Genomic DNA, 52644 nt, shown 5'->3' with positions numbered 1-52644 from the left:
ATATACAATGAGAATACGAGGTATTTAGGTCGGGTTTACTTGTTTGTGTGGGGTGTTTATTGGTCCTCACTCCGCTCGTCCCTCTGAAGACAACGGAAAGGAGACAAAGACGAGTTTCACTCGTTAGAGAAGAGACAACACGAGTTGCACTCGTGATGCGAAAGACAAGGCGAACAGAGTTCGTCCCGAAGAACGGCTTGGATTGGTCATGAAGAAAGAGAACTGGTGAAAAGAGTGCAGCGTGGCACCAGCGCAGCCAGTCCGAACCACCTGCCCTTGCCCGGAGAGTTGGCAAGGACGCTTTCGAACGATTTTCTCGGAAGTGCACTCATCACGGCTGTGGTTCGCACGATCCCCACCCGTGGACTCCTGAAGATCATCCTCGATGCGCTCTGAGTGCATCCATCCATTCAGGCTTGAAGGCACGTCGCATGATCTCGTCAGCACGGCGGTCGATATCGTCCTCCGGCCAACCGCGCTCCCGGAGCTTCGCTTTGATCCGGCGCTCCCACTCGTAGAGCGTCTTCACGTGGATCTCTGCCATGTCCGGTTCCGCCACTCAATCTTGTCCACCAGACCGTACTCGATCTGGAGGTTGAGTGGTCCCAGGTATAGCCCGTGATCCCACGGCGCGGCCATGATGTAGCCGACGCGCCAGATGTTGCTGTCCACGTCCAGGCGGATTTCGAGCTTGTCTCTAAAGACCCATCTAGCCAGGGTCGCGGATCGACACAATCGTTCGAAGCGCTTGTCAGGGAACCGCCAATGAATGTCGAGCGGACCCAAGTCCACGCCGATCAGGTCCCAATCCCAGTAGAACCCGAGCGCCCAGCAGCGCCAATCAAGCTCGATCCTCATCATGGTCGTTCGATCAATATCAGCACATCCCAACCGACGCAGACGACGCCAGTCTCCGGGAAATCGACCAGCGCATGGGTGGTCCAGGTTCGATCCCAAACTACCTGAACGACGGTACCCTCCCAACCGACGACGAGATCATACTCACGGCCTTCGGTGTCCCAGACGGTATCTCGGCTTTTGACAGCCACTCGATCTCCTGGCCTGAATGGAAAGGTATCAAACCCTTCAGGTTCATTGCCGTCCCACTCGCGCCTGATCTGCTCCTGGTAGTCTAGGCCATCATTGCCTTGCCATGCAGGCGGATGCTCAGGCGTCTCCGGTTTCATGGTCAGGCGGCCTAATCGCTGACGAGATCATACTCCATCTGCAAATAGGCCGGACCCAGGTACAGCCAATGATCCCGTGGCACTGCCACTCTTCAAACAGTTCGAAGCCCGCCCTGCCCTCGCGGCGGAAGCGGGGGAGCGTGCATGAACGGCTTTCTGCTGTAGCGGCTGACATGCTGGCAAACACCAAACGTTGTTTGGTGCTTCAAACGGCACCCGCTCGCCCATGCGTGAGAATGGATGAAGGTTGGCCGCCCTAAGGAGTTGCACGACCGAGCCTTCATCCATGCTACTTCGGATCAATCCCTATGCCGCATGCCTAGAGATCGAAGAAGGCATCTTGGGGCTGACGAAGATTGCCGGGACCACGGGGGGCAGCGGGAGATCTCCTGCCTGGGGGAGCAGAAACTGCTCCAAGTCCTCCCCCAAGGCACGATGGTCGTGCACACTGCCTGATCGTTGCACCCTCTTCTTCTCCAGGTGGTCGGCCATCATCACGTTGACGATCTTCATCAGTCTGCGTGGTGATACCTCGCTCTGCCGCCACATTGTGTCAGCAAACCACTGAATCGCTTCGTTCTGGACCTGAAGCGGAACGTCGATCCCAGTCTCAGTCTTGGTGAGCATTCGCCGTCGAAGAGCGAGATACGTGGCATATTCCCATCGAGCCGTGTGGTCTCCCTGGATGTAGAGCGGTTGTTCACGGCTTCGAAGCGCCTCGATGTGCGGCACACAGGCTGTGGGCCAGACACAATCGTTGGAAAGATCGCCATTACACGCGATGATTGTCGGTGCAGTCAGAGGGATCGTTTTGAACGAGCCCGATTCACTGCGCTTCTTCGGCGCGACATACACCTCAATTGAGCGCGGCCCAGCACTGTCGGTCGCGATCTTCAGGAGGTTGAGCGAGTTTGTCGAGTTGAAAAGGTGATCGCACTCCTCGAAGATCAGAGGAGTGGTTCCGTTTGAGCGCTCGAAGAAGTGCTCCAGTTCACGGACATTCTTCGGCATGGCACGGATTACTGTAGCACCCGTGCTCCTGATCGCCTGCAAGATCGCAAACGATTTGCCCAGGCCAGCACCGCCGCTGAGATAGCAGACGGGTGGGTATCCCCGGATCACCTGTTCGGCTCGTCGCTGTACGGTTCGCATCTGCTTAGCCAGCGGGTTTTCGTCTTCGACCGCATCCCAGTCTTCGGCGGTCCTTCGTGGTTTCAGTTCGTATTGTTTCGTCATCGAAATGGCATTCTTTGTAATAATGATACTTAATAGAAGTGCGTGAGCGCTCACGGCTTCCGAAGCAGCAGGTGCCAAAATACGCACCCGCAGCGTGTCGGGCGTGGAGACCCGACATGGAAAACTCTGTCCCAGTGAGACAGAGGCGTGATGAGGCGAAAGCCTCGGAGTGGAGCCGTAGCTCCGAACCTGAGAGCACCCAGTGAGTGCCCACAGGCTGGAAGAGGAAGATCCTCTTCCAAAGACCTCTGCTGCCCGTGACGGCAGAGATCGGTGTTGCTGGCCAGTGAGGGTGATTTACCCAGATCCTGGCTCCGTGTCAACCTACTTTGTACGCATTTTTCGCGGCATAGCCAATAGAATGCCTACTGAGTACGGATTTTCGTTGACAGGGCGATTGGAAGCCGGTAAGAAGCCGCTCATGACGAAAGAGCAATTCCGAGCATGGCGTAAGGCGATGAAGCTGACCCAGACAGGGGCAGCCCAAGCCCTTGGCCTGAACCGCAACACCATTGAGTTGTACGAACGCGGCACTCGGCGTGATAATCCCAATCACGTGGTATCTATCCCGCGAACCGTGGAACTCGCCTGTGCGGCCTTGATGCTTGGCATCCATCGCTACGGTGGCCCGGACGAGTCTACCCAAGATGACCTCAAGGTGAACATTACACACCTTATGACGCCGGACGGGCTTCGACCCGAAGTGGTTGAATGGGTCGCCGAGCATGTTGAGGGACACCTCTTCACTACGAACGACGTAGCAACTTTCTCGAATCCGTCAGAAGCCGTCTACTTCAAGCTCCGTTGGGGCACGGCGGCTTCCGATGGAGCCGACTGAGTGCAACCGCTACCACAACAAGGCCCAAGACCATGCGAAGGTCATCACTGATATAAGGGAGAGTAGATAGCATCACCGCGAGTTCGAAGAGGACTCAATATTGACTGGCAGAACACGGCCTCGTGTTCAAAGGTCCACAGGCGTTCGCCCATTGGGGAGAACGATCCGGGAGCACACGAATTGCAAGCAGCCGGGATCTTTCGGCTTCCTACCTTCCACGGTGGGGGACGCCTTTCAAACCATTTCACGCTGATGTGCACTCAAGGCCCGCGACGCCGCACATCATGAGTCGCCCACCGGGTATATCCTGTCTATGGAGCGTTGCCCCGGTACGCTCTGCACGAATTTTCACGTGATAACGACAAACTCCGGCAATTGCAGCCGGGCGAAACAGACCCAGATTTCTTCATCGCTGGGTATACAACGCAAGTCCGAGATTAGCTCGGTCAGCCACGAGCAGGCGGTGCTCGATGACCAACTTCCGGTGGATGAGATTCTCGACCGGTTTACACGCGCCATTGCTCGCCGAGTGGCGCGTGAGGATCACGCAGCAGCCATCCAAAAACAGGCAAAGGCTCAACCATGAAGCGGGCGGCTCTCTACGGACGCTACTCAACGGATCTTCAGTCAGAGCGATCCGTCTCTGACCAATTCACGATCTGCCGAAAGTTCGCGGATGACCATGGTGCCGAGATCGTTGCCACATATGAGGACAAGGGGATCTCAGGAGCAACAATTGCAGCCCGCCCTGGCATTCAGCGATTGATAGCTGCGGCGGAACGCAAGGAATTCGATTGGGTCATTGTAGAACACCCGGACCGTCTGTCGCGCGACATTGCCGATCTCAGCATGCTGCGCAAGCGCTTTGCTTTTTACGGCATTGAGCTTCGCGCTATCAATACAGGCGGTCACGCCCTCACAACAGTCGATGTTGCTGTCCATGGACTGGTGGCTCAGATGAGCCGCGAGGAGACGCAGAAGAAGGTTCGTCGCGGCATGGAGCCCCGCGCCAGAGAGGGAAAGAGCATGGGCGGGCGAGCCTATGGTTACCGCGTGCCGGAACTTGCAGATGGGGTTTTTCATACCGGCAAACTGGAGATCTATAAGCCGGAGGCAGACATCATCGTGCGGATCTTCGACGAGTTCATCGGTGGGCGGACGCCCCGGCAGATCGCATACGGGTTGAACGAGGACAACGTTCCGCCGCCCCGTAGCAAGCGCTGGAATGCCTCCACCATCAACGGCAACGGACGGCGGGGCTGCGGAATTCTCCGGAACGAGAAGTATGTTGGAACGCTCGTTTGGAACAAGAACCAGATGGTGCTTGACGACCGTACAGGCAAACGCATTTCACGGGTAAACGAGCAAGATAAGCGGGTAATCGCAGAAGAGAGCGTTCCAGCTATCGTGTCTGTTGAGGTGTTCAAGAAGGCTCAAGCGATTATAGAGGGCAAGGCCCGCACACAGGCTTCAAACGGTTTTACGCGGGCTCCTAAGCGGTTGCTTTCAGGGAAACTTCGTTGCGGAGCCTGCGGCAGCGGCATGTCCATTCTGGGGAAGGATCGGAGTGGACGACCACGAATCCGCTGCACGAGCCACGCCGAATCCGGAACCTGCCCCAACCCGAAGACGCATTATCTGGATACCATCGAGCAAAAGGTCCTGAACCTCCTCCAGGCAGCATTGCAGAAGCCGGAGCACGTCCAAAAGTTCGTCGAGGAATACCAAAAGGAGCGGCGGCGGCTTATGGGCGAGTCGTTAAACGAGCGTTCCAAGGTGGAGCGTCGTCTCGGTGAGCTTTACCGTACGATTGATCGCCTCACCGAGATGATGATCGACGGCCAAGGCGATATGCGTACCCTGGACAGCAAGGTTAAGGCGGCGGCGGGAGAGCGGGACCAGCTTGAGGCTAAGCTTCAGTCGCTGGACGAAGAAGCCCCAGATCTGAAGATCGAGCCTCATCCGGCTCTGATTAAGCGGCATCTCGATATTCTGGGAAAGCTCCAACCGCTTTTAGAGCAAGGCACTCAAGCCAATGATCCCGACCTGATGATTATCCGTGAACTAGTCGAGAGCGTCATCGTCAACCCGGACAAGACTCTCAAGATCGTCGGGCGTCTTGAGGCTTTGACAGGCGCTCTTCAGGAATTAGGCAATCCCACAAAAACTGTGTGGGGAGCGATGGTAGCGGAGGAGGGATTTGAACCCCCGACACAAGGATTATGATTCCTCTGCTCTGACCAACTGAGCTACTCCGCCCCAGGCAGCGGGGCGCACCCCGCGTCAGGCAAGCGCGATATAGGGAAGGTTAGCCCCGGGTGTCAAGAAAGACCCGCGGGGAAAGTACGGATTTGTCGCCGCCCCACCGGTCATGTGCCCGGAGGGCAGGATGTCGGCGCGATGCGGTCGAAATCCTGCTCCCGTTCAGGGTTGACCCTAAGGTCGCCCCGGTCAGCCCTTGGGCTTCATCCGCCAGAGCTGGAAGCCCTCGGTCGAGACCGCCTGTTCGATGGCCTTGCGGGAGAACTTGTGCGGCGGGGTCTCGCGGGAGTTCAGCGTGCCGGTCAGCCCCCAGGGAGCGTATTTGGCCGGGAGCTTCGTGCCGGATTCATCCCCTGCAAAAGCGTGAAGATCGTCCTTGGCCTGGGACGTGAACATGAAGAGGCGCATCGGAATTGCTTTCGTGATCTGGAGTTGGCCTGCCCTTAAGAGATAGGGCCGCGACCCCGGAAGTCACGGCTCACTTGCCTGTTCCGGACCCTCAGGCTGTCTTCTTGATCCGCATGAGCTTGAAGAAGCCGCTCGGGAACAGGGATCTCAGCTCCACGACCTCCATGCGCCCCGTCTGCCGAGCCCAGTTCTCGACCCGCGAGGCCTTGAAGGCCGAGCTCCAGCCGATGGCCTTGGCGATGGGGGAGACCATCTCCTCGACCCTGGCAACGGGGCCGGAGGGCTGCCCCCAGTGGTTGGCGAGCACGATCTCGCCGCCGGGCCTGAGCACGCGCATGAACTCGTCCAGGGCCGTCTCGGGCTCGGGCACCAGGGTGATGATGAACTGCGCCGTCACCGCATCAAAAGTCCCGTCCGGGAAGCCAAGGCGGGTGACATCCATCACCTGCAGGCTCTTCACATGGGTGAGGCCCCGCTTGTCGACCTTCTCCTGGGCACGGCGGAGCATGTCCTCGGAGAGATCGACCCCATAGACCTCGGCGTTGGCAGGGTAATAGCCCAGGGACAGGCCCGTGCCGACGCCGGCCTCCAGCACCTTCGGGCCGCAGGCGACGGCGGCGTTCACGGCGGCGCGGGCTGCCGACTCGGTCAGCTTGTCGTAGACGAGGTCGTAGATCGGCGCCCAACGCGCATAAGCCTTGCGCATCAGGACGGTGGTCGCTCCATCCGTCATAAAGGTCCCTTCGGTCGAGGCCTTAGGCCGCGGCGGGTGCGGCTTCGGCCATTGTGCGAGCAATCGTACCCCCGCCAAGCACACGTGCCCGCGGAGCATCGCTCTCATAGATGACACAAGCTTGACCGGGAGACACCCCGTCTTCCGCCGATAACAGCTCGACCGTAGTGCTGGTTCCTGTGGATCGTAGGATCGCCGGGCGCGGCTCACGGGTGGAGCGCACACGCACGGCCACCTCCATTCCCTTCTCACCAAGAGCTTCGAGGGGTACGTCGCCGAGCCAGTTCACATCCGTCACCCGGATCAGCCGGGTGGCTAGCGCCTCCCGGGGGCCCACCACCACGCGGGCCTCCTTGGCGTCGAGGCGCACCACGTAGAGCGGCTCGCCGACGGAGAGCCCCAGGCCCTTCCGCTGCCCCACCGTGTAGTGGATGATACCCTCGTGGCGGCCGAGCACCCGGCCGTCGATATGGACAATCTCGCCGCCCTGGACGGCGCCGGGCTTCAGGCGCTCGATCACATCGCTGTAGCGGCCTTGCGTGACGAAGCAGATGTCCTGGCTGTCGGCCTTCTCGGCCACGGTCAGCCCGAAATCGCGCGCCAGATCTCTGACCTGATCTTTCGGCAGCTCACCCAGGGGAAAACGCAGGAAATCCAGCTGCTCCGGCGTCGTCGCATAGAGGAAGTAGCTCTGGTCCCGGTCCGGGTCGGCCGCCCGATGCAGCGCCCGGCGCCAATCCGGCAGAGCACGGCTTGCCACGTAATGGCCTGTGGCGAGCACATCGCCGCCGAGTTCCTTCGCCGTCTCCAGAAGGTCGCGGAACTTGATCGAACGGTTGCACTCGACGCAGGGGATCGGCGTCTCGCCTGCCAGATAGCTCTGGGTGAAGCGGTCGATCACGGCTTCGCGGAAGCGGGCCTCGTAATCGAGCACGTAATGGGGGATGCCGATAGCCTCCGCCACCCGCCGGGCATCGTAGATGTCCTGGCCGGCGCAGCAGGCGCCCTTGCGGTGCGCTGCGGCCCCGTGATCGTAGAGCTGAAGCGTGATCCCGATGACGTCGTAGCCCTCGCGCTTGAGCAGGGCCGCGACAACGGACGAGTCCACGCCGCCCGACATCGCAACAACGACGCGGGTCTTCGAGGGTTCTGTAGGCAGGTCGAGTGAGTTGAGCATCATTCCATCCATGGGCGACGTTCAAGGCGGCGCACGGGAGGGGTTAAAGGTCTTCTATAGCGCATCGTGCGGAAAAGTGGACCCGTTTTCACTGCGTTGCCCTTTGGGTCGCTGACGCGGCCCTCCGGGTCCGCCTCAAACGATGCGCCAGCTCAGAGGGTGAGCATCGGGATGGATCCCAAAAATGCATTCCGCTTTTGGCCCGATGCTCGTGCGCCACAATTCCTAAAGAGAAAGTGCGGCGGAATAAGGCAACGTTAACGTTTATGGCTAAGCTTAGGCACTCTCGATAACCGCCTGATTGGGCTTAGGAAAACATTAAGTCCCGTCGCGTAAGTTCGAGCCACTGAGGTCGTTGAATTTTTGTGTGAGCGTATCATGACCGAACCCCACCGCCCAAGGGTCAAGTATGTCATTGGGCCTGATGGCAGTCCCCTGACGATTGCCGACCTTCCCCCGACCAGCACCCGCCGCTGGGTTATCCGCCGCAAGGCCGAGGTTGTGGCTGCCGTTCGCGGCGGCCTGCTGAGCCTCGAAGAGGCCTGCCAGCGCTACACGCTGACCACCGAGGAGTTCCTGAGCTGGCAGCTGTCCATCGACCAGCATGGTCTGGCGGGCCTGCGCACCACGCGCATCCAGCAATACCGGCAGTAAGCACGCCGGCCGATCCGACTACGAGGCGCTGCTCACCCGAGCCAGCGCCTTTTCCATTTCAGAGCCGAAAAGGTGGGTCTCGAAGCTGGGCCGTTAAGACCTTCCTAACCTTAAGATGAGCATAAACTCCTGAATCACCTCTCCTTAAGGCAGGCGCTCAACGTGCTCGGCACCCAGGATCTGTTGGACCAACAAGGCCCCCTCGCAATGACAATCGGCTCGCCCTCCCCTGCGGGCTCCGAACAGAGCATCGGGGCTCTCAGGCAAGTCCTGGTCGGCCGGACCATCGCGGACGTGGAGCGGCACCTGATTCTCGACACGCTCGCCTCCTGCCTCGGAAATCGCACCCATGCGGCCCGGATCCTCGGGATCTCGATCCGCACCCTGCGCAATAAGCTCAACGAATACATGCAGGCCGGCATCGCCGTGCCGGAACCGGGCCAGCGCCCGGCAGTCTAAGTGCTCGCGCTTCTTTGATTCCTACTGATCTGACGATGAGAGCGGCGGCGGCGGCACGGAGCCGTCGGCGGTAACCATCCGGCCGCGCCAGGCCTGCGCCAGCCGCGCCCGCTCGAACAAGAGCACGACCACCAGCGACAGACCGAAGGGGATCAGGAGATAGAACAGGCGGAAGATGATGAGCGCCGCCAGCACGTCCGCCTTGGGGATGTCCGGCATGGCCGTGAGGAACACGAGCTCGAACACCCCGAGGCCGCCGGGGGCGTGGCTCACCAGGGCCGCCGAGAAGGAGGCCAGGAACACGGCCAGCACGACGATGAAGCTCGGCTCCAGATGCGACGGGAGCACGAAGTAGATGATGCCGGCAGCGCCCAGAAGCTCCAGCGGCGCCGCGATCAGCTGGCGCACCATGATGGCCGGGCGCGGATATTCCAGCTTGGCCTTGCGGATGACGAGCGGCGGAAGGTGCAGGACCGATCCGACCACATAAAGCGCCACGAAACCGAGCAGCAGCAGCCCGACGATGCGGGCCGTGGCCGGGTTTGTCAGCATCGAGGGCAGAAGCTCCTCCAGCCGGTGAAGCAGTGTCGGGTCGGCCACCAGCACCACACCACCGAGCAGGATGGTGCCAAGCCCGAAGGTGAAGGAGCAGAGTGCCACCAGCACGGCGATCTGGGGGGCGCTCAGGCCTTTCGACGTATAGGCCCGGTAGCGCACGACGGCGCCGGAGAAGACCGAAGCGCCGATATTGTGGGACAGCGCATAGGTTGTGAACGACGTGACCGATACGAACAGCCAGGAGATGTGGCGGACGCCCAGATGCAGCAGCGCGATCCGGTCGTACCAGGCGAGAGCCGCATAGGCGAAAAGGGTCGAGAAAGCGGCCAGAGCGTAGCGGTGGGATGGAACGGCGGTCAGGCTGTCCCAGACGTCGTCCAGGGACATGCCGCGAAGTTCACGGTAGAGAAGCCAGCCTGAGACGATGACCGCCAGCAGCCCGATCAGGGGCCAAATGAACTCACGCACATTCTTCATCGAGCCGGCACATCTCCCTCATTGGCTCTTCTGTGCCCACAATCCACTTGGTCTGCAAGGGGATATTGGCGTGGAGGTCCATGACATAAAGTCCAAGCAGGTCGGGTGACGTGGGGAAGCAATCGCTTTATCAAGCTGTCTCGTTCCCTGATGCCCCAAGAAGGCGATCCGCTATGACGAGCGCTTCGGCAGCAGCTCTCAATCTCAACGGCTATACCGATCTGCCTCCCGGCAAGATCGCCACCATCGTCACCTATCTGGAAATGCGGGAGCCGCCGAACCTGCCCCCGGTCCAGCGGCCGGAAGGCTGGACACTCCAGCGCATCGACCACGACCGGCCACGCTATCGGTCATTGTTCCGCACGGTGGGAGAGCCCTGGCTCTGGTTCAGCCGGGCCTTGATGCCGAATGATGCGCTCGCGGCGATCCTCAACGACCCGAAGGTCGAGGCCTATGCCCTTCATGACGGCACAGGCGATGTGGGCCTGCTCGAACTGGATTTTCGCGCCGATGACGAGGTCGAACTCGCCTTCCTTGGGCTGGTGCCCGGCTTCATCGGCCAGGGGGCAGGACGCTTCCTGATGAATGAGGCCATTCGCCGTGCCTTTGCCCGGCCGACGCGGCGCTTCTTCGTCCATACCTGCACGCTCGACTCGCCCAGCGCCCTTGCCTTCTATATCCGCTCGGGCTTCACGCCTTACCGGCGCGCCATCGAGGTGGCGGACGACCCGCGTCTTCACGGGTTCCTCCCCCGGGAATCGGCTCCCCACATTCCGCTGCTGATGCCGGGGACATGAAAAAGGGCGCGCCGGCTTGGCGCGCCCTCTTGGATTTCGGTGCGGTGGGGCTTTAGGCCGTGACGCGAACCACGCGGCCTTGGCCGGCTTGGCTGATGGCTGCGTCGAGGGAGCGCTCGCGGTCCTCAAGGCTCTCGGCCCGCTTCAAATCCTCGAACGCCTCGCCCAGCTCCGCCTTCGCGTCGTCGAGCTGGATGTGCAGGTTCTGAGCCGAGAGGCGCAGGTTGTCGCGCCGTTGGGCCGCAGCGCGCGCGTAGGTCGGGTAGGCAAAGTGGTTGAGGTCGGTGATACCGGCCTTCTGCTCTTCCGCTGCGATTTCCCGATCAAGGTCAGCCGCCATGCGGTCGAACTCGGCGATCATCATCTCGATCTGCGCCACCCGGCGACGTTTCTCGTCGACTTGAAAGCGCTTGAGGCGGATGAGCGTGTCCCGCGACTTCATCTTGATTCAACTCCACACGTCGCTGTTTCATTTCGCCTCACGGATCGCTCAGTTATCCGCCAGACATGCGACACCATCACCGATGGAGGTTGAGCTTTCCTTACCGGCGCGGACAAAAAATTCCTGTGATCTCAACCCCATCGGCGAAATCTTGCCTCAAGCTTGCGTCTTGAGAGCCTCGTAAACCATTCGTTTACCGGTTTCGTTAACACTGGCCTTGTCACGGTCGCGGTTCCTTGAGGAGTCGTCTCCAGACAAGGCTGAAACGCTTGGATGATAAGCTTTTGGGATGTTGTAAGGCGGTTCCCTATGGTTACCCAGAATCCACAGGATAATGGCCTTCGGCGGATGATCTGCCTGTCAAGTTCGTTAAGCGCTTGCGTCCCAGAATCAGGGTTTGTTAACCATTCCGTACTAGCGTTTCGAATCAGTTCAAAAGAGCATCCGTCCCAAGCCCGGCGGCGGATGAACAGCCTTCCGCTGTTTCAAAGCTCAAGGGCAAGGGCTGGGGATTGAACATGCGCGTACTTCTGATCGAAGACGACAGCGCGACAGCGCAAAGCATCGAACTGATGCTGAAGTCCGAGAATTTCAATATCTACACGACGGATCTCGGAGAAGAGGGCATCGACCTCGGCAAACTCTACGATTACGACATCATCCTTCTCGATCTGAACCTGCCCGACATGTCGGGATATGAGGTTCTGCGGACGCTCCGGGTCGCGAAGGTGAAGACGCCGATCCTGATCCTCTCCGGCATGGCAGGCATCGAGGACAAGGTGAAGGGCCTCGGCTTCGGCGCCGACGATTATCTCACCAAGCCGTTCCACAAGGACGAGATGGTGGCCCGCATCCATGCGATCGTGCGCCGCTCGAAGGGTCACGCCCAGTCGGTGATCACCACCGGCGACCTGATCGTCAACCTCGACACCAAGACGGTCGAAGTCGGCGGCGCCCGCGTGCACCTGACCGGCAAGGAGTACCAGATGCTGGAGCTCCTCTCCCTGCGCAAGGGCACGACGCTCACGAAGGAGATGTTCCTCAACCATCTCTATGGCGGCATGGACGAGCCGGAACTGAAGATCATCGACGTCTTCATCTGCAAGCTCCGCAAGAAGCTCGCCAATGCTTCGCAGGGCCGCAACTACATCGAGACCGTCTGGGGCCGCGGCTACGTGCTACGCGAGCCCAACGAGGCGGAAGAGCGCATTGCGATCTGACGCAGGTCACATTCGACACGAAAAAGCCCGGCTGAATGCCGGGCTTTTCTTTTGTGCGCTCAGAGGAAAGTTACTGACTGCCTTACGCCGCCTCAGCCCTGATGGTCACCTCGTCGCCCTCGATGGAGAAAGCGATGGTCATGTTCGACGCACGCGCCACCATGCCGGCGTAAAAGATCTGGATGCCATGGGCATCGACCGTGCCGGTCTCCGAGCTGCCGGCGAGGAGCGCCTCGGAATGGGCGGGAATGCGGGCGTTCAGGCCTTTCGACACGATGGTGAAGGCGCAGTTCTCGGCATCTCCCGTGACCGTCACGGCGATCGAGCCGCCCCGCGGAATGGCCGTGGTGGCGATCATCACCAGGTTGAGGAGCAGCTTCACCCGGTTCTTCGGGAACAGGAGCCGGGGCGACGACCACGAGAAGCTGATCTTGTCGTCGAGGAAGAGCCCGCGGGCCACCTGCTCGGCATCGCCGAGATCAATCGAAGCGCCGGCGGAGCCCGCTGCCCCGAAGGCAAGGCGGGCGAACTGGAGACGGGCCGAGGCCTGCTTCGCACTTTTCTGGATGAGATCCAGCGCAAAGTCGCGCATGGAGGCGTCGCTGTCGTCCTCCAGAACCTCGAGCCCGTTGACGATCGCACCCACCGGCGAGATCACGTCATGGCAGACGCGTGAGCAGAGGAGAGCAGCGAGGTCGAGCGAATCGAGGGAAATCGTGGCCATGAGGGCTCCGGAGGCACCGTAAAGTCAGCTGTTCATTCATGAAATCGAGATTTCGACGGGCATGAATACAGCCAAACAGGAAAGAGAACGTGAACCGGGATACCCGGCTCAGAGTTCTTTGAAAAGCGGGCAAAAAGACATCGACAGCCCGCACGGGAACAGGCACAAATCCATGATGCGCTTCGATGGACAGAACCCCGACGAGATTGCTCAAAAGCTTGCTCAGATCGCCTTGGAGGCAGGGCGGCTCCTGCGCGGCATGGAGAGCGCGTTGGTCGACAAGCGCATCAAGGATGACGGCACCCCCACGACGGCCGCCGACCTGGCCGCCGAGGAACTGATCATCCGGCGCCTGGACGAGGCATGGCCGGGCGTTCCGGTCGTGGCGGAGGAAACCTCCAGCACAGTTCAGACGGACGACTACTTCTTTCTGGTTGATCCCCTGGACGGCACCGGAGACTTCATTCATGGCACTGGCGAGTACAGCGTCAACATCGCCCTGATCCAGGGTAACCGGCCTATGGCGGCCGTAGTGGCCGCTCCGGCCATGGGGTCGATCTGGATCGCCGGCGAGCGTGCCCGCGTGAGCGCCCTGCCCGATGGCCAGGGGACGGATTTCAACTGGCAGGACGCGAAGGTGCGGCCTGCTCCCGAGCAGGATCTCGTGGCGCTGGTGAGTCGCCGCCATGGCGACATCGCCACGGAAGCCTGCCTCTCGGTCCTGTCGATCGGCACGAGGCGCATGACCTCATCGGCCCTGAAGTTCTGCCTCATCGCCTCGGGTGAGGCCGACGTCTATGTGCGCTGCGGCCCGACCATGGAGTGGGACACGGCGGCGGGCGACCATATCCTCACCTGCGCCGGCGGCAGCGTGGTCGGACCGGGGGGAGCCCCCCTCACCTACGGCCATGAGGAAAAGGGCTACCGGAACGGCCCCTTCGCGGCTATCGGCGACACGGCGTTAGCGACACGGCTGGACCTGCCTGTGTCGGCCTCGGCCGCATAGCATCCTGCTCATACCCGAGATGATTGCTGAGCCCCGGGCTTAAAACAACCGCAGGCCATCGAGAGCGGCATTCCGTACAGAGATTGTTAGGGTTGATGACCTTAAGGTTCGAACCTCGATAGCAGCCTTTCGGCCTGAATGAGCCGGATTGTTCCCTGTCTCATGCGAGGAGATAGCCCATGCGCTCCCGGTCAACCTTTCTTGCGGCTGCGGCCTTTGCCGCCCTGATCAGCGCCCTGCCCCTGCAGGCATCGGCCCAAACCGTCCAGCGCGCCTACGTTGCCAATCCCGGCAGCCCGGAATCCTTCCGTTCCGACGAACTGGTCCAATCCGGCCATCAATTCTTCGGCTCGGCCTCTCGCGGCCTTGCCCTTGCCCTTCAGGAGGCGATCCGCCGCTGGGGCGAGCCCAACGGCTATATCCTGGGTCAGGAGGCCTCCGGCGCCTTCTTCGGCGGCCTGCGCTATGGCGAGGGCAAGCTCTTCACCCGTAATGCCGGGGATCGCCGGATCTTCTGGCAGGGTCCCTCCCTTGGGTTTGACGTAGGCGGCGACGGCGCCCGCACCATGATGCTGGTCTACAACATGCCTTTCACCGATGCGCTCTATAAGCGCTTCGTCGGCGTGGACGGCTCGGCCTATTTCATCGGCGGCTTCGGCGTGACGGCCGTGGCGGCGGACGAGATGGTCGTGGTGCCGATCCGGGCCGGCGTGGGGGCTCGTCTGGGGGTCAATATCGGCTACCTGAAGTTCACCTCGGAGCCGACCTGGAATCCCTTCTAGGTCTCAAACGATCAGCCGCCATTTCCGAGGCAGTGGAAACCGCCCCCGAATGCGCTACAACGGGCGGTCTGGAGCGTTAGGGCTCTGGAAAGCTGCGCAGGCACAAGGCAAGGTGCTTGAGCGTTACCGGTCAAGCACCTTGGAGTTGGCGTTCGCGTGATCGAAACAATCATGATTTTCGCGTTGGGGTTCGTCGCAGCCTCCCTCATCGCGCTTCTGATCATTCCCGCCGTCAATGCCCGCGCGGAGCGTCTCGCCCGCCGCCGGGCCGAGGCGCTCTTTCCGATGTCGATCTCCGAATTGACGGCGGAGAAGGACCACCTGCGGGCGGAATTCGCCGTTCTCCAGCGCCGGATCGAGCGCAAGGCCGAGGAGGCGCTGACCTACAAGCGGGAGAGCATGGAGGAGCTGGGCCGGCGGGCCATCCGGATCGAGGCCCTTGAGACCACCCTGGCCGAGCGCGACCAGACGGTCGCTCAGCTCGAGGTCAATCTCGCCAGCACCCAGACGCGCCTGGCGGCGACGGACGAAGATCTCGCACAGACCAAGACTTACCTCGCGAGCACCCGCGAAACCCTGGCCGCCCTCGAGAATGCCCACCGGGCGACCCTGAACGAGCTGTCAAACACCCGCATGGAGCTGGAGATCACCCAGCATGAGCGCTCCCGGACCAAGACCGAGCTCCTCCATGCGGAGGAGAAGCTCGCCCGCTTGGAGGCCGAGCATGCCGATACGGAGCGACGCCTCTCGTCGGCCTTGAGCGACCTCGACACCAAACGCATCACCATCTCGGATCTCGAGACACGCCTCATGACCCAGACGGCCCGAGGCAACGACTTCGAGCGGGCCCTGAACGAGCGGCACAGCGAATTGTCGGACGAGCGCCTGCGCCTGGCGGAACTCGCCAAGGGCATTGCCGCGGAGCAGGAGCGCGGCCTGATCCTCGAACAGCGCATCCGCGAAATCGAAGCAGAGCGTGACGAAGCCCAGGAGCGGCTCGCGAACCAGGAGCTGTCCGGAGGCCAGAACGACGAGTTGCGCCGCCAGATCTCCGAGGTGGCCGCTCAGATCATGAGCGGCCAACGCGCCATTTCAAACAACGATAAGCCCCGCGAGAACAGAAGATCCCGCGAGGGCAAGCGGCGGCGCTCGGCCGGTAAGCAGATCCCGGCCTCATAAGCTCCTTATTTCGGGTCGACCTGCTGGTTGGCTGGCGGGCGGATGACCGGGGTGGTGCCTGGATTGGGCACGGGCGCCGGCACAGTGATGTCCGGGGTGGCCGTCTCCGGCGGGCGGATCACGCCGTCTGTCTGCTCAAGCTTCTCGCTCAAGGTGTTAGTCGAACCGGTCTCGGACGGGCCATTGCTAGTGCCGGAGAGCTTGCTGTCGGGCTCAACCTTCTCTGCGGGCATCTGGCTTGGCGCGGGCATGTTGGGAGCCTGCTGCTGCAGGACCTGGGGGTTTTGGGCGAGGGCTGCCGTTCCAAGGCAGCCTGCCAGAAGTGTCGATAGCACTAGAACACGGTTCATGGGTCGCTCCTTTGAAAGGCAACGGGCGATCCGATGGCCGGTTCCGGCAACGCTACTCGGCGGCCATGGCCGGGACGCGGGCCATGGACAGGTAAAGCTCCCGCAGACGCTTCGTGATGGGACCAGGCTTTCCGTCGCCGACGGGACGACCGTCGATGGTCACGATGGGCAGGACGAAGTTCGACGCGCTGGTGAGGAAAGCCTCGGCGGCATCGTAAGCCTCCTCGACAGTGAACCGGCGCTCCTCGAGCGGGATCCCCGCCTCCTCCGAGAGCCGCAGCAGGGACTTGCGGGTGATGCCCGGCAGGATAGCGTTCGAGAGCGGGCGCACGACGATGCTACCCTGCTGCGTGACGATGAAGCCGCTCGACGAGCCGCCCTCGGTCACATAGCCTTCCTCCACCAGCCAAGCCTCCTGGGCGCCGGCCTCCTTGGCCGCCTGCTTGGCCAGAACCTGGGCGAGCAGGTTGATCGACTTGATGTCGCGCCGCGCCCAGCGCTGGTCCGGCACGGTCACCACCGCAATGCCCGTGTGGGCCGCCGGAGCATCGGCAATAGCCTTGGCCTGGGTGAACATGGCCACCGTGGGCTCTGCGTTCTCCGGGAAGAAGAAATCCCGCTCCGCCACGCCCCGGGTGACCTGGAAATAGATGAACCCTTCCGCCATGCCGTTGCGGCGGACGATCTCTTCCTGAAGCGAGGTCCACTCGGCGCGCGAGTAGGGATTGCGGATCCGCACCTCGGCCAGGGAGCGCTCCAGCCGCTCGAGATGCGCGTCGTTGTCAATCAGCTGGCTGTCGAGGACGCCGATCCCTTCATAGACCCCGTCCCCGAAGAGGAAGCCCCGATCCATGAAAGGCACCCTGGCCTCTTCGAGCGGCAGGAAGGACCCATTCAGGAAGACGATGCGGGACATGCAAACCTCAAAAGTCGTAACCCGACTCAACCAAGCTTAACCTATGGGCAGCCGAGCCGCTCGACCTATATCGCCAAGGGCCCTGCAAGCTAAGGCGATAGGTACTCCCATCGTGAGATTGACGCTACTTCTCATTTCGACGGTTCTGCCGCCCTTGTTCCTAAATACCCCGGCCGTTGCCGGACCCCAGGCGCCTCAGAGATGGTACAAGGAGCGCGGCTATGTCGAGCCCGCGGGCGGCCGCATCATCGCCTGTCACGGCTATGGGTGCTCGCGGCGACTGGTGCTCTCGGTCGATGGAGGTTTGCTGAGCCGGGCGAGCGGGATATTGAGATCGGCGCAGGGTTCGCCGGCCGCCGAGAGGCAGGCCCTGGCAGAGGTGATCAGATCCTACACCGCCTATCTGGCTGCTTCCCTGGGCGGGAAGCCGGACGTGCCGGGATCGCCGCCTCAGATGTCGGGCGTGCACGGGCAGATGGATTGCCTGGATGAGACCGCGAATACGACCAGCCTGCTCCTCGTTCTGCAGGAGCGCGGGCTTCTCGCTCACCATGCGGTGGAGCATCCAGAGTCGCGGGGGTTCTTCCTTGACGGGCGCTACCCGCATTTCACGGCCGTGATTACCGAGAAACGCACTGGCGCCGGATGGGCCGTGGACCCGTGGAAGAAGGCGCCGGGTCAGAGGCCGGAGATCCTGCCGCTCGATCGGTGGCGGCAGGATTCCTGATGAGCCTGAGGCTCTTCGCTTACTTCAGGTGCTGGGCGAGGTGCTTGTTCATCTCGAACATCGTCACCTTCGGCTTGCCGAAGATCGGCTGAAGCTTGTCATCAGCCAGGATCTCGCGCTTATTCTCGGGGTTCTGCAGGTTGTTCTTCTTGATGTATTCCCACATCTTGCTCACAACCTCACCGCGCGGCAGCGGGTTCGAGCCCACGATGACGGCCAGCTCCTTCGACGGCTGCAGGGGCTGCTGAAGAGCGTTGGGCTTGGAACCGGCAGCCTTCTTGGCGGCAGGCTTGTCTGCAGCCTTCTTCGCGCCGGCTTTTCCGTCAGTCGTCTTAGTGGCCATGTAATCCTCCGGGAATGGGGTGGGGAAGCTCGTCGACAGCCTTAAGGCCAGGCTCGAAAAGCATGTTGACCAACCTTCGGTCGGACATTCCGGAGAGCGTTCACAATCTCCGGCCCCCTGATGAAGGTCAATTCCGGCAGAGCTTATGTCCGCTCAACGCCGTCAGCAAGATCGAGTTCAGGAATTTAGGCTGTTTTCGGAAACGGCAGGATGTTGGAGTCTCGCTCGGTGGGCTGCCGTGTGGTTTCAGCAACATAGAACAGGCGATTCTTGCGCTCCGCTGCGGAAACCACATGGGAGACGATCACCTCATTGGGACATGGTTTCGCCAGGAACGCCGCCCCGGGAGGAAGATCCCCCTCCGAGGGCCATCGCCTTCCCGACATGATCAGGAGCTCGGTTCCGGGCCAGAGCTCGTGCACCCGATGAGCCAGTTCGAAGCCGTTGCAGCCGGTCGGCATGTCCACGTCGGTGAGAAGCACGTCGACTTTCAGGCCTGCCTCCATCAGCACCAAAGCCTCCGCGCCATTGGCTGCCTCGACAACCCTGAAGCCAGCCTCTTCGAGAAGCTCGGACAGGAAGAGGCGGATGAGGGGCTCGTCTTCAACCAGCAGCACTGTGGAATGGGCAAGCAACATCACTTCGTGACTCGCAATACAATAATCGGCAACGACCTCTAACCGGGTTGGTTCCACCGGCTGCACGATTTTATGAAACTTTATCCTGTTGCACGTAAAGTGGATTGCTTTTTCTCAACGTGATGAGCCAGCCCTTCTGTTGCAATGTTCTTCAACTTCGCCTCAATCTCGAAATCCGACCATGAAAGATGACGCATCACCAGATCGTTGATGGCTTCGTTCCACATCAGGTCCGAGTGACCCCGCAGGTCTTTCGGCTTTATCCCCGATGCAACGAGGGCCTTGAAGTCCGGAAGGGTGTGGATGTCGTAATCCGGGAGCAGGTCCTCGCGGGAGACGCTCACATGGCTCACCGGCCGCACACCGCGCCAGGATGCGATGATCAGAGCAATGCGCCGATCCTCGGGCTCGATGTATTCGCCCTGGCTCATGATCCAATGATGATGAAGATCGAGGACGAGCGGCACGTCATCCACAAGAGGCAGGAGGTCGTCGAGGCCGAAGCTCACCTCGTCGTTTTCGATGGTGATCAGGTTGCGCGCGGTTTGCGAGAGATGCGCGAGGCCGCTGCGGACCCCCTCCGCGCCCAGCGCCTTCCCACCGCCATGGATGTTGATATGAGCCCCGTGCGGATGCCACCCCTGGCCGTAGCCCATGAGCGCCATGACCTCGGCATGATACTCGAATTCCGCGATGCCGTTGGCGGCGGCTGACGGATTGGCGGAGGCGATCACGCAGAACTGGCCCGGATGCATGCTCAAGCGAACATCCCTCTCCCGGGCGAGGCGCCCTGCCTGCGCGAGTTTCGTCTCGATCAGGTTGCGAAGATCGGGATCGCGGTAGAATTCCTGGCAGCTCGCATGGGTGTAGCCTGGAAGCAGATCGCTGGACAGGCGGTGGAGACGTTCCAGCTTCGGCCGTCCTGCCACATGCTCGATCTGAAGCCGGAAAGCCTCGAGGTTGTGGGAAACGACAGCCACAATCTTCTCGTAGGCTGCTTTCGGCTCGAGACGACCCAGATACGCCATCGTCGCCGTGGTCGTGTTCATGGCTCGCGCAGCCTGCGCCGACCCATCTTCGGGAATGTACTTGCAGCAGAATCCGAACCGAAAATCTTGCATGGTGGGGGAAGTCACCGGGGGAGAACAGGTTCCTCGGCCTATCGCATCAGCAAGGGAGAAGATTGGGAGCAGCGCGCTCGACGGTTTTCAGCAGCAGCTTTTCCTCGAACGGCTTTGCCACGAAGGCGGCCTGCTGCAGGGGCTGAGGCAGATCCGATGGAGCAGACGCCGAGACGAACACGAAGGGGATGTGACGCTTCATGAGGGTCTCAGCCACGCCGAAGCTCTTGCCGCCGATCACGTCGATATCGAGCAGCGCGCAGTCGAACCTGTCGTCGAGATGCTGATAGGCTTCGGCGAGCGAGCTGATGGAATCGACAATCTCGTGCCCATCGGCTTCCAGGATGGCCTGCAGATCAAAGGCGATTGCCGGATCGTCTTCCAGGATCAGAATACGCATGCCCCAACTCCAACTCCATCACCGATCCCTGAAAAGGACCATCTTTAGCGCAGCGCCTTTGGATAGGAAATTTTGGCCCTGTCGGAAGCCAACAAACTCGAAGGCACCTCGTTCCTGGAAGGTCCTGAACAGAGAAGGAATTTAGAGGAACAGGGTTAAGAAATTTCATCATCCTCTTGAATTCAGCGCAGGCCAGCCCCATCTCAAGCTCACGCTGGCGGCACACGTGCCGACCAGAAGCGGTCACGATGCCGAGATGATGACGCCGGATGTACGCGCATCATCTCGCCGTGGCCGTTATTGTTTCTGCAGGCCCGTCGAGAGCCTCGGCAATCACTCAGGACCACATCAAAAAGGCGCCGGTTTTCACCGGCGCCTTTTTGATGTGGTCCTGAGCCCTGTGTCAGTGGCGATTGGCGTCGCGCGGACCGTTGAACTCGCTCTCATGACGGCTGAACTGCGCGTCGTCGCCGCTGAACGTCTCCTCGACATATTCACGGCCACGGCTGGCAGCGTCACGGGCGTAGCGCAGGCCCTGATTGCGAACCTCGTCAGCCCACTCGCCGAACATCTCGTTCTCGCGGCGCGTGCGGGGCAGAAGAGCGCCGAGAAGAAGGCCGGCCGCGAGACCGACGAGACCCACGACCATCGGGTTCTCGGACACGTAGCTCTGAACGCCACCGCGTGCGTTGCCGAATGCCCGCGAGGACCGGCCGCCCATCTTGTTCATGCGGCGGCGCTGCTGCGAGTAAGTTCCGGAAGCCCAGTCGGACGCGCGCTCATAGGTATCCCGCGCCCAGTCGGAAGCGCCTTCATACGCATCTTCCGCTGTCTGGCGCACCTGATCGGCCGCCTGCTGCGCCTTGCCCGTCATGCCGGCCTGATCCTTCGCATTCTGCTGCGAGGATTGGCCCGAGGCCTGCTCGGACGACGAGCCCTTGGACTGGCCGGCAGACTGCGTGCCGCCTGCCGCCGATCCGGTGCTCTGAGCGGTTTTCTGATCGTGAGCGTGGGGCATCGGAGCCTCGCCGATATTGCCGACCGATGTGCCGGCTGAGACCTTGCCGGCCGTGCCGGCGTCGCTCTGCTTGTCCGCTCCCGGCTTGCCGGTCTCGTTCTTGGTATTTGCCATGGAAAGCTCCTGTTCGATTCTTCAGTAGCGGGAATTCATGCCGGGCCGCTCGAACATTGTGTCCGTTGCAGGCTGGTGAACGGCTTCTGTCCCATAAAGACGGGGATCCTCCGCCTCCATCAGCAGATGCTCCTCCGTGATGAGGTCCTCATCGGCTGCGATCAATGGAGCCGGACGCATAGGACGTGTCGGGCGGCCGAGGCGGTATGCGAGAAGCCCGATGCCCATGGCGATCAGCATCACCGGCACCGGATTGCGCCTGACCGTATCCAGCACGCGGTCGTAGAGCGGCCCGTACTGTCCGTTGCGGGCAGTTCCGAGCACATCGTCGACGACTCCTGAGACGGTCATCTTGTCCTGGAGGCGATCGATGGTCTGGTCGAGCTGAGCGCGGCTGCGCTCGATGTCCCTCTCCAGATCCTGCAGATTCTGCGACGTCATCATGCACCTCTCTCGGACAGGACTTCCGCATCGCGCTTGAGCGAGCGCATGGTCCTCTGTGGCGTGAGCGACGACGCCGTCATGGCGCTCTTCCCCCACAGCCCGAGGCCGATGGCGATCACAGCCAGAATGCCGCCGACGATGAGTGCGGCGAGCGCCTCAGACTCGACAACGGTCGCCAGCCACTCCACGAGCGACTCGGTCAGCAGCATAACGGCCGCGATCGCGAAGACCGCCGCCGCGACAACCATGGCAAGCCCCAGGAAGAGGGTTCGCATGTTCTGGGAGATCTCGGTCTTGAAAAGAGTAAACTCCTTTTGTGCGAGATCGGTGGACTCCCGCAGCGCCTCGCCGACGAGACCCTGAATGGTTTGATTGCCGTTACCCTGCATGACCGCCTCCGTTAGGCACTGGCTTTGGCGCGTGAGCGCTGCTGGCCCTGCTGGCGTGCGCGGCCCTGGCCACCTTGTGCCGAACGGGCATTCATGCCGTCATAACGAAGATCCTCGGCCGTGCTCTTGATGAAGCGCGCGGCGAGGAAGCCGACCGCCACGGAGACTGCGGCCACGGTCGCCGGCCGACGGCGCACGACGCCCTCGAACTCATTGAAGAAATCGGCGAAAGTGCGCTCGCGGATCGAGTCCGCCAGTTGCTCCAGCCCTTCGGCCGCCGTATCGACGACAGCGCGGATATTCGGCCGCTCATCGAAGGAATGGGTGGATTCGCGCAACGTCGTGGCAAAATCGGCGACCGATTGCGCAATATCGTCCTTGCGGCGGTCGACGTAATCCGTCGCCTGCTCGCGTGCGCTGTCAATGAAGTAACGGCTGCGCTCGACGGCTGCACCCGCGATATCGCCGACATCGCCCTTCAGCGCATCCCAATCCTCGGTGCCGTTGTCCTGCTGCCTGTTGGTGTTTTGCTGTCCCACGCCCATGGTCAACCTCTCTCAATCGTGAGGGAGTAACCATTAGAAGCGCGGCAGGTTCCGAACGCTCCTTGAAACCGAGACGTCTGGGATTGCTGCCGTTTCGGGCCTAGCCGACGGAGGCGAGCCAGTCGACGAGGTCGGCGACCTTCCGGCGCGCTTCATCATCCTTCAGGCGCAGGAATCCCCGCACGAGCCTGTCGCTTTCCGACCGGGTCAGGAACTCGGCCATGAGGCTGTCCCCGGAGAACCCGCCCGCCCGCAGGCCAGGAAGCCCCTCGAAGAAGAATTCGATGCTTACATCGAGAATGCCGGCAATCTGGAGCAGGCGGCTGGCGCCGATGCGGTTCATGCCCTTCTCGTATTTCTGGACCTGCTGGAAGGTAAGCCCCAAGGCATCCGCAAGCCGTTCCTGGCTCATGCCGAGCATGGTCCGCCGGGCCCTCACCCGGCTGCCGATGTGGGTAGGCGCCTTCTTTTGCAAGCCCCGCTCCTGCGTCTTTGATGCTCCATGACTTGTCTATTCCAAGTCTAAAACTTTTGGTAGCATTATATCTAAACGCAATTTGCAGATGTATCAATGACCTGGGAGACGCCCTTGAGCGGCCGCAGCCTTGACCATACGGTACATGCTTTCGAGCTCATCGAAGAGCTCGACCGCCTGGCAACGCCGCAGGCGATCATCGATGCGATGGAGCGCTCCTTTGCCCAGTTCGGGTTCGAGAGCTTCATCATGACCGGGCTGCCGCACCCGGAGCAGCGGATCGAAAGCCTGGTCCTGCTCAAGAAGTGGCCTCTGGGCTGGTACGAGCGCTACACCCGGAACAGCTACGACCGACACGATCCCGTGATCCGCCTGTGCCGACGGACCGTCCAGCCCTTCGAGTGGGTGAAGCCCGCTACGATCCCGAGACGAACCCCAAAGGCAAGGAAGTCATGCACGGGGCTGCCGATTTCGGCATGCGGCAGGGCTACTGCCTGCCCATTCATGGATTGAACGGGTTCGAGGCCTACCTGTCGATGGGCGGCGCCGACCTTGACCTGACGCTCCAGACCAAGCCCGCCATCCACCTGATGGCCATGTACGCCTTCGAGCGTGCCCGCCTCGTCCTGGGCCCCTCTCCGCGTCCTAACCCGCTGACCGCCCGCGAGCGGGAAGCCCTGCGCTGGGCGGCGCTGGGGAAATCAGCGGCCGATACCGGGGAGATCCTTGGCGTGACAGAGCGAACGATTACGGCTCACATCGGCAGCGCCTGCGCCAAGTTGAGCGCCGCCAACAAGACCCACGCGGTCGCCAGGGCGCTTCAGCACCGGCTCATCGAGATCTGACCCAGAGCATCGGACCCAAAAGTGGATTTGCACTTTTGGGTCCGATGCTCAATCCTTCAACCTGCGCATCGTCGGGCGCGGAAAACCGGAGCCGCTCTTCGCTAACGCAGCCCCCGGGTCCGCACGATGCGCTAGAAGCACCTGTAATTTCCTACAATATCCAAATCAGGCCGGTCATGGACACTGCTCTCCAGAAAAAGGAGGGCATGGGGTATGACCTCAATTCACGTCATCACCGACGAGAACAAAGATGCATATGAAGCGATCCTCGACGAATATTTCCGCCTGAGGCACGAAATCTTCGTGGGCGAGCGCGGATGGCGCGACCTCGAACGCCCTGACGGGCGGGATGTGGATGCTTATGACAATGACCAAGCGACCTATCTGGTCGCGCTCGATAACGGGCGTGTCATTGGGGGCCTGAGGCTCTAGCCGACTCTGCTGCCGCACATGATTAGCGAGTCCTTTGCCCACTTGGTCAAAGGCCGCGACGTGCTGTCCGGGTCCGCAATTCTCGAATGCACCCGGTACTTCATCGTCAGGGAGCGGCGCATGGGCCGCACGGATTGCCGCCTTCTGGCAGCCTTTCAGCAATTCTGTCTCGAGGAAGGCATTACGGAGGTGACCGCCGTGGTCGAGATGTGGTGGCTGCCGCGCTGGCAGCAGGCAGGTTTCGAGGTCCGCCCCTTGGGTCTGCCGACCATGATCGAAGACCAGCCCTGCATCGCGGCCGCCATTCAGATTTCGGAGAACAGCCTGAGGCATGTGAGCAGACTCGCGGGCCTGCGCGGCTCGTGCCTGGTCCGCGCCACCGGCACCTCCACCTTTACCGATCGGGTGCCCCATGTCGCTGCCTGACGAGATCCCTCCTGTAACCTCTTTCGTTCACGAGGAGATGGCTGAAGGAACCACCCAGACGCTGGCGGCCTACCTCTCCCAGCTGCCGCCGATCGTGCGGCTGAGGCTTCTGGCCTTCGTGCATCTGATCGAAGATCCGGCCGCCATGGAAGCCGCACTCGACATCACCCCGTCGGGCTCCATGCGGCTCACCCTGAACACGGCCGTCACGCCTTGCCCGGCCAATCGCCACTGAGCCTCCCACCTCCAGAGGCTCAAAAGAAAACCCCGCGCCCAGGAGCGCGGGGTTTTCCGATGTGAGATGACCGTCAGGCGGCTTTGGTGTTGACGCGCGCCTCGGCGAGCTGGGTCAGAAGCTGATCGGTCTTCTTCTCCTCCTGAAGGTTCTGGTCCAGGAGCTTGGCGGCATCGTTCATGCCCAGTTCCTGAGCCCAGGTCTTCAGGGAGCCGTAGCGGGTGATCTCATAGTGCTCCACTGCCTGAGCGGCAGCGAGGATGCCGGCATCGAGAGCCTCGCTATCGGCGAAGTCTTCCATGACTTCCTTGCCTTCCTCGATGATGCCGTTGATGGCCTCGCACTGCACGCCGCGGGCCGGTTTGCCGAGCATCTCGAAGACCTTCTCAAGGCGTTCGATCTGGCCTTCCGTTTCCACACGATGAGTTTCGAAAGCCTGCCGCAGCTCTTCGGATTCCGCATTCTTCGCCATCTTCGGCAGGGATTTCAGGATCTGCTTTTCGGCGTAGAAAATGTCCTTCAGGGTATGAAGAAAGAGGTCTTCCAGGGTCTTTTCCTTGGCTGGCATCGTGACAACTCCTTGGTTGAAGCGTGGACTCAACGGAGGCCAAGCTTTGAGGTTCCGGACTGCTTCCGGACTCTTTTTCAAAGGGGGAACAACACCCCTTCGCGTCGCGTTCGGCCCATGCCAATCAAGGAGAAATGACGTGACGAACATGATATCGGCCAAGGCCGGATCGCTGATGAACGGGCAGCCCAATCTCAGCACCACGGAGCGCGGCGCCTACATGCTGGCGGGCCTCGGTCTTGCGGCCGCGGCCGCCAAGCCCCGCCCCAACCCGCTCCTGAACATCCTGGCGCTTGCGGGCGGATCCTACCTGGCCTGGCGCGGCTATGTCGGCCAGTGCCCGGTCAAGGCGGCCCTGACGGGCTCGTCCGAGAGCGGCCGGCTCGCCCATCACGGCTAAAAGAAAAGGGCCACAGCGGAAACTGTGGCCCCTTCTTGAGTTCGTCTCCGGCGCGATCAGTACGTGGAGCTCGAGCGGCGTCCAACGATCAGGCCATAGATGAAGAGCACGACGATGGCGCCGACGATGGCGCCGATGAAGCCAGCTCCTTCATCGGCCCGGTACCAGCCCAGGGCCTGCCCGAGATAGGTGGCGACGAAAGCGCCGACGATGCCGAGGATCGTCGTCATGATGAAACCCGATGGCTCGTTCCGGCCCGGCATGATCCATTTCGCGATCAAACCTGCCACGAAGCCGATGATGATGGTCCAGATGATGCCCATGAGAGAGTTCCTGTGAGTGTTGCCTCCACAAGGAACGCGCATCTTCGGCTAAGGTTGCGGCGGAGGTTTGCAGCGATCCTCTCTTCATGATCTCGCCGCACTTGAAGGCGACGCTTGCCGTTCATCGATTGGAGGTCTCGGCTATGAATGATTCCGGCGGTTCCTGGAGCTACGAATCCGTGCAGGCCCTTCTGACCCTGGCCCGGGAGGGGATTCCTGTCTCGGTCATCAGCCTGAAGCTGAAGAGGTCGATCACGGAGGTTCGAGCCAAGCTGGACGATCTCGGCGTCACGCCGGCGGCGGAAGTGTAAACCCCAATCCTAGGAAGACTATCGGCCACGAAGGTTCCGGAGTGCGCCAAGGCGCCTTCGAACCTTCATCCTGCCTGTATCGATGTCTTGAGAAGAATGGCGCGCCCGAAAGGATTCGAACCTCTGACCCCCAGATTCGTAGTCTGGTGCTCTATCCAGCTGAGCTACGGGCGCTTGGTCGGCTAAGTCGTTGCGGGAAGCAACGTTGACCGAGGCCGGTGACATAAAGGGATCCGGCGCGGTTGGCAAGCCTCTTGTGCGGAAGTTTTGCCGAAAGCTCAGATTGCTTCCGCTGGGGAGGGCCGGTCGGGGATCGTGATCTTGAAGCAGGTTCTCCCCTGCCCTTCATCGAGGATGATGGTTCCGCCGTGGAGCTGAACGAGTTCGGCAGCAATCGGCAGCCCCAAGCCCGTTCCGCCCTTCTGAGCCGACCCCTGGAAGGGCGTGAACAGGTTGGCCTTGGCCCTCTCGGGGATGCCTGGGCCGTTGTCCTTGATCAGGATGACGACGGTGCCGCCCTCCCGGCGGGCCGAGATGTCGATGCAGGGCTGGCCATGGGGAGAGCCGGTCTGGCTGAGCGCCTGAACCGCGTTGCGGACCACATTCACGAGCACCCGGGAGAGCTGGTCCGGATCCGCGTCGATCATCAGGTCATCGGGAACATCCGCTTGGAATGCGATCCCGACCTCGGGCGCCAGATCCGTCAGGTTCGACAACTCGTCGATCATGGGCGCCAGAGGGATGAGGCGCCGCTGCGGCAGGGGCTCGGTCGCCCGGCCAAAGGCCAGAGTCGTCTCGCAGAAGGCGATCGCCCGGTCCAGGGTGCCGACCAGCCTGGGGGCGATGCGCTGCACGGAATCGTCGCTGACATTGTCCAGGCGGTCTGTCAGAAGCTGAGCCGTGGTCAGCATGTTGCGCAGCTCATGGTTGATCTTGCTGACGGCAAGGCCGAGCTGGGCGAGACGCCGCTTCTGGCGCAGCTCATCGGCCAGGGTCGTTTCCATGCGGGCCAGGGCCTGCTCTGCGAGCCCGATCTCGTCGACGCGATCCGTGGGCCGGATGACCCGGGAGGCGTCCTCCGGATTGCTTGAGAATTCCGCAATATTACCGGTGAGACGCCGCACCGGACGCACGATCACCCATTGCAGGGTGAGATAGACAAGTCCCGCCGTGATGATGGAGATGAACAGGGACAGGAACAGGATGTTGCGCGAGAACTCGATCATGGCGTGGCGCAGGGGCCGCTGATCGAGGATCATCTCCACGAAGTCGACCCCCATGCCCGCCCCGATGACCCGGATCGGCTTGTCGGCCGGATTGAGCAGGACGTCGAAGGCATCCTGAACCAGGATAAGCCATTGCGCGTCCCGCAGGTCCACGGTCTTGCCCACCTCGGTCGGGACGTCGCCCGCGGCCAGAATGCTCCTGCGCCCGCCGCCCCGCAGGGCAATGGCCCGGGCCCCGACCCCCTGAAGAAGGCGTATTTCGAGATCTTCAGGGAGGCTTTCCTCGGGCGCCGCATCGAGCACCATCGCGGCGATCTGCGCCGCGGCGAGGCGGTCGTTCAGCCATGTGAGGCGGAAATTGGCCACGGAGGGCACGTAGATGAGCACCTCGGCGATCATCACGAACAGCACCGTGAGCAGCAGCAGGCGCGCCGAGAGCCCGAACTGGCTCAGGATGCGCCCTGCAAGGGATGTCTGCTCAGATCTCATGTTCGGTTTTATCCCAAGCGGCGGACCAGGGACACCAGCCGCCGCACCCAGGGATTCTGAGCCGAAGGCTTGAGAAACTCCACCGCCGTGCTCTTCGTCACCTCGGAAAATGTAGGGTAGGGATAAATCAACCCGGCGAGATGGGAAACCTTCATGCCGCGGCTCATGGCCAGAACCCACGGCATGATGAGTTCCCCGGCATGCGCCCCGACGATGGAGCAGCCCAGGATCCGGCCGCGCGGGGTGACCACGGCCTTCACATGCCCTTCGGTCTGTCTTTCCGTGCGGGCCCTGTCGTTGTCGGCAAAGGCCCAGCGCAGGATGCGGATGGTGCCATGCTGTTCCCGGACCTGCGCCTCCGTCAGTCCGACGGAGGCCAGCTCCGGCGCAGTATAGGTCACGCGGGGAATGGGGGCCTTCCCGACGCGGACGGGGAGCCGGAACAGGGCGTTCCGGATCACCAGGCCCGCATGATGGTTCGCCACATGGGTGAACCGGGCGCCCTTGCCTGCCCCGCCCGCGCAATCGCCAATGGCATAGACGCGCCGGTTGGAGGTTCTAAGCCCTCTATCGACCAGAATACCCGAGGCGTCGGACGCGATCCCCGCAGCCTCAAGGGCTACCCCATCCACGACGGGCTTGCGTCCCGTGGCGACGAGCAGATGGCTTCCGTCGATGCTCTCGCCGGTGCTGAGGACGACAGCAAAGCCCCCCGCTTTCGCCGGTTCGATCCTTTCGATGGAGGCTCCGGTTCTGACGGCAACCCCGTCCGACCTGAGAGCCTGGTCGACGACGCCCGCCATCTCGGGATCTTCCTGCGCCAGGAGGCGCTCGCCGGCCTCCAGGAGCGTGACCTGGGCACCCAGCATCCGATAGGCCTGAGCAATTTCGACCCCTACGGCGCCGCCGCCGATCACAACGAGATGCGCGGGCTTCTCGGCCAGATCGAAGATGGTTTCGTTGGTCAGATAGGGGATCTGATCAAGTCCGCGAATCGACGGGACGGCCGGGCGGGAGCCGGTCGCGATGACGAAGCGGCGGGCCCGGATAATCCGGTCGCCGGCGACAACCGTATGGGCATCCGCGAACCGGGCTTCGCCTGCGATCACCGACACCCCCATGGCCTGGTAGCGCTCCGTCGAGTCCATAGGGGCGATGGCCGCAATGGCGCCCTTCACATGCGCATGGACCTTGGTGAAGTCGACGATGGGCTCCCCTGCCCCGATTCCGAAATCTCCCGCTTCGCGCGTGGCGCGAGCATGGAGAGACGCGGCGATCAGCGCCTTAGAGGGAACGCAGCCCACGTTCAGGCAATCTCCGCCCATCCTGTTCTTCTCGATCAGCACCACGGATGCCCCGAGGGAGGCCGCGATGGACGCGACCGACAGGCCGGCCGAGCCGGCGCCGATGACGCAGAGATCGGGCTGCAAGACGCGCCTGCCCTGTTGGTCCGTCAGCTTCATCATCAGCTCTCGCCCGCTTTGCGACGGCGCCATTGCTTGAGCGCAATCGGGATCAGCGCCAATATTCCGAGCAGAGCGAGAGCAGTCATCAGCTCGGGCGTCAACAGGCTTTTGGCATTGAAGTCAATGGCACAATCGCTGCGCCCCACGGCCAGGCACTCGGCACGCTGCCGCTCATGCTTCGCGATGATCTCATCCAGCCCCGATCCGGCCAGAGCGAAGGCGAACGACGCCGGCAGCATCCCGAGCTGGGTTGCCAGGACGAAGGGCCTCAGGCGCATGCCGAAGAAGGCCGCAGCCAGATTCGTGAGCCAGAACGGCACCACGGGGATCAGGCGAAGGGAGAGCAGATAGAGAAAGGATTGCTTCCGGAAGCCTTCCGCAAGGCTCTGGATGCGGGAGCCCGCCCGCTCGAGCAGAGGGCGTCCTAGTGACGACCGGGCGATAAGAAAGATATTGGTCGCGCCGAGTGTTGCGGCCAAGTTGGCCGTAATGCCTCCAAGCGGCCAGCCGAAGAGATACCCCCCGATGGCGGTCAGAAAGGCGGAAGCCGGCAGCGAGAGGGTGACGGCCGCCACATATATCAGGCCGTAAAGGCCAAGCATCGCCGGGCCGTGGGCGGCCACAAGATCCCGAAGCCAAGCCTGATAATGCACGAAGGTCTCGAGCGTGAGGGAGCGGTGAACACCCGTTGCGAAGACGGCTCCGATCGCAATCAGGATGAGCGCCAGGGGCACTATGCGCCAGATACGGCCGGCCTGTTTCGGGCTCTCCGTCTTCGGATGTATCTGGGCCACGTGTCCTCCTGGAACCGGTGTGGTATGTAGCGCCCGACAAGGTCAAGCCTACCGGTCCGTCACAGCTTGGTGAGGAAGGGCCGGATTGCCGCATAAAGGCCGAAGCGGCGTTGACTTTGCCCCACCATTCCTTCATAAGCCCGCAAGCTGACAGCGCTCTTCTTGGGGCGCTGATCGTTTTTTCGAAACAGTTTCGGGGGAAACCCCTCCCAACCAGACGGGCGCGAGCCTTCGAGCACCGCTGCCCCATTCGACCGGAGAAGTGCCGTGAAGAGGACGTATCAACCGAGCAAGCTGGTTCGCAAGCGCCGCCACGGCTTCCGTGCGCGCATGGCGACCAAGGGTGGCCGCAAGGTCATTGCCGCTCGCCGCGCCCATGGCCGCAAGCGCCTGTCCGCGTAAGCGCCGTCAAGGACAGCCCGATGCGCGACCATCGCGCAACGTCTAGCCTCGGGCGTCTGACGAAAAGACCTGACTTCGTCGCGGCGGCCTCCGGCCGCCGCTTTCATACCGAGCGGATGACGGTTCAGGCCCGCCTTCGCGAAGGTTCCGGCCTCGGCCTGCGCTTCGGGCTCACGGTCACGAAGCGGGTCGGCCACGCCACAGAGCGCAATCGCATCAAGCGTCGACTCCGGGCCGCCATCCCCACGGCAGGCCAGGACTACGCAACCCTCGATGCGGATGTTGTCGTCATCGGACGGCGAGACATCCTCTCCGCCGATTTCGACGTGCTCATCGACGATCTTCGGCGCGCATTGCGGGCGGTCATAAAGCCAAAAAGCGCCTCTCCCGCAGAGCGTTCTTCCTCCTCACCTCCCTCCAACGGCGAGCGTCGCGGACAATCCCATGCGTGATGACAACAAAAACCTCATCGTCGCCATCGTGCTGTCGATGGCGGTCCTGCTAGGCTGGCAATACTTCTTCGCGGCCCCGGAGGCCGAGAGGCAGCGCCAGGCGGCCCAGCAGCAGCAATCCACGCAGGTCAATCCGAATGCGCCGAACCCGCCTGCCAGCCCGAGTCAGGCCGGCGGTGCTGCTCCCACGGTGCCGGGAACGGTGCCCAGCACCCCGGTGGCTCCCACGGTCGAGACCCGTGAAGCGGCGCTGGCCCGCTCGCCGCGCGTGACCATCGACACGCCGACCATTGCCGGCTCGGTCAACCTGCGCGGCGGCCGCATCGACGACGTGTCGCTCAAGAACTACCGTGAGACGGTCGATCCGCGCAGCCCGAACATCGTGCTGCTGTCGCCCGCCGGCACCCAGAACCCGTACTACGCGGATTTCGGGTGGGTCGGAACGCAGAACGGCGCCCTGCCGACGGCCGAGACGGTCTGGACCGCCGACCGGACGACGCTGACACCCTCCACCCCGGTGACGCTCACCTGGGACAACGGCCAGGGCCTCGTCTTCCGCCGCACGATCTCCGTGGACGAAAAGTCCATGTTCACCGTCAAGAACGCCGTCGAGAACCGCGGCTCCGCGCCGGCGACCCTGCATCCCTACGGCCTCGTCTCCCGCCACGGCAAGCCGACGACCCTCGGCTATTACGTGCTGCACGAGGGCCTGATCGGCGTGCTCGGGGACAAGGGCCTGCAGGAATACACCTACGACGCCATCGCCAAGGAAGACCCGGTTCCCGCCGGTCAGAACACCGTCGGCGAGGTGTGGGAAGGCGTGAACGGCGGCTTCGTCGGCATCACCGACAAGTACTGGGCCGCTGCGGTCATCCCGGACCAGGCGCAGCCCTATCAGGGCTCCTTCACCATGCGCCAGGGCCCGACTGGCCAGATCTACCAGGCCAACATGCTCGGCACGGCGCAGACGCTCCAGCCCGGCGCCACCACGGAGGTGACGCAGCGCCTCTTCGCAGGCGCCAAGGAGGTTGCGACCGTCGACGCCTATGATGAGGCGCTCGGCATCAAGAACTTCGATCTGCTGATCGACTGGGGCTGGTTCTACTTCATCACCAAGCCGCTCTTCAACGTGCTCGACTTCTTCTTCCGCATGTTCGGCAATTTCGGCGTCGCGATCCTGATCGTCACGGTGCTGCTGAAGATCCTGTTCTTCCCGCTCGCCAACAAGTCCTACGCCTCCATGGCGAAGATGAAAGCAGTGCAGCCGGAGATGACGTCGATCCGCGAGCGCTATGCGGACGACAAGATGAAGCAGCAGCAGGCGCTGATGGAGCTCTACCGCAAGGAGAAGATCAATCCGGTTGCCGGCTGCTGGCCGGTGCTGATCCAGATTCCGGTGTTCTTCGCGCTCTACAAGGTGCTCTTCGTCACCATCGAAATGCGCCATGCACCGTTCTTCGGCTGGATCCGCGACCTCGCGGCCCCGGATCCGACGTCGATCTTCAACCTGTTCGGCCTGCTGCCTTACAACCCGGGCGCGGTGCCGGTGCTGGGCCCGTTCCTGATGCTCGGCGTGTGGCCGATCCTCATGGGCATCACCATGTGGCTGCAGATGAAGATGAACCCGGAGCCGCCGGATCCGGTCCAGAAGCAGGTTTTCGCCTGGATGCCGGTGATCTTCACCTTCATGCTGGGCTCCTTCCCGGCCGGTCTCGTGATCTACTGGGCCTGGAACAACCTGCTTTCCGTGTCGCAGCAGGCCTTCATCATGCGCAAGAACGGCGTGAAGATCGAGTTATGGGACAACCTGCGCAAGACCTTCAACCGCAAGCCCAGCCCCGCCAAAGGCTGAACAGCGCCATATTAAATTAAGATGTGATCATCCCCGGGCCATGTCCCGGGGATTTTCTTTTGCCGATGGCGAGCACGCCGTCATTCCTTCCAACCGTCACACATCTATATCAATCGCCGATGCTATGCGGTGACGGACGATGAGCGCCTCCAAAGAAAAATCGAAGCAGCAAGGTGTATCCGACTCGCCCCGCGAGATCGAGCTGAAGCTGGAGCTTGCCTCCGGCACGGCCGAGGACCTGCTTACGCACCCCCTGATCGAGAAGGCGCAGCCGCTGCCCAGGCAGAGCGGACAGCTCCATGCGGTCTATTTCGACACGGATGACCATGCCTTACACCGCGAGGGCATCAGCCTGCGCATCCGCCGCCGGAACGGCAAAGCCATCCAGACCATCAAGGCCGAGGGCCCGCACAAGGGCATCGCCATGGATCGCGGCGAGTGGGAGACGCCGGTCGATGGCGAACTCGACCTGTCCGCCGCGGCCGGCACCCCTCTCGGAAAGCTGATCGCGGATGAGGATCTTCTGGCGAACATCAAGCCGGCCTTCACCGTCGAAACGGAACGAAGAGCCTTCGAGGCCAAGTTCGATACCGCCATGATCGAGGTGGCCCTCGACCGTGCCAAAGCCTCCGGTGGGGACAAAACGGTCACCTTCTCGGAAATCGAACTGGAGCTGCGGCAGGGTCATGCCGGCGCGCTGTTCGCGCTGGCCCGCCATTTGAGTGAGACTGCTCCCTTAAGGCTCTCGACAGCGGCGAAGTCCGAGCGCGGCTACCGTCTCCTCGACGGGGAAAGCCTTCGGCCTGCGCGGGCCGAGAAGATCGAGCTTCCGAAGGACGCAACCTGCGCTGAGGCCTTCCAGGTCATTGCCCGATCCTGCCTTGCCCAGATGGTGCAGAACGAAGCCCTGGTGCGGCTCACGCAGGAGCCCGCCGCCCTGCACCAGATGCGCGTGGGCCTGCGGCGCCTGAGGGCCGCCATTTCCCTGTTCAAAACCCAGCTGCTGACCGACCCTGAGAGCGCCGAAATCCGCGATAATCTCCGCTGGGCCGGGCAATCCCTGGGAGCGGCCAGGGACCTCGACGTATTCATCGAGCGGCTGCGCTCTATGGATGATGCTGCGCCAGATCCGTCGCAGATGGAGGAGATCGAGCGACGCCGAACGGAAGCCTACAGGGACCTGCTGGAGACCCTCGAATCCCGCCGCTTCATGGATGTGATCCTGCAGACGGCCGCCTGGATCGAGGCTGGAGCCTGGATGGCATCTGGCGGGGACGGGCGCAAATCCGCCCGGTTACGCCCTGCCAGGGAATTTGCGGCGGCCGAGTTTTCCCGCCGCTTCAAGCGCATTCGCAAGCTCGCCAAGCACCTGCGGGACATCGGTGACGAAGAGCGTCACGACCTGCGCATCCGCATCAAGAAGCTGCGCTACGGCACCGAGTTCCTCGGGTCGCTTTTCACCTCGGGCAAGGCAAGGAAGCGCCGCAAGACGTTCTCCTCCCTTCTGGCGGAGCTCCAGGAACACTTGGGTGACCTGAACGATCTCGCGGTGGGCGGCTCCCTTGCCATGTACCTCCCCGAGGTCTCACCCAAGCGCCTGGAGCGGCAGCGGGAAAAGCTTCTCGACAAGAGCGAGGCTTCCCTAGGAGCGCTGTCGAGGGCCGATCCCTTCTGGCTGTGAGCAGGAAATCAGCCCCGTGCCTTGAAGAAAGCGCTGCGAGCGCCGATAAGAGGCCCATGACCGAGACAAGCCCCCCCAACCAGGACGTCGATCCCTTCCTCGAAATCGGCCGCAAGCTCTTTGCCGGCGAGGCGGATTTCATATGGGCCGCCAACGCCCTGAACAACCTGCCGCCCATGAGCAAGGTGGAGATCGCCTTCGCCGGGCGCTCCAATGTGGGCAAATCGAGCTTGGTGAACGCACTCACCGGGCGCAACACCTTGGCGCGCACCTCGCATACGCCGGGCCGGACCCAGCAGCTAAACTTCTTCAATATCAACGACCGCTTCCACCTCGTCGACATGCCCGGCTACGGCTTCGCCGCCGTCGAGAAGCAGAAGGTGCAGGCTTGGACCCAGCTGATCCACGATTACCTGCGCGGCCGGGCGAGCCTTGCCCGAGTCTATGTGCTGATTGACGCCCGCCACGGCATCAAGCCGGTGGACGAGGCCGTGCTGGAGACCCTTGGCACGGCGGCAGTCTCCTACCAGGTCGTGCTCACCAAGGCGGACGAGCTGAAGCCGGGCGAACTCGACAAGCGCATGGCCGACACCCTGCAGAAGATCGAGAAGCGCGCCGCCGCTTACCCTGAGATCCTGCCGACCTCCAGCCGCACGGGCTTCGGCATCCCCGAGCTGCGCGCCGGGATCGCCAAGCTCCTGAGCGAGCGGGGCGCAGGATGACGCTCGCTACCCGGATCCTGATCGTCCTTGCCTCCCTGTCAGGTCTCCTGGGCGTCGGTCTCTCGGCCGCTGCCGCCCACGTTACGGGCGGCAATCTCACCACGGCAGCGCAGTTCCTGCTCTTCCACGCCCCTGCCCTGCTCGCTTTGGTGGCCCTCATCGCTGTTGGTGCCGTGAACCCAATGCTGGGGCAGATCGCCAGTTACGTGCTGGTGCTCGGGCTTGTCCTATTCTGTGGCGATCTCTCACGCCGCGCGTTCTCGGGCGTGGCGCTGTTTCCGAGGGCAGCGCCTGCGGGAGGCATCATCCTGATGGTCGGGTGGCTGCTGGTAGGCATCTCCGCCCTTGTTCGCATGAGAGCCTGAACTCCCTGTTTGCAGCAGCGCCTCCTTCGGCTAGAAGGCAGGCCGTCCGATCCCGATGACCGCGCCGGAGCCGTCCATGTCCGATCCGTCCACGCCCCTTCCCGATGTCCACGTGCAGGCCGAGGTGCTTGTGCAGGCCCTGCCGCACATGCAGCGCTATGACCAGCAGGTGGTGGTGATCAAGTATGGCGGCCATGCCATGGGCGACCGGGCGGCTGCCGAGGATTTCGCCGAGGACGTGGTTCTCCTGGAGCAGTCAGGCATCAAGCCCGTGGTCGTCCATGGCGGCGGCCCCCAGATCGGCAAGATGCTCGAGAAGCTCGGCATCAAGTCCGAGTTCAAGGGCGGGCTCCGCGTCACGGATCAGGCCACGGTCGAGGTGGTCGAGATGGTGCTGGCCGGCTCCATTAACAAGCAGATCGTCGGCTGGATCGGCGCCGAGGGCGGCAAGGCCGTGGGCCTGTCCGGCAAGGACGGCAACATGGTCATGGCCCGGAAAGTGACCCGCACGGCCATCGACCCTGATTCCAACATCGAAAAGGTGGTGGATCTCGGCTTCGTCGGCGAGCCCGAGCAGGTGAACCGGGAGGTTTTGGACCAGGTGCTCCAGGCGGAGCTGATTCCGGTCCTGGCTCCGGTGGCGATCGGCCAGGACGGCCAGACCTACAACGTCAATGCCGACACCTTTGCCGGTGCCATCGCGGGCGCGCTCACGGCCAAGCGCCTCCTCCTTCTCACGGATGTCCCGGGCGTTCTCGACAAGAACAAGAACCTGATCCCGGAGATGACCATCGAGGATTGCCGCCGCCTGATCGCCGACGGAACCATCACGGACGGCATGATCCCGAAGATCGAGACCTGCATCTATGCCCTGGAGAAGGGCGTGGAGGCCGTGGTCATCCTCGACGGCAAGGTGCCCCACGCGGTGCTTCTGGAACTGTTCACCGATCACGGCGCCGGCACGCTGATCCGTCGCGGTTAGCGCATCGTGCGGCCCTCTGGGTCCGGTCCACACGATGCGCTCTTCAAAGAGTTAAGCATCGAATAGATCCCAAAAGTGGGTTCCACTTTTGGGTCCGATGCTGAGCCTGCCCTTTCCGAAGCGGCAGAGAACGCTTATATTTCGAGCAGTGGGGCCGCACGGCCCCATTGTCGTCTTTGGAATCCATGAACGCCAAACCAGCCCTCGAGAGCCACCTGTCCTCGGCCGATTCCCGTCCCTTCTCCCATGTGGAGACGTGGGTTTTCGATTTGGACAACACCCTTTATCCGCACACCTCGCGGGTCTGGCCGCAGATCGACCAGCGCATCACCCTTTACATCACAGAGTTCTTCGGGCTCGACGGGCTGTCGGCGCAGGCGCTGCAGAAGTATTTCTATCACAAACACGGCACGACCCTGAAGGCGCTGATCGACGAGTACAACGTCGATCCGCACGACTTCCTCGATTTCGCGCACGACATCGACCACACGGACATCGAGCTGAACCACAGCCTGGGCGAGGCGATCGAGAGGCTCCCCGGCCGCAAGCTCATCCTCACCAACGGATCCCGCAAGCACGCGGAGAACGTAGCCAGAAAAATCGGCATCCTCGACCATTTCGAGGACGTGTTCGACATCGCCGCCTCCAACTTCGTGCCAAAGCCGGACCGGCGCGCCTATGAAATATTCCTTGAGCGGCACGGGGTGGAGCCCTCCCGCTCGGCCATGTTCGAGGACATCGCCAAGAACCTGACCGTGCCGCACGAGCTCGGCATGACCACCACCCTGATCGTGCCGAAGACCCTCGATCCGTTCCGGGAGAGCTTCGAGCAGGAAGCCGTCAAGACGCCGGATATCGACTACATCACCAACGATCTGGCGGATTTCCTGCGCGCTTATGCGCTGCCTCAGAAATCCAAATAACCTCTCTCCAATAAAAATGGCCTCCGAGAGGAGGCCATTTTCGTATTCAGCGGACGAAGAGCTTACGCAGCCTGCGTGTTGATCTTGCTCTCGGCGATCCGGTTGAGCTTCTGGTCGGTCGCCTTTTCCTGATCCAGGATCTGGTGCAGGACGCCGGCGCAATCCTCGCGGCCGAGCTGCTTGGCCCAGGCCACGAGGGTGCCGTAGCGGGTGATCTCGTAGTGTTCCACGGCCTGAGCGGCGGCAAGCAGGGCAGCGTCGAGAACCTGCGGATCATCAATCTCGCCGGCGATGTCCTGCGCCTCGCTGATGATACCGTCGATGGCAGGGCAGGTCACGCCCTTGGGATCGTGGCCGTGCATGCGGAACACCTGTTCGACCATCTGGATCTGCTGCTGGGTCTCACCGAGATGGGTCTGGAATGCCTGCTTCAGCTGCGGATCCGTGACCTGTTCCATCATCTGCGGCAACGCCTTCGTGATCTGCTGCTCGGCGTAGTAGATGTCCTGCAGGGTATGGATGAAGAGGTCATCCAACGACTTGATGTCCTTTGACAAAAGGCCCATAGCGCAATCCTTCCCGAGTTCTGTGATATGCCAGCATGCGAGCGCCATTATCCGCTTGACGCATCCTGCCGCGTGGGAAGAACGTCGCGGGCGGAAGGCGGTTCCTAATCCACCGCCCGAAGATTGCGGCCCTGGAGGCGCAGGAGCTCGGCGCGCGCCTCCGCCTCCCCCTCGTCGAACTCGAGAGCCTCGATCCGTTCGCTGCGCTTCACGATCTTGTCAGTCGAAACGCGGATCTGGGACACGTCGTCCTGCGCCTGCCGGAAATGGGCGTCGAGCTTCGCCACGCGGGAGTCGAGCCGCTCCACGTCTTCCAGGAGCTTCTGCACCTCGATCTGGATCACCCGCGCCTCCTCCCGGATGCGGGCATCGCGCACAAGGGCCTGCATCACCTGGATGGCGAGCGTCAGGAGGGACGGCGAGACGATGACGATGCGGGCGCGATGGGCCTTCTGCACCACGTCGTCGAAATGCTCGGCGAGATCGGCGTAGATCGATTCAGCCGGTACGAACAGAATGGCGATATCCTGGGTCTCGCCGGCGATGAGGTACTTCTCGGCGATGTCCTTGACGTGGACGAGCATGTCGTTGCGGACCCTTGCAGCCGCCCTGCTGCGCGCCTCCTCGCCCTTGGCCTCGCGGAACAGGGTGAAGCCCTCCAGCGGGAACTTGGCGTCGATCACGAGCCCGCGCTCGTCGCCGGGCAGGCGCACGAGGCAGTCCGGACGCGTACGGTTGGAGAGGGTCGCCTGGAACTCGAACGCGCCCACAGGCAGCCCGTCGCGGATGATCGCCTCCATCCGCCCTTGCCCGTAGGCGCCGCGGGTCTGCTTGTTGGACAGGATATCCTTCAAGCCCACGATCTCCCCGGTGAGGTTCGTCAGGTTCTGCTGCGCCGCGTCGATGACCGCGAGGCGCTCGTTCAGCTTGGACAGGTTTTCGGATTGATGACGCGTGGAGGATTCCAGCCCCTGGCCGACCCGGTGCTGCAGCCCGTCGATCCGCTCCGAGATCATGCGCACGAAGTCGCTCTGACGGGAGCCGAACACCTCCGCCATGGTCCGCATCCGGCCGGTCATCTCGGACTGGATCCGGGTGAGTTCCGCCACCTTGTCGTCCATCTCCCGTGCCCGCTCGTCCGCAATCAGCGCTTCCATGGCCCGATCCCGGCGGGTGCGCAGGAGCAGCACGGTCACGAGGAGCAGGAGACAAAGGCTGAAGCCCGCCATGCCTAAGACGATCTGACCCCATGTCAGGGCGGTTTGGCCGAGCGTCAGGACGACATCGTTCATGAAATTCATGGTTCCGGGTGACGGAAGCATCCGAACATAAGACGAACGATTTGACCATCCGTGAACGAGCCCTTATCTCCCGCGATCATGACCATCAGACCCCTTGTCATCATCCCCGATTCCAAGCTCCGCCTGGTTTCCGAGCCCGTTCAGGAAATCACGGGCGAGATCCGCAGGCTTGCGGACGACATGCTGGAAACAATGTACGACGCCCCCGGTGTGGGGCTCGCCGCCATCCAGATCGGTGTACCGGTCCGTATGGTGACCATGGATGTGTCGAAATCCGAGGACGAGCGCCAGCCCATGGTGCTCATCAACCCCGAGATCGTCTGGGCCTCGGAGGCGAAGCGAGTCTACGAGGAGGGCTGCCTCTCGATCCCCGAATATTACGAGGAGGTCGAGCGGCCGGACCGGGTGCGCTTCCGGTACATGGACCTTGAAGGAGCAACCATCGAGCAGGAGGCCGACGGGCTGCTGGCCACCTGCGTCCAGCACGAGATCGACCACCTCAATGGTGTCCTGTTCATCGATTACCTGTCGAAGCTCAAACGCGACCGGGTCATGACCAAGTTCAAGAAGGCGGCCAAGCGCGAGGCCGGCGCATGAGCCTGCGCGTCGTCTTCATGGGCACACCCGATTTCGCCGTGCCCACATTGTCCGAGATCGTCGGCCAGGGCCACGAGGTCGTGGCCGTCTACACCCGCCCGCCGGCCGCTGCCGGGCGCGGCATGGAGCTGAAGCCCTCGCCGGTCCACACCATGGCGGACCGGTTCGGGATCCCCGTGTTCACGCCCAAGACCCTGCGCACGGAAGAGGCTGCGGAGATCTTCCGCAGCCATGGGGCCGATGTGGCCGTGGTGGTTGCCTATGGCATGCTGCTGCCGAAGGCCATTCTCGAGGCGCCGGAGCTCGGCTGCCTCAATCTTCACGCCTCCCTGCTCCCCCGCTGGCGCGGCGCGGCGCCGATCCAGCGGGCCGTCATGGCCGGCGACCGGGAAACCGGCGTTGCTGTCATGAAGATGGAAGAGGGCCTCGATACAGGCCCTGTGGCCATGGTCGAGAAAGTGGCGATCGGGCCTGACATGAACGCGGGCGACCTGCATGACAAGCTCATGGTGCTCGGTGCCGACCTCATGGTGCGGGCGCTCGCCGCCCTGTCGCGCGGCGGCTTGGGTTTCACGCCGCAGCCGGAGGAGGGCGTCACTTACGCCCATAAGCTCAAGAACGAGGACGCCCTGATCGACTGGTCGAAACCCGCCCAGGCGGTGCACGACCACATCCGCGGCCTCTCGCCCTTCCCAGGAGCCTACTTCGCGGCCGATTTCGGCAAGGGCCAGGAGCGTGTGAAGGTGCTGCGCGCAACTCTGGGGAATGGTTTAGGTTCTCCTGGCACACTTCTTGATATTAATGGTATAATATCCTGCGGCGACGGGGCTGTCCGCCTGCTCCAGGTTCAGCGGGCCGGCAAGGGACCCGTTAGCTTCGATGAATTCCTGCGCGGCGTGAGGCTTGGTCCGGGCGCCCGCTTCGGGTGAGGACGCCTATGACGATCCGTCTGGAGGAATCCGCAGACTGGCAGGCGATCTACACGATCTATGTCGCGGCCTTCGGACAATCGGCGGAAGCCGATCTCGTGCGGAACATGCACAATGACGGAGATCTCATCCTCTCCCTGATTGCCCGCAACGACCACCCCGCAGGGCACATCGCCTATTCCCATCTGATGCTGCACGAAGCCTCTGCCATAAGAGCCTGCGTGCTGGCACCGCTGGCAGTAGCTCCCGCCTTTCAGAAGCAGGGGATTGCGTCGGCTCTTGTCCGGCACAGCCTGGAGCGGCTCAGGGCCGATGGCTATGATCTGGTCGTCGTTCTTGGCGAACCGCATTACTACAGCCGCTTCGGCTTCGATCCGAAGCTGGCGGAAAAGCTTAAAACACCCTATGACGGGCCCTATCTCCAGGCCCTTGCGCTGTCCGATCACGGGAAAGGCGCCCACGGCCCTGTCTCCTACGCCAGGGCCTTTGCAGAACTGAACTAGACATGCCTCGCTACAAGCTTGTCGTCGAATACGACGGCACGCCATTCACCGGGTGGCAGCATCAGACGAACGGTCTCTCCGTGCAGCAGGCGGTCGAGGATGCGATTGCGCGCTTCACCGGCACACCTGTGCGAATCCACTGTGCTGGCCGAACCGATTCCGGTGTTCACGCCACCCATCAGGTCGTGCACGTAGACCTGGAGAAGGAGTGGCGGCCGGATACGGTGCGCGATGCCACCAATTCCCACCTCAGGCCTGCGCCTGTTGCGATCCTGTCGGCGCAGATCGTTCCCGAGACATTCAATGCGCGTCTCTCCGCCGTGAAGCGTCATTATGTCTATCGCATCCTCAACCGCCGTGCGCCACCGACGCTGGAAGCGAGCCGGGTCTGGCACGTGGCGTGGACGCTCGATGCGGATGTGATGCACGAGGCCGCGCAGATGCTCGTCGGGCGGCACGACTTCACCACGTTCCGGGCGGCCGAATGCCAGGCCAACAGCCCGATCCGCACCCTCGACCGTCTGGACGTGGAGCGGATCGGCGACGAGATCCGCATTTATGCCTCCGCCCGCTCGTTCCTGCATCATCAGGTGCGCTCGATGACGGGAACGCTGGAGCGTGCCGGCGCCGGGCGCTGGTCGGTGGAGGATGTGCGGGCGGCCCTCAAAGCGCAGGACCGCAAGCGCTGCGGCCCCATGGCGCCGCCGACGGGCCTTTACCTGATCGGCGTCGATTATCCGGAGCTATCCTAGAAGGCCGCGCATGGCGATTCCCACGAGGGAATTGAGCACGATGCCGAGGATGACGATGCCCAGCGCCGGCATGCTTGAGAGCCCCAGCGTGGACTTGGTGGCGAACCATTGCATCCGGACGATGATGACCGCAAACGCAAGGCTGAAAAGGCTGGCGAGACCGGGAGGGGCCCAGCCCAGCAGCATGAGCATGGCCGGCACCGAGAGCACCAGCATGCCGACCGCGGAGATCCAGTTCGTGACGATCACGAAGGGCGCATAGGCCTTCTCGAGCCGGAACCAGCGGGCGATCCAGATCATGGCGATTGGCAAGGCGAGGAAGCCTGCGACATGGCCAAGGGCCACCACAAGATCCAGCCAGAGATTGCCAAGCAGCGACCGGTCGGGCTGAAGCAGGCCGAGGCGCAGGCGCTCGAAGGCCAGGGACACGATATAGGCCGGAAGGGTCAGCCAGAGCGCCGTGAAGGAGCGCCAGAAGCCCCGCTCGCTCATGTCGAAGGATTTCAGGCCCTCAACCCTGCTGTTGAGCAGATCCAGGGTTCCCCTGAACGAACGATTGACCTCATCCGCTGTGACGATCATGAGCAGCCTCATCCTTGAAGACGGTTGCTCACGCAAATGGACGGACGTCCTAAAACGTTCCGCTCACTTTCCGACTTTAGTCTAAATAGTCAGGCTTGGGCGCTCAGGATGCGGCCGCGAAGTAGGCGTCGAGCACCTTGCGGTAAATCCCTGTCAAACGATCCAGATCGGCCACGGGCACCCGCTCGTCGATCTGGTGCATGGTCTGGCCGACGAGGCCGAACTCCACCACCGGGCAATCCTTCACAATGAAGCGAGCGTCCGACGTGCCGCCCGTGGTGGAGAGCTTCGGCTGAAAGCCGGTCTCGGCCTTGATGGCGTCTGCGACGAAACCCACGAAGGCATTCGGCGGGGTCAGGAAGGCAACCGCATTGGTCGGGTCCATCGTGAGGCGGTAGCGCACCGTGTTGCCGGCAGCCTCGCGCAGGCGGCGGTCGATCTCCTCCTCCAGGCTTTGGGGTGTCCAGAGATCGTTGAAGCGGATGTTGAACGTTGCTCGCGCCTCGGCTGGGATGACATTGGAGGCTGGGTTGCCCACATCGACCGTGGTCACCTCAAGGTTCGAGGCGTCGAAATGCTCCGTGCCGTGATCGAGCGGCTCGCTGAGCAGCCCTGAGAGCAGGCGCATCATCCCGGGAATCGGGTTGTCCGCCAGATGCGGATAGGCCACGTGCCCTTGGCAGCCCTCGACGACGATCCGGCCTGTCAGCGAGCCGCGCCGGCCGATCTTGATCATGTCGCCGAGCTGGTTCGGGTTGGTGGGCTCGCCCAGGATGCAGTGGTCGAAGCGCTCGCCGCGGCCTTTCGCCCATTCGAGCAGCTTGACCGTGCCGTTGATGGCTGGCCCCTCCTCGTCTCCCGTGATGAGGAAGCCGATGGAGCCCTTAAACCCGGGATCGCCGTGGATGAAGTCGAGCGCCGCCGCCATCATGCAGGCGATGCCGCCCTTCATGTCGACGGCGCCGCGCCCGTAGAGCTCGCCGCCGTGAATCTCGCCGCTGAACGGGTCATGGCTCCAGCGGCTCGCATCGCCGGGCGGGACCACATCGGTGTGGCCAGCAAAGAGCAAATAGGGCTCGTCTGATCCATATCGGGCATAGAGGTTCTCGACATCCGGAGTACCGGGCTCGGAAAAGACCGGCCGGTGCACCTCGAACCCTGCCTCCTTCAGCACGCCTTCGATGAAGGCGAGCGCCCCGCCCTCCTCCGGCGTCACGGAGGGGCAGCGCAGGAGCGATTGGGCGAGAAAGAGAGGCGAGGGTTCCATCGGATCAGTCGCGCAGCAGCTCGTTGATGCCGGTCTTCGCCCGCGTCTGGGCGTCGACGCGCTTCACGATGACGGCGCAGTAGAGGGATGGACCCGGGGTGCCGTCCGGGAGCGGCTTTCCGGGAAGCGAGCCGGGGACGACGACCGAGTACGGCGGCACGCGACCCACAAAAACCTCGCCGGTGTTGCGGTCGATGATCTTGGTGGAGGCTGAGAGGAACACGCCCATGGAGAGCACCGAGCCTTCGCCCACGACCACGCCTTCCACCACCTCGGAGCGGGCGCCGATGAAGCAGTTGTCCTCGATGATGGTGGGATTGGCCTGGAGCGGCTCCAGCACGCCGCCGATGCCGACGCCGCCGGAGAGGTGCACGTTCTTGCCGATCTGGGCGCAGGAGCCCACCGTCGCCCAGGTGTCGACCATGGTGTTCTCGTCCACATAGGCGCCGAGGTTGACGAAGGACGGCATCAGCACCACGCCGGGCGCGATATAGGCGCCGCGGCGCACGGTGCAGTTCGGCACGGCGCGAAAACCGGCAGCACGAAAGCGGTTCTCGCCCCAGCCAGCGAACTTGGACGGCACCTTGTCCCACCAGGTGGCCTCGCCCGGCCCGCCGCCGATCACTTCCATGTCGTTGAGACGGAAGGAGAGCAGCACGGCCTTCTTCAGCCATTGATGGACCTGCCACTCCCCGCCGGCCGTCTTTTCGGCCACACGGGCCTTGCCGGAATCGAGCAGGCTCATGGCCTCTTCCACGGCCTCGCGCACGGCGCCCGTCGTGGTGGGGCTGACATTGGCCCGGTCTTCCCAGGCGGCATCGATCGTATGGGCGAGGTCGGTGGTGGACATGAGAAGCTCGGAGCAAGGGTTTCGTTGCCGCCTGATTAGCAACGGGGCGCGGGCCTGTCACCTGATCTATGATATGGACACCGGACAACGGCGTAGCATAGGGTCCTGTCTGCACCCGTTCCGCCCACAGCCTCGGACCTGAGCTCCCGCCGAATGATCCCCGTCCGCGATATGCGCAGCGTACTCTACGCCACGGCGATTCTGTTCGCCGTGGCCGTGATCGGGATCAGGGGGGCGTTCCTGTGGCTTGAATACCGCAGCGCCTTACATCGCGCCGAGGCGGCCACGCAGGATCTCGCTCTCCTGATGGAGGAATATGCCAAGCGAACCCTGGAGACGAGCGACCTCCTTCTCAACGACATCATCGCCTATGTGCGTCTGAGAGGCGGTGTGGGCGCCTTGAGCGAAACGACCGACGCCAGCCAGTATCTCGCCGGATTGACGCAGAGATCCTCCGCCAGCGATTTGTTCCTGATCATCGACCGGGACAGCAAAGTGGTCGGTGTATCGATCCCGCAGCTGGGGGATTCAGTGAGCTTTGCGGATCGGTCCTGGTTCAAGGCCCACCGAGCCGGGGCTGAAAGCTTCGTGGGCGGCGCCATCGTCGGCCGGCTCGCCAAGGAAATCCTCTATACCTATTCCCGGCGCATTCCCGATCTGAACGGCGATTTCGACGGAGTCGCGCAAGTCGCCCTGCGCCCGGCCTTCCTGCAGGAGATTTCACGGCCCGACATCGAGGATGACAACGTCATTCTCGGTCTCTGGGGCCGAGATGGCCGCGTCATTGCGCGCACCGGTCTCGCGCCGAACCAGACGGACACGGGCGTCAGCCACACGGCGCTCTTCAACGAGATGGAGGGACAGCGCAGCGGAACCTACCGCGCCAACGATATGGGGGACGGCGTCGAGCGCATCATCTCCTTCCGCCGCCTGGAGCGCTGGCCGGTTACCGTCACGGCCAGCGTGCCGGTGGCAACGGCCCTGGCAGCCTGGAGGACCGGCTTCTACTGGAGCGCCGGGATCACGGCCATCGTGCTGGTCGCGCTCTGCTGGCTCACCTGGATCGGGGTGCGGCTCAGCCACCAGACCGAGGCCACGCAGAAGGAATTGCAGCTGGCGAACGAGAGCCTCGGCAAGGCGCTTTCCGACAAGGTCATGCTGCTGCAGGAAATCCATCATCGGGTGAAGAACAACCTGCAGGTCACGTCGAGCCTGTTGCAGATGCAGGCCCGCCGCTTCTCGGATCCAGGCGTTAAATCGGCCTTTCAGGAGACGCAGGACCGTCTGCGCTCCATCGGATTGATCCATGACATCCTCTACAGAAAGGATACGGGCGGCACGATCGATCTGCAGGACTATCTTGGCCGACTCATCCACGAGTTGTCCGCCACTTATGGGGCGGCTGCCCGGGGGATTGCGGTGGACCTCGATGCCGAACCGATCATGATCGATCTCGACCGCGGCGCTCCGCTGGCGCTCGCCGTGACAGAGGCGATTTCCAATGCGTTCAAGCATGCCTTCGGACCGGGCGAAGGCGGGAGCATTCTTGTCTCGGCGCACAGAATCGACGGCCGGATCGAAATTGTCGTTCGTGATACGGGCAAGGGCGTGTCGGATGTGCCGGACAATGCCTCGTCGCTGGGCATGAAGCTCATCCGATCCTTCGCTCAGCAGCTCGGAGGCCAGTTCAGCCTCACGGCCGAGGGCGGCACGGTGTTCCGGCTCGACATTCCGGCGTGAAGTTCCACGCGGTCATGGCCGGACTTGATCCGGCCATTTCGATGCTGAGAGACTCCAGCGTTTCATGCAATCGAGATCACCAGCACAAGGCCGATGATAACGTGAAGAGGATAAAGTTTCTCTTAGAACGACGTGCGCTGGCGGATCGCTGCGGAGAGCGTGCCTTCGTCGAGATAATCGAGCTCGCCGCCGACCGGCACGCCGTGGGCGAGCTTCGTCACCTTCACGGGCAGATGCGCGAGCAGCTCGGTGATGTAGTGAGCCGTGGTTTGCCCATCCACCGTGGCGTTGAGAGCCAGAATCACTTCCGTCACGCCGGGCTCCGACACACGGGCAACGAGGCGCTCCAGGTTCAGGTGTTCGGGACGCACGCCATCGAGCGGCGAGAGCACGCCGCCGAGCACGTGGTACTTGGCATTGACGGCGCCCGAGCGCTCCAGCGCCCAGAGATCGGACACGTCCTCCACCACCACGAGGATGGAGGGATCGCGCTTGGCATCGCGGCAGATGGTGCAGGGCTCAGACGTATCGACATTGCCGCATGACGAGCACACGACGATGCGCTCGTTGGCGATGCGCATGGCATCGCTCAACGGATTGAGCAGCGTCTCGCGCTTCTTGATGAGATGGAGCGCCGCGCGCCGCGCCGAGCGCGGGCCTAAGCCCGGCAAGCGGGCCAGAAGCTGAATCAGACGCTCGATCTCGGGGCCGGCAACGTGCTGAGCCATTCAGGTTCTCTTTTTTATGTCGCATCGCTTGGTGCGAAGAACCGGTATCCACTTCTTCGCGCGATGCTCAGCTCAAAACAGCTTCAGGCCGGGCGGCAGCGGCAGGCCCTTGGTGATGCTTTCCATGCGCTCCTGGGCGGCGCGTTCGGCCTTGCCGCGGGCGTCGTTCATGGCGGCCACGATGAGATCCTCGAGGATCTCTTTCTCGTCCGGGTTCATGAGCGAGGGGTCGATGTTGATCGACTTGAGATTGCCCTTGCCTGTTACCTTCACGGTCACGACGCCGCCGCCGGCGGTGCCGTCGACCTCCAGGGTGTCGAGCTCGACCTGGGCGTCCTGCAGCTTCTGCTGCATGGCCTGAGCCTGCTTCATCAGTCCCATGATGTCCTTCATGACCGCATCCTTGTTTTAAAACAGATCGTCGTCTTCTTCAGTCTCGTGCGCAGCAGCGGCATCCTCTTCGCCGAGGATCTCAGTTTCCGCATCCTCGCCGGCCTTCTCGGAACGCTCGATCACGTTCACGATCTGCGCGCCGGGAAACTTGGAGAGCACGGCCTGCACGAGCGGATGATTGGCCGCTCCCTCTTTGCGCTCGCGTTCGGCGGCGACTGCCTTTTCGTGCAGGGTCGGCGCGCCCTCTTCTGACGAGAGCGCCACCATCCAGCGCTCGCCGGTCCATTGCTGAAGCGCGCGGGTGAGATCGTTGGCGATGGTGCGACTGCCGGTCTCCGTGAGGCTGAGCTCGATCCGGCCCTCCTCGAAGCGCACGAGGCGCACGTCGCGCTCCAACGCCGCCTTCAGAACGATTTCGCGCTTCTCGCCGGCCAGCGCCACCACGTCCTCGAAGCGGCGAAGCCGCATGGTCGGCTCAGCCGGCGCCGGCTGAGCGCGCGGTTGCGGCTGAGGCTGCGATGTTGCCAAAGCCATATTGCCAGAGGTGGCGGGGCCCGATGGCCGCGACGGCGCAGGAGCCGGGCCGCCTGTGGGCAGCGGAGCGCCGTCCTTCAGGGCACGCAGCGCCTCGTCCGGCGTCGGCAGATCGGCCGCATAGGCGAGGCGCACGAGCACCATCTCGGCGGCGGCAATCGGGCGGTTCGACGCCTGAACCTCGGGGATGCCCTTCAAGAGAATCTGCCAGGCGCGGGACAATGTGCGCACAGAAAGCTTTGCGGCATAATCCATGCCGCGGGTGCGCTCGATCTCGGAGAGCGCCGGATCCCTGGCGGCTTCCGCGATCAGCTTGAGGCGGGTGACGATGTGCGAGAAGGCCGCGAGATCCGACAGGATCACGGCCGGATCCGCGCCGGCATCGTATTGCGAGCGCAGTCCAGCGAAAGCCGCCGGCACGTCGCCGCGCATGATGGCCTCGAAGAGATCGATGACCTGGCTGCGGTCGGCAAGGCCGAGCATGTCGCGCACGGTGTCGGGCGTGACCACGCCGGCGCCGTGCGCAATGGCCTGATCCATCAGCGACAGGGAATCGCGCGCCGAACCTTCCGCCGCACGGGCGATGGCAGCCAGCGCCTCCTGGTCGGCCTTCACGCCCTCGGCGTCGCAGATGCGGCTCAAATGACCCACGAGCTTGTCGGCCTCGATGCGGCGCAGGTCGAAGCGCTGGCAGCGGGACAGGATCGTGACGGGCACTTTGCGAATTTCGGTGGTGGCGAAGATGAACTTCGCGTGCGGCGGCGGCTCCTCAAGCGTCTTCAGGAAGGCGTTGAACGCCTTCTCCGAGAGCATGTGGACCTCGTCGATGATGTAGACCTTGTAGCGGGCCGAGACCGGCGAGTAGCGGATGCCGTCGATGATCTGGCGGACGTCGTCGATGCCGGTGTGCGACGCCGCGTCCATCTCCAGCACGTCCACATGCCGCGATTCCATGATCGCTTCGCAATGGACGCCGAGTTCCGGCATGTGAATGGTGGGAGCGCCGGAGCCGTCGGGCTTCTGGTAATTCAATCCACGGGCCAGGATGCGCGCCGTGGTGGTCTTGCCGACGCCGCGAACGCCCGTGAGCATCCAGGCCTGGGGAATGCGGCCGGTCTCGAAGGCGTTCGACAGGGTGCGGACCATCGCCTCCTGGCCGATCAGGTCGTCGAAGGTGCGAGGGCGGTATTTGCGGGCAAGAACGCGGTAGGGCGAGGCCTTCGCGGCCGCCGGTTCTGGCGCGGCGGGGAAGCCCGGCAGGGCCGGCTCGTCGTTCAGGGGCGTGCCGGCTGTGGTATCGTCCATCGACTGCAAGGCTTTGGAGAAATTTTTGGGTGGGAGGCTGGACGAAGACCCGTTCGGTCTCGTTAGGGCTGCTTCCTTCCGGACCTGACCCGGTTGGCGAGTGAGACGTCCCTCGCCAACCTCCCACCGGCTATATGAGGGCATCGGCCCCGAAACGCAAGTTGGAAACGGGCCGCCTCTGACCTCATCCCCGCTGTCCACCACGCTTCAGTGTCATCCCCGGCGGTCGCAGGACCGGGAAGGGGATCCATAGCGCCGCGTTCGCAAGTGGATCGCCTTCCCTCGCTCTGCTCGCCGGGGATGACACTGAGGTGCATGCCGAGAGTGGCTGACAGGATGCCGCGGGCTCGGTTACATAGCCTCATGACATTCCAGCTCGATTCCCGGCTCGAAGCCGACACGATCCCGGTCGGCGACCTCGCCCTCTCCTCGGTCCTGCTGCTGAACGATGCACGCTTTCCCTGGTTCGTGCTGGTGCCGCGGGTCGAGGGGTTAAGCGAACTGACGGACCTGTCCGAGGAGCAATCCGTCCAGCTGATGCAGGAGATCCGCATCGCCACGAGGGTGATGCTGGAGCTCTCGCAGCCAGACAAGGTGAATGTGGGTGCGCTCGGTAATATCGTCTCGCAGCTTCATGTGCATGTGGTCGGACGCTTCCGCTCCGACCCGGCCTGGCCCGGTCCCGTCTGGGGGCACGGCACCCGGACCCCCTACCCTCCTCACGCGGCCTCTGCCCTGATCGAGCGCGCCGCCACTCTTTTCGCGGCGGCTTGACCCAGGATCGACTTATGACCCGACCCATTGCCTACATCACGAACCCGCTCGTCCGCCACAGCGCGGAGCGGGACCCGGAGGCAATCGCCAATGCGGTGGCCAATCCCTGGACCGCCATGGTCGTCCTGGCTGGCGACCTGCCGATCCTGCAGACGGGAGAGCCGGGAACGAGCCTCCTGCCCGCCGCGATCCTCAGGCGCCTTCCGGCCCATCAGGAACAGGTGTTTCTCGGCACCCTGAACGACCGCCCGGTGGTGGCGACGCTTGCGGCCCCCGAAGCCGCCGAGCTGTTCCAGGACGATCCGGTCTTCGCCGCCGTCGACCTGCGCTCCATCGCGATGCGCGGCCTCGTGCCGGCCGAGGAACTCGGGATGCTCGCCATGGCGAAGTCCCTGCTCGACTGGCACCGGCGCCACCGCTTCTGCGCCAATTGCGGCGCCCCGACGCAAGCGGCTCAGGCAGGCTTTCGCCGCGATTGCGCGGCCTGCGGAGCGCAGCATTTCCCGCGCACCGACCCGGTGGTCATCATGCTGGTGACAAGCGGCGAGAAGTGCCTGATGGGCCGCCAGCCGCGCTTTCCGGAGAAGATGTATTCCTGCCTGGCCGGTTTCCTGGAGCCGGGCGAGACCATCGAGGATGCGGTGCGGCGGGAAACCTTCGAGGAGGCCGGCATCCGGGTGGGTGCGGTGCGCTATCTCGCCTCCCAGCCCTGGCCCTTCCCGTCGAACGTCATGATCGGCTGCATCGGTGAGGCGCTCACCGACGACATCGCCTTCGACGGCGAGGAACTGGAGGACGCCCGCTGGTTCACCAAGGACGACATCCGGCGCATGCTGGAGGGCACCCACGAGGAATTCCTGGCGCCGGCCCCGATCGCGATTGCGAACCACCTGATTCGAGAGTGGGTGAAGGAGTGAGAAGGCTCCTCGTTTAAGAGCATCATCCCGGGGCTGCGCAGCAGAACCCGGGATCGTTGGCAGGATATGGCGCGTGACACTCAACGCTGTCATCCCCGCGCAGGCGGGGATCCATAACCGCCGACGATGCAGAATGAGGTGCGGTGCTACTCGCCTTCTCCTGAAACGTCGGCGGTTATGGATCCCGGGCTAGGCTTCGCCGTCCGGGATGACGGTCTCTGTCAAAGAGCCAGCACCGTGTGGCCCGCAGCCTGTGGGCTGCGAGCCTGTGGGTAGGATCGAGGGTGGCGCGACGGGCAGCCCGGCTCGATGTGGTGTGGTGAGAATGGAAGAGCCGAGGTGCCTCTTCGCGCACGGCTTCTTTAGGCGGACAAGCGGTGCCGGCCCGGTGAC

General features: G+C 62.9%; 63 protein-coding genes, 2 tRNA genes, 1 other RNA gene and 4 pseudogenes. 32 read left to right on the top strand and 38 right to left on the bottom strand.

The genetic code is table 11. From position 1 onward, the window contains the following. Positions 1 to 376: 376 nt before the first annotated feature. From JQC81_RS01445 to JQC81_RS01430, 4 genes are all read right to left on the bottom strand, one after another. Positions 377 to 544, bottom strand: a complete 168-nt coding sequence (locus JQC81_RS01445; RefSeq protein WP_203269930.1) for a hypothetical protein — start codon at positions 542 to 544, stop codon at positions 377 to 379. Continuing rightward, entirely contained in the window at positions 526 to 858 is a 333-nt protein-coding gene (locus JQC81_RS01440; RefSeq protein ID WP_210347044.1) for a hypothetical protein, read from the bottom strand. The genes JQC81_RS01445 and JQC81_RS01440 overlap by 19 nt, the downstream gene beginning before the upstream one ends. Continuing rightward, entirely contained in the window at positions 858 to 1187 is a 330-nt protein-coding gene (locus JQC81_RS01435; protein ID WP_203269928.1) for a hypothetical protein, read from the bottom strand. The genes JQC81_RS01440 and JQC81_RS01435 overlap by 1 nt, the downstream gene beginning before the upstream one ends. A gap of 306 nt (positions 1188 to 1493) precedes the next feature. Beyond that, positions 1494 to 2423 carry an ATP-binding protein gene (locus tag JQC81_RS01430; RefSeq protein WP_203269927.1) on the bottom strand — a complete coding sequence of 310 codons (930 nt, stop codon included), beginning with the start codon at positions 2421 to 2423 and terminating at the stop codon, positions 1494 to 1496. 421 nt (positions 2424 to 2844) lie between these two features. Here JQC81_RS01430 and JQC81_RS01425 point away from each other — a divergent pair, with 421 nt between their 5' ends. The 3 genes and pseudogenes from JQC81_RS01425 to JQC81_RS34235 form a co-directional block, all read left to right on the top strand. Next, positions 2845 to 3261 carry a helix-turn-helix domain-containing protein gene (locus JQC81_RS01425; protein ID WP_203269926.1) on the top strand — a complete coding sequence of 139 codons (417 nt, stop codon included), beginning with the start codon at positions 2845 to 2847 and terminating at the stop codon, positions 3259 to 3261. 352 nt (positions 3262 to 3613) lie between these two features. After that, the gene (locus tag JQC81_RS01420) at positions 3614 to 3847 is read left to right on the top strand and encodes a hypothetical protein (RefSeq protein WP_203269925.1); all 234 of its coding nucleotides are present in this window, start codon (positions 3614 to 3616) and stop codon (positions 3845 to 3847) included. After that, positions 3844 to 4923, top strand: a pseudogene (locus JQC81_RS34235) (recombinase family protein); the annotation flags it as partial. The gene JQC81_RS01420 and the pseudogene JQC81_RS34235, both read left to right, overlap by 4 nt. Positions 4924 to 5019: 96 nt before the next feature. Here JQC81_RS34235 and JQC81_RS32865 read toward each other — a convergent pair. The 5 genes from JQC81_RS32865 to mnmA form a co-directional block, all read right to left on the bottom strand. Beyond that, entirely contained in the window at positions 5020 to 5223 is a 204-nt protein-coding gene (locus JQC81_RS32865) for a hypothetical protein (protein WP_246520136.1), read from the bottom strand. Between the two features lie 220 nt (positions 5224 to 5443). Then, positions 5444 to 5520, bottom strand: a tRNA-Met gene (locus JQC81_RS01405). Positions 5521 to 5712: 192 nt separating this feature from the next. After that, on the bottom strand, positions 5713 to 5931 hold the full coding sequence (locus JQC81_RS01400) for a hypothetical protein (protein WP_199047005.1): 219 nt from the start codon (positions 5929 to 5931) through the stop codon (positions 5713 to 5715). Positions 5932 to 6022: 91 nt separating this feature from the next. Further along, positions 6023 to 6664: a class I SAM-dependent methyltransferase gene (locus JQC81_RS01395; RefSeq protein ID WP_203269924.1), complete on the bottom strand. Its 642-nt coding sequence runs from the start codon at positions 6662 to 6664 to the stop codon at positions 6023 to 6025. A 22-nt stretch (positions 6665 to 6686) separates the two neighbouring features. Beyond that, positions 6687 to 7844 carry a tRNA 2-thiouridine(34) synthase MnmA gene (gene mnmA / locus JQC81_RS01390; protein ID WP_246520134.1) on the bottom strand — a complete coding sequence of 386 codons (1158 nt, stop codon included), beginning with the start codon at positions 7842 to 7844 and terminating at the stop codon, positions 6687 to 6689. 375 nt (positions 7845 to 8219) lie between these two features. Here mnmA and sciP point away from each other — a divergent pair, with 375 nt between their 5' ends. After that, positions 8220 to 8495, top strand: coding sequence for a CtrA inhibitor SciP (gene sciP / locus JQC81_RS01385; RefSeq protein WP_036356763.1), 276 nt, complete (start codon positions 8220 to 8222; stop codon positions 8493 to 8495). A gap of 264 nt (positions 8496 to 8759) precedes the next feature. Continuing rightward, positions 8760 to 8954: pseudogene (locus tag JQC81_RS01380) on the top strand (helix-turn-helix domain-containing protein); the annotation flags it as partial. Positions 8955 to 8975: 21 nt separating this feature from the next. On the opposite strand, the gene JQC81_RS01375 reads toward JQC81_RS01380, so the two are convergent. Continuing rightward, positions 8976 to 9989: a lysylphosphatidylglycerol synthase domain-containing protein gene (locus JQC81_RS01375; protein ID WP_203269922.1), complete on the bottom strand. Its 1014-nt coding sequence runs from the start codon at positions 9987 to 9989 to the stop codon at positions 8976 to 8978. A 173-nt stretch (positions 9990 to 10162) separates the two neighbouring features. Between JQC81_RS01375 and JQC81_RS01370 the strand changes: the two genes are divergently transcribed. Continuing rightward, entirely contained in the window at positions 10163 to 10786 is a 624-nt protein-coding gene (locus tag JQC81_RS01370) for a GNAT family N-acetyltransferase (protein WP_203269921.1), read from the top strand. 52 nt (positions 10787 to 10838) lie between these two features. On the opposite strand, the gene JQC81_RS01365 is transcribed toward JQC81_RS01370, so the two are convergent. After that, entirely contained in the window at positions 10839 to 11228 is a 390-nt protein-coding gene (locus JQC81_RS01365; protein WP_203269920.1) for a flagellar export protein FliJ, read from the bottom strand. A gap of 518 nt (positions 11229 to 11746) precedes the next feature. Between JQC81_RS01365 and ctrA the strand changes: the two genes are divergently transcribed. Further along, positions 11747 to 12448 (top strand): response regulator transcription factor CtrA, encoded by a 702-nt coding sequence (gene ctrA, locus JQC81_RS01360; RefSeq protein ID WP_114944720.1) that lies wholly within the window; start codon positions 11747 to 11749, stop codon positions 12446 to 12448. An 82-nt stretch (positions 12449 to 12530) separates the two neighbouring features. On the opposite strand, the gene chpT is transcribed toward ctrA, so the two are convergent. Next, positions 12531 to 13172 carry a histidine phosphotransferase ChpT gene (gene chpT, locus JQC81_RS01355; RefSeq protein WP_203269919.1) on the bottom strand — a complete coding sequence of 214 codons (642 nt, stop codon included), beginning with the start codon at positions 13170 to 13172 and terminating at the stop codon, positions 12531 to 12533. 172 nt (positions 13173 to 13344) lie between these two features. On the opposite strand from chpT, the gene JQC81_RS01350 reads away from it, so the two are divergent. The 3 genes from JQC81_RS01350 (at position 13345) to JQC81_RS01340 (ending at position 16139) form a co-directional block, all read left to right on the top strand. Then, the gene (locus JQC81_RS01350; RefSeq protein ID WP_203269918.1) at positions 13345 to 14178 is read left to right on the top strand and encodes a 3'(2'),5'-bisphosphate nucleotidase CysQ family protein; all 834 of its coding nucleotides are present in this window, start codon (positions 13345 to 13347) and stop codon (positions 14176 to 14178) included. A gap of 179 nt (positions 14179 to 14357) precedes the next feature. After that, positions 14358 to 14960, top strand: a complete 603-nt coding sequence (locus JQC81_RS01345; RefSeq protein ID WP_203269917.1) for a DUF1134 domain-containing protein — start codon at positions 14358 to 14360, stop codon at positions 14958 to 14960. A 171-nt stretch (positions 14961 to 15131) separates the two neighbouring features. After that, positions 15132 to 16139, top strand: coding sequence for a coiled-coil domain-containing protein (locus JQC81_RS01340; RefSeq protein WP_203269916.1), 1008 nt, complete (start codon positions 15132 to 15134; stop codon positions 16137 to 16139). A 5-nt stretch (positions 16140 to 16144) separates the two neighbouring features. Here the strand turns inward: JQC81_RS01340 and JQC81_RS01335 are convergent, their stop codons facing one another. Further along, a complete protein-coding gene (locus JQC81_RS01335) occupies positions 16145 to 16489 on the bottom strand; it encodes a hypothetical protein (RefSeq protein WP_203269915.1) in 345 nt (114 codons plus the stop codon). Between the two features lie 52 nt (positions 16490 to 16541). Then, positions 16542 to 17405 carry a D-amino-acid transaminase gene (locus JQC81_RS01330; protein ID WP_203269914.1) on the bottom strand — a complete coding sequence of 288 codons (864 nt, stop codon included), beginning with the start codon at positions 17403 to 17405 and terminating at the stop codon, positions 16542 to 16544. A gap of 112 nt (positions 17406 to 17517) precedes the next feature. Between JQC81_RS01330 and JQC81_RS01325 the strand changes: the two genes are divergently transcribed. Then, positions 17518 to 18132, top strand: coding sequence for a hypothetical protein (locus tag JQC81_RS01325; RefSeq protein WP_203269913.1), 615 nt, complete (start codon positions 17518 to 17520; stop codon positions 18130 to 18132). Between the two features lie 19 nt (positions 18133 to 18151). Here the strand turns inward: JQC81_RS01325 and JQC81_RS01320 are convergent, their stop codons facing one another. The 9 genes from JQC81_RS01320 to JQC81_RS01280 form a co-directional block, all read right to left on the bottom strand. Beyond that, positions 18152 to 18475 carry an SWIB/MDM2 domain-containing protein gene (locus tag JQC81_RS01320; RefSeq protein WP_036356729.1) on the bottom strand — a complete coding sequence of 108 codons (324 nt, stop codon included), beginning with the start codon at positions 18473 to 18475 and terminating at the stop codon, positions 18152 to 18154. A 185-nt stretch (positions 18476 to 18660) separates the two neighbouring features. After that, positions 18661 to 19113: a response regulator gene (locus tag JQC81_RS01315; protein ID WP_246520132.1), complete on the bottom strand. Its 453-nt coding sequence runs from the start codon at positions 19111 to 19113 to the stop codon at positions 18661 to 18663. An 80-nt stretch (positions 19114 to 19193) separates the two neighbouring features. Continuing rightward, a complete protein-coding gene (locus JQC81_RS01310) occupies positions 19194 to 20234 on the bottom strand; it encodes a UV damage endonuclease UvsE (protein ID WP_203269912.1) in 1041 nt (346 codons plus the stop codon). 46 nt (positions 20235 to 20280) lie between these two features. Then, a complete protein-coding gene (locus JQC81_RS01305) occupies positions 20281 to 20634 on the bottom strand; it encodes a response regulator (RefSeq protein WP_203269911.1) in 354 nt (117 codons plus the stop codon). Positions 20635 to 21037: 403 nt separating this feature from the next. Continuing rightward, positions 21038 to 21766, bottom strand: a complete 729-nt coding sequence (locus tag JQC81_RS01300) for a hypothetical protein (RefSeq protein WP_203269910.1) — start codon at positions 21764 to 21766, stop codon at positions 21038 to 21040. 21 nt (positions 21767 to 21787) lie between these two features. Beyond that, positions 21788 to 22210 carry a DUF3618 domain-containing protein gene (locus tag JQC81_RS01295; protein WP_203269909.1) on the bottom strand — a complete coding sequence of 141 codons (423 nt, stop codon included), beginning with the start codon at positions 22208 to 22210 and terminating at the stop codon, positions 21788 to 21790. Continuing rightward, positions 22207 to 22599: a phage holin family protein gene (locus JQC81_RS01290; protein WP_203269908.1), complete on the bottom strand. Its 393-nt coding sequence runs from the start codon at positions 22597 to 22599 to the stop codon at positions 22207 to 22209. The genes JQC81_RS01295 and JQC81_RS01290 overlap by 4 nt, the downstream gene beginning before the upstream one ends. Positions 22600 to 22610: 11 nt before the next feature. After that, positions 22611 to 23144, bottom strand: a complete 534-nt coding sequence (locus JQC81_RS01285; protein WP_203269907.1) for a hypothetical protein — start codon at positions 23142 to 23144, stop codon at positions 22611 to 22613. A gap of 100 nt (positions 23145 to 23244) precedes the next feature. After that, positions 23245 to 23619 carry a helix-turn-helix domain-containing protein gene (locus JQC81_RS01280; RefSeq protein WP_281400212.1) on the bottom strand — a complete coding sequence of 125 codons (375 nt, stop codon included), beginning with the start codon at positions 23617 to 23619 and terminating at the stop codon, positions 23245 to 23247. Between the two features lie 96 nt (positions 23620 to 23715). Here JQC81_RS01280 and JQC81_RS32860 point away from each other — a divergent pair. From JQC81_RS32860 to JQC81_RS01265, 4 genes and pseudogenes are all read left to right on the top strand, one after another. Then, positions 23716 to 24173: pseudogene (locus JQC81_RS32860) on the top strand (autoinducer binding domain-containing protein); the annotation flags it as partial. Further along, a complete protein-coding gene (locus JQC81_RS32855) occupies positions 24156 to 24464 on the top strand; it encodes a helix-turn-helix domain-containing protein (RefSeq protein WP_376772357.1) in 309 nt (102 codons plus the stop codon). The pseudogene JQC81_RS32860 and the gene JQC81_RS32855, both read left to right, overlap by 18 nt. Positions 24465 to 24677: 213 nt before the next feature. After that, a pseudogene (locus tag JQC81_RS01270) lies at positions 24678 to 25322 on the top strand (acyl-homoserine-lactone synthase). Between the two features lie 37 nt (positions 25323 to 25359). After that, the gene (locus tag JQC81_RS01265; RefSeq protein WP_203269906.1) at positions 25360 to 25557 is read left to right on the top strand and encodes a hypothetical protein; all 198 of its coding nucleotides are present in this window, start codon (positions 25360 to 25362) and stop codon (positions 25555 to 25557) included. Positions 25558 to 25630: 73 nt separating this feature from the next. On the opposite strand, the gene JQC81_RS01260 is transcribed toward JQC81_RS01265, so the two are convergent. Further along, entirely contained in the window at positions 25631 to 26125 is a 495-nt protein-coding gene (locus JQC81_RS01260) for a YciE/YciF ferroxidase family protein (RefSeq protein WP_190842954.1), read from the bottom strand. A gap of 148 nt (positions 26126 to 26273) precedes the next feature. Between JQC81_RS01260 and JQC81_RS01255 the strand changes: the two genes are divergently transcribed. Then, on the top strand, positions 26274 to 26525 hold the full coding sequence (locus JQC81_RS01255) for a YgaP-like transmembrane domain (protein ID WP_203270076.1): 252 nt from the start codon (positions 26274 to 26276) through the stop codon (positions 26523 to 26525). Positions 26526 to 26581: 56 nt separating this feature from the next. On the opposite strand, the gene JQC81_RS01250 is transcribed toward JQC81_RS01255, so the two are convergent. Further along, entirely contained in the window at positions 26582 to 26848 is a 267-nt protein-coding gene (locus JQC81_RS01250) for a GlsB/YeaQ/YmgE family stress response membrane protein (RefSeq protein WP_183447277.1), read from the bottom strand. 143 nt (positions 26849 to 26991) lie between these two features. Between JQC81_RS01250 and JQC81_RS01245 the strand changes: the two genes are divergently transcribed. Further along, on the top strand, positions 26992 to 27159 hold the full coding sequence (locus JQC81_RS01245; RefSeq protein WP_203269905.1) for a hypothetical protein: 168 nt from the start codon (positions 26992 to 26994) through the stop codon (positions 27157 to 27159). A gap of 97 nt (positions 27160 to 27256) precedes the next feature. Here JQC81_RS01245 and JQC81_RS01240 read toward each other — a convergent pair. From JQC81_RS01240 to JQC81_RS01225, 4 genes are all read right to left on the bottom strand, one after another. Next, positions 27257 to 27333 (bottom strand) — tRNA-Arg (locus tag JQC81_RS01240). A gap of 104 nt (positions 27334 to 27437) precedes the next feature. After that, positions 27438 to 28874, bottom strand: a complete 1437-nt coding sequence (locus JQC81_RS01235) for a sensor histidine kinase (RefSeq protein ID WP_203269904.1) — start codon at positions 28872 to 28874, stop codon at positions 27438 to 27440. A gap of 8 nt (positions 28875 to 28882) precedes the next feature. Further along, positions 28883 to 30340, bottom strand: a complete 1458-nt coding sequence (locus tag JQC81_RS01230; protein ID WP_246520127.1) for a dihydrolipoyl dehydrogenase family protein — start codon at positions 30338 to 30340, stop codon at positions 28883 to 28885. Further along, positions 30340 to 31134, bottom strand: a complete 795-nt coding sequence (locus JQC81_RS01225) for a TVP38/TMEM64 family protein (protein ID WP_203269903.1) — start codon at positions 31132 to 31134, stop codon at positions 30340 to 30342. Before JQC81_RS01225 ends, JQC81_RS01230 begins: the two co-directional genes overlap by 1 nt. Before the next feature lie 267 nt (positions 31135 to 31401). Between JQC81_RS01225 and rpmH the strand changes: the two genes are divergently transcribed. The 8 genes from rpmH to JQC81_RS01185 all read left to right on the top strand — a co-directional run bounded on the left by rpmH (position 31402) and on the right by JQC81_RS01185 (position 38513). Continuing rightward, positions 31402 to 31536, top strand: a complete 135-nt coding sequence (gene rpmH / locus JQC81_RS01220) for a 50S ribosomal protein L34 (RefSeq protein WP_027314822.1) — start codon at positions 31402 to 31404, stop codon at positions 31534 to 31536. A 20-nt stretch (positions 31537 to 31556) separates the two neighbouring features. Continuing rightward, positions 31557 to 31988 (top strand): ribonuclease P protein component, encoded by a 432-nt coding sequence (gene rnpA / locus JQC81_RS01215; RefSeq protein ID WP_203269902.1) that lies wholly within the window; start codon positions 31557 to 31559, stop codon positions 31986 to 31988. Beyond that, complete coding sequence (gene yidC / locus JQC81_RS01210; protein WP_203269901.1) at positions 31981 to 33840, top strand: membrane protein insertase YidC; 1860 nt, start codon at positions 31981 to 31983, stop codon at positions 33838 to 33840. Before rnpA ends, yidC begins: the two co-directional genes overlap by 8 nt. A 139-nt stretch (positions 33841 to 33979) precedes the next feature. Continuing rightward, complete coding sequence (locus JQC81_RS01205; RefSeq protein WP_203269900.1) at positions 33980 to 35521, top strand: CYTH and CHAD domain-containing protein; 1542 nt, start codon at positions 33980 to 33982, stop codon at positions 35519 to 35521. Between the two features lie 56 nt (positions 35522 to 35577). Beyond that, complete coding sequence (gene yihA, locus JQC81_RS01200; RefSeq protein ID WP_203269899.1) at positions 35578 to 36243, top strand: ribosome biogenesis GTP-binding protein YihA/YsxC; 666 nt, start codon at positions 35578 to 35580, stop codon at positions 36241 to 36243. Further along, a complete protein-coding gene (locus tag JQC81_RS01195) occupies positions 36240 to 36608 on the top strand; it encodes a DUF423 domain-containing protein (protein WP_203269898.1) in 369 nt (122 codons plus the stop codon). Before yihA ends, JQC81_RS01195 begins: the two co-directional genes overlap by 4 nt. A 76-nt stretch (positions 36609 to 36684) precedes the next feature. Beyond that, positions 36685 to 37590, top strand: coding sequence for an acetylglutamate kinase (argB, locus tag JQC81_RS01190; protein WP_203269897.1), 906 nt, complete (start codon positions 36685 to 36687; stop codon positions 37588 to 37590). 185 nt (positions 37591 to 37775) lie between these two features. After that, positions 37776 to 38513 (top strand): pyrimidine 5'-nucleotidase, encoded by a 738-nt coding sequence (locus JQC81_RS01185; RefSeq protein ID WP_203269896.1) that lies wholly within the window; start codon positions 37776 to 37778, stop codon positions 38511 to 38513. A gap of 62 nt (positions 38514 to 38575) precedes the next feature. On the opposite strand, the gene JQC81_RS01180 is transcribed toward JQC81_RS01185, so the two are convergent. Next, a complete protein-coding gene (locus JQC81_RS01180; RefSeq protein ID WP_036356678.1) occupies positions 38576 to 39079 on the bottom strand; it encodes a YciE/YciF ferroxidase family protein in 504 nt (167 codons plus the stop codon). 104 nt (positions 39080 to 39183) lie between these two features. Further along, entirely contained in the window at positions 39184 to 40371 is a 1188-nt protein-coding gene (locus JQC81_RS01175; RefSeq protein ID WP_203269895.1) for a DNA recombination protein RmuC, read from the bottom strand. Between the two features lie 87 nt (positions 40372 to 40458). Between JQC81_RS01175 and def the strand changes: the two genes are divergently transcribed. Genes def through truA form a run of 4 tightly spaced genes read left to right on the top strand, consistent with a single transcriptional unit; the run spans position 40459 to position 43161 of the window. Further along, positions 40459 to 40977, top strand: a complete 519-nt coding sequence (def, locus tag JQC81_RS01170; protein WP_203269894.1) for a peptide deformylase — start codon at positions 40459 to 40461, stop codon at positions 40975 to 40977. After that, the gene (fmt, locus tag JQC81_RS01165; protein ID WP_203269893.1) at positions 40974 to 41906 is read left to right on the top strand and encodes a methionyl-tRNA formyltransferase; all 933 of its coding nucleotides are present in this window, start codon (positions 40974 to 40976) and stop codon (positions 41904 to 41906) included. Before def ends, fmt begins: the two co-directional genes overlap by 4 nt. 8 nt (positions 41907 to 41914) lie before the next feature. Then, positions 41915 to 42409 carry a GNAT family N-acetyltransferase gene (locus JQC81_RS01160; RefSeq protein WP_203269892.1) on the top strand — a complete coding sequence of 165 codons (495 nt, stop codon included), beginning with the start codon at positions 41915 to 41917 and terminating at the stop codon, positions 42407 to 42409. Positions 42410 to 42411: 2 nt separating this feature from the next. Further along, a complete protein-coding gene (gene truA / locus JQC81_RS01155) occupies positions 42412 to 43161 on the top strand; it encodes a tRNA pseudouridine(38-40) synthase TruA (protein ID WP_203269891.1) in 750 nt (249 codons plus the stop codon). Here truA and JQC81_RS01150 read toward each other — a convergent pair. The 3 genes from JQC81_RS01150 to dapD form a co-directional block, all read right to left on the bottom strand. Continuing rightward, the gene (locus tag JQC81_RS01150) at positions 43153 to 43743 is read right to left on the bottom strand and encodes a hypothetical protein (protein ID WP_203269890.1); all 591 of its coding nucleotides are present in this window, start codon (positions 43741 to 43743) and stop codon (positions 43153 to 43155) included. The two genes, truA and JQC81_RS01150, sit on opposite strands and share 9 nt — an antisense overlap. A gap of 103 nt (positions 43744 to 43846) precedes the next feature. After that, positions 43847 to 45010 (bottom strand): succinyl-diaminopimelate desuccinylase, encoded by a 1164-nt coding sequence (gene dapE, locus JQC81_RS01145; protein ID WP_203269889.1) that lies wholly within the window; start codon positions 45008 to 45010, stop codon positions 43847 to 43849. A 4-nt stretch (positions 45011 to 45014) separates the two neighbouring features. Further along, positions 45015 to 45860, bottom strand: coding sequence for a 2,3,4,5-tetrahydropyridine-2,6-dicarboxylate N-succinyltransferase (gene dapD / locus JQC81_RS01140; RefSeq protein WP_203269888.1), 846 nt, complete (start codon positions 45858 to 45860; stop codon positions 45015 to 45017). Between the two features lie 153 nt (positions 45861 to 46013). Between dapD and JQC81_RS01135 the strand changes: the two genes are divergently transcribed. Beyond that, positions 46014 to 47600 carry a sensor histidine kinase gene (locus tag JQC81_RS01135; protein ID WP_203269887.1) on the top strand — a complete coding sequence of 529 codons (1587 nt, stop codon included), beginning with the start codon at positions 46014 to 46016 and terminating at the stop codon, positions 47598 to 47600. 122 nt (positions 47601 to 47722) lie between these two features. On the opposite strand, the gene recR is transcribed toward JQC81_RS01135, so the two are convergent. The 4 genes from recR to ffs all read right to left on the bottom strand — a co-directional run bounded on the left by recR (position 47723) and on the right by ffs (position 50685). Then, on the bottom strand, positions 47723 to 48328 hold the full coding sequence (gene recR, locus JQC81_RS01130; protein WP_203269886.1) for a recombination mediator RecR: 606 nt from the start codon (positions 48326 to 48328) through the stop codon (positions 47723 to 47725). A 72-nt stretch (positions 48329 to 48400) separates the two neighbouring features. After that, positions 48401 to 48721, bottom strand: coding sequence for a YbaB/EbfC family nucleoid-associated protein (locus JQC81_RS01125; protein ID WP_203269885.1), 321 nt, complete (start codon positions 48719 to 48721; stop codon positions 48401 to 48403). 15 nt (positions 48722 to 48736) lie between these two features. Further along, positions 48737 to 50560, bottom strand: coding sequence for a DNA polymerase III subunit gamma/tau (locus JQC81_RS01120; protein ID WP_203269884.1), 1824 nt, complete (start codon positions 50558 to 50560; stop codon positions 48737 to 48739). 28 nt (positions 50561 to 50588) lie between these two features. Next, positions 50589 to 50685: signal recognition particle sRNA small type (ffs, locus tag JQC81_RS01115), an RNA gene on the bottom strand. A gap of 238 nt (positions 50686 to 50923) precedes the next feature. Here ffs and JQC81_RS01110 point away from each other — a divergent pair. Beyond that, positions 50924 to 51334 (top strand): HIT domain-containing protein, encoded by a 411-nt coding sequence (locus JQC81_RS01110; protein ID WP_203269883.1) that lies wholly within the window; start codon positions 50924 to 50926, stop codon positions 51332 to 51334. Positions 51335 to 51348: 14 nt separating this feature from the next. Then, entirely contained in the window at positions 51349 to 52251 is a 903-nt protein-coding gene (gene nudC, locus JQC81_RS01105; protein ID WP_203269882.1) for an NAD(+) diphosphatase, read from the top strand. Positions 52252 to 52644 lie beyond the last annotated feature (393 nt).

Origin of the sequence: Microvirga arabica (assembly GCF_016811235.1) — a bacterium.
Taxonomy (GTDB): domain Bacteria; phylum Pseudomonadota; class Alphaproteobacteria; order Rhizobiales; family Beijerinckiaceae; genus Microvirga; species Microvirga arabica.
The sequence above is the reverse complement of the archived record's forward strand: the minus strand, read 5'-3'. Positions and strand labels throughout refer to the sequence as shown.

Bases quoted from the DNA above. Each gene is read 5' to 3' on its own strand.
- JQC81_RS01230 (WP_246520127.1), bottom strand. From the start codon at position 30,340: ATGATGAAGCTGACGGACCAACAGGGCAGGCGCGTCTTGCAGCCCGAT.
- JQC81_RS01365 (WP_203269920.1), bottom strand. From the start codon at position 11,228: ATGAAGTCGCGGGACACGCTCATCCGCCTCAAGCGCTTTCAAGTCGAC.
- JQC81_RS01290 (WP_203269908.1), bottom strand. From the start codon at position 22,599: ATGCAGGGTAACGGCAATCAAACCATTCAGGGTCTCGTCGGCGAGGCG.
- JQC81_RS01125 (WP_203269885.1), bottom strand. From the start codon at position 48,721: ATGAAGGACATCATGGGACTGATGAAGCAGGCTCAGGCCATGCAGCAG.
- JQC81_RS01285 (WP_203269907.1), bottom strand. From the start codon at position 23,144: ATGGGCGTGGGACAGCAAAACACCAACAGGCAGCAGGACAACGGCACC.
- JQC81_RS01160 (WP_203269892.1), top strand. From the start codon at position 41,915: ATGACGATCCGTCTGGAGGAATCCGCAGACTGGCAGGCGATCTACACG.
- JQC81_RS01375 (WP_203269922.1), bottom strand. From the start codon at position 9,989: ATGAAGAATGTGCGTGAGTTCATTTGGCCCCTGATCGGGCTGCTGGCG.
- JQC81_RS01425 (WP_203269926.1), top strand. From the start codon at position 2,845: ATGACGAAAGAGCAATTCCGAGCATGGCGTAAGGCGATGAAGCTGACC.
- chpT (WP_203269919.1), bottom strand. From the start codon at position 13,172: ATGGCCACGATTTCCCTCGATTCGCTCGACCTCGCTGCTCTCCTCTGC.
- JQC81_RS01260 (WP_190842954.1), bottom strand. From the start codon at position 26,125: ATGCCAGCCAAGGAAAAGACCCTGGAAGACCTCTTTCTTCATACCCTG.
- JQC81_RS01250 (WP_183447277.1), bottom strand. From the start codon at position 26,848: ATGGGCATCATCTGGACCATCATCATCGGCTTCGTGGCAGGTTTGATC.
- ctrA (WP_114944720.1), top strand. From the start codon at position 11,747: ATGCGCGTACTTCTGATCGAAGACGACAGCGCGACAGCGCAAAGCATC.
- JQC81_RS01135 (WP_203269887.1), top strand. From the start codon at position 46,014: ATGATCCCCGTCCGCGATATGCGCAGCGTACTCTACGCCACGGCGATT.
- JQC81_RS01400 (WP_199047005.1), bottom strand. From the start codon at position 5,931: ATGCGCCTCTTCATGTTCACGTCCCAGGCCAAGGACGATCTTCACGCT.
- rnpA (WP_203269902.1), top strand. From the start codon at position 31,557: ATGCGCGACCATCGCGCAACGTCTAGCCTCGGGCGTCTGACGAAAAGA.
- JQC81_RS01440 (WP_210347044.1), bottom strand. From the start codon at position 858: ATGAGGATCGAGCTTGATTGGCGCTGCTGGGCGCTCGGGTTCTACTGG.
- JQC81_RS01335 (WP_203269915.1), bottom strand. From the start codon at position 16,489: ATGAACCGTGTTCTAGTGCTATCGACACTTCTGGCAGGCTGCCTTGGA.
- JQC81_RS01265 (WP_203269906.1), top strand. From the start codon at position 25,360: ATGGCTGAAGGAACCACCCAGACGCTGGCGGCCTACCTCTCCCAGCTG.
- JQC81_RS01330 (WP_203269914.1), bottom strand. From the start codon at position 17,405: ATGTCCCGCATCGTCTTCCTGAATGGGTCCTTCCTGCCGCTCGAAGAG.
- JQC81_RS01310 (WP_203269912.1), bottom strand. From the start codon at position 20,234: ATGCAAGATTTTCGGTTCGGATTCTGCTGCAAGTACATTCCCGAAGAT.
- JQC81_RS01195 (WP_203269898.1), top strand. From the start codon at position 36,240: ATGACGCTCGCTACCCGGATCCTGATCGTCCTTGCCTCCCTGTCAGGT.
- JQC81_RS01150 (WP_203269890.1), bottom strand. From the start codon at position 43,743: ATGATCGTCACAGCGGATGAGGTCAATCGTTCGTTCAGGGGAACCCTG.
- dapE (WP_203269889.1), bottom strand. From the start codon at position 45,010: ATGGAACCCTCGCCTCTCTTTCTCGCCCAATCGCTCCTGCGCTGCCCC.
- truA (WP_203269891.1), top strand. From the start codon at position 42,412: ATGCCTCGCTACAAGCTTGTCGTCGAATACGACGGCACGCCATTCACC.
- dapD (WP_203269888.1), bottom strand. From the start codon at position 45,860: ATGTCCACCACCGACCTCGCCCATACGATCGATGCCGCCTGGGAAGAC.
- def (WP_203269894.1), top strand. From the start codon at position 40,459: ATGACCATCAGACCCCTTGTCATCATCCCCGATTCCAAGCTCCGCCTG.
- mnmA (WP_246520134.1), bottom strand. From the start codon at position 7,844: ATGATGCTCAACTCACTCGACCTGCCTACAGAACCCTCGAAGACCCGC.
- nudC (WP_203269882.1), top strand. From the start codon at position 51,349: ATGACCCGACCCATTGCCTACATCACGAACCCGCTCGTCCGCCACAGC.
- JQC81_RS01175 (WP_203269895.1), bottom strand. From the start codon at position 40,371: ATGAACGATGTCGTCCTGACGCTCGGCCAAACCGCCCTGACATGGGGT.
- JQC81_RS01435 (WP_203269928.1), bottom strand. From the start codon at position 1,187: ATGAAACCGGAGACGCCTGAGCATCCGCCTGCATGGCAAGGCAATGAT.
- JQC81_RS01245 (WP_203269905.1), top strand. From the start codon at position 26,992: ATGAATGATTCCGGCGGTTCCTGGAGCTACGAATCCGTGCAGGCCCTT.
- JQC81_RS01370 (WP_203269921.1), top strand. From the start codon at position 10,163: ATGACGAGCGCTTCGGCAGCAGCTCTCAATCTCAACGGCTATACCGAT.
- JQC81_RS01445 (WP_203269930.1), bottom strand. From the start codon at position 544: ATGGCAGAGATCCACGTGAAGACGCTCTACGAGTGGGAGCGCCGGATC.
- fmt (WP_203269893.1), top strand. From the start codon at position 40,974: ATGAGCCTGCGCGTCGTCTTCATGGGCACACCCGATTTCGCCGTGCCC.
- JQC81_RS01205 (WP_203269900.1), top strand. From the start codon at position 33,980: ATGAGCGCCTCCAAAGAAAAATCGAAGCAGCAAGGTGTATCCGACTCG.
- JQC81_RS32865 (WP_246520136.1), bottom strand. From the start codon at position 5,223: ATGAGGCTCGATCTTCAGATCTGGGGCTTCTTCGTCCAGCGACTGAAG.
- JQC81_RS01185 (WP_203269896.1), top strand. From the start codon at position 37,776: ATGAACGCCAAACCAGCCCTCGAGAGCCACCTGTCCTCGGCCGATTCC.
- recR (WP_203269886.1), bottom strand. From the start codon at position 48,328: ATGGCTCAGCACGTTGCCGGCCCCGAGATCGAGCGTCTGATTCAGCTT.
- yidC (WP_203269901.1), top strand. From the start codon at position 31,981: ATGCGTGATGACAACAAAAACCTCATCGTCGCCATCGTGCTGTCGATG.
- JQC81_RS01315 (WP_246520132.1), bottom strand. From the start codon at position 19,113: ATGTTGCTTGCCCATTCCACAGTGCTGCTGGTTGAAGACGAGCCCCTC.
- JQC81_RS01305 (WP_203269911.1), bottom strand. From the start codon at position 20,634: ATGCGTATTCTGATCCTGGAAGACGATCCGGCAATCGCCTTTGATCTG.
- JQC81_RS01255 (WP_203270076.1), top strand. From the start codon at position 26,274: ATGATATCGGCCAAGGCCGGATCGCTGATGAACGGGCAGCCCAATCTC.
- sciP (WP_036356763.1), top strand. From the start codon at position 8,220: ATGACCGAACCCCACCGCCCAAGGGTCAAGTATGTCATTGGGCCTGAT.
- JQC81_RS01395 (WP_203269924.1), bottom strand. From the start codon at position 6,664: ATGACGGATGGAGCGACCACCGTCCTGATGCGCAAGGCTTATGCGCGT.
- JQC81_RS32855 (WP_376772357.1), top strand. From the start codon at position 24,156: ATGGGCGGCGCCGACCTTGACCTGACGCTCCAGACCAAGCCCGCCATC.
- JQC81_RS01345 (WP_203269917.1), top strand. From the start codon at position 14,358: ATGCGCTCCCGGTCAACCTTTCTTGCGGCTGCGGCCTTTGCCGCCCTG.
- argB (WP_203269897.1), top strand. From the start codon at position 36,685: ATGTCCGATCCGTCCACGCCCCTTCCCGATGTCCACGTGCAGGCCGAG.
- yihA (WP_203269899.1), top strand. From the start codon at position 35,578: ATGACCGAGACAAGCCCCCCCAACCAGGACGTCGATCCCTTCCTCGAA.
- JQC81_RS01295 (WP_203269909.1), bottom strand. From the start codon at position 22,210: ATGATGACGTCGCAGAATCTGCAGGATCTGGAGAGGGACATCGAGCGC.
- JQC81_RS01120 (WP_203269884.1), bottom strand. From the start codon at position 50,560: ATGGACGATACCACAGCCGGCACGCCCCTGAACGACGAGCCGGCCCTG.
- JQC81_RS01430 (WP_203269927.1), bottom strand. From the start codon at position 2,423: ATGACGAAACAATACGAACTGAAACCACGAAGGACCGCCGAAGACTGG.
- JQC81_RS01180 (WP_036356678.1), bottom strand. From the start codon at position 39,079: ATGGGCCTTTTGTCAAAGGACATCAAGTCGTTGGATGACCTCTTCATC.
- JQC81_RS01320 (WP_036356729.1), bottom strand. From the start codon at position 18,475: ATGGCCACTAAGACGACTGACGGAAAAGCCGGCGCGAAGAAGGCTGCA.
- JQC81_RS01300 (WP_203269910.1), bottom strand. From the start codon at position 21,766: ATGGCAAATACCAAGAACGAGACCGGCAAGCCGGGAGCGGACAAGCAG.
- JQC81_RS01110 (WP_203269883.1), top strand. From the start codon at position 50,924: ATGACATTCCAGCTCGATTCCCGGCTCGAAGCCGACACGATCCCGGTC.
- JQC81_RS01350 (WP_203269918.1), top strand. From the start codon at position 13,345: ATGATGCGCTTCGATGGACAGAACCCCGACGAGATTGCTCAAAAGCTT.
- JQC81_RS01340 (WP_203269916.1), top strand. From the start codon at position 15,132: ATGATTTTCGCGTTGGGGTTCGTCGCAGCCTCCCTCATCGCGCTTCTG.
- JQC81_RS01235 (WP_203269904.1), bottom strand. From the start codon at position 28,874: ATGAGATCTGAGCAGACATCCCTTGCAGGGCGCATCCTGAGCCAGTTC.